48 protein-coding genes, 9 pseudogenes and 1 CRISPR repeat array are annotated in these 56,992 nt (G+C 50.2%); of the genes and pseudogenes, 28 read left to right on the forward strand and 29 right to left on the reverse strand.

The window, feature by feature from the left end:
- From METMK1DRAFT_RS01535 to METMK1DRAFT_RS01555, 5 genes and pseudogenes are all read right to left on the reverse strand, one after another.
- Nucleotides 1–815 (reverse strand): annotated as a pseudogene (locus METMK1DRAFT_RS01535) (transposase); the annotation flags it as partial.
- A 174-nt stretch (nucleotides 816–989) separates the two neighbouring features.
- Nucleotides 990–1,379: a CBS domain-containing protein gene (locus tag METMK1DRAFT_RS01540; protein WP_009070077.1), complete on the reverse strand. Its 390-nt coding sequence runs from the start codon at nucleotides 1,377–1,379 to the stop codon at nucleotides 990–992.
- A 41-nt stretch (nucleotides 1,380–1,420) separates the two neighbouring features.
- The gene (locus METMK1DRAFT_RS01545; RefSeq protein ID WP_009070079.1) at nucleotides 1,421–1,708 is read right to left on the reverse strand and encodes a ferredoxin family protein; all 288 of its coding nucleotides are present in this window, start codon (nucleotides 1,706–1,708) and stop codon (nucleotides 1,421–1,423) included.
- Nucleotides 1,705–2,892 carry an NAD(P)/FAD-dependent oxidoreductase gene (locus METMK1DRAFT_RS01550; protein ID WP_009070080.1) on the reverse strand — a complete coding sequence of 396 codons (1,188 nt, stop codon included), beginning with the start codon at nucleotides 2,890–2,892 and terminating at the stop codon, nucleotides 1,705–1,707. The genes METMK1DRAFT_RS01545 and METMK1DRAFT_RS01550 overlap by 4 nt, the downstream gene beginning before the upstream one ends.
- 2 nt (nucleotides 2,893–2,894) lie before the next feature.
- A complete protein-coding gene (locus METMK1DRAFT_RS01555) occupies nucleotides 2,895–4,700 on the reverse strand; it encodes an FAD-binding protein (RefSeq protein WP_155812246.1) in 1,806 nt (601 codons plus the stop codon).
- A gap of 316 nt (nucleotides 4,701–5,016) precedes the next feature.
- Here METMK1DRAFT_RS01555 and METMK1DRAFT_RS01560 point away from each other — a divergent pair, with 316 nt between their 5' ends.
- Nucleotides 5,017–5,496, forward strand: coding sequence for a hypothetical protein (locus METMK1DRAFT_RS01560; protein WP_009070084.1), 480 nt, complete (start codon nucleotides 5,017–5,019; stop codon nucleotides 5,494–5,496).
- A gap of 98 nt (nucleotides 5,497–5,594) precedes the next feature.
- Here METMK1DRAFT_RS01560 and METMK1DRAFT_RS15940 read toward each other — a convergent pair.
- Nucleotides 5,595–5,782 (reverse strand): annotated as a pseudogene (locus METMK1DRAFT_RS15940) (hypothetical protein).
- 715 nt (nucleotides 5,783–6,497) lie between these two features.
- Here METMK1DRAFT_RS15940 and METMK1DRAFT_RS01565 point away from each other — a divergent pair.
- The 3 genes and pseudogenes from METMK1DRAFT_RS01565 to METMK1DRAFT_RS15945 all read left to right on the forward strand — a co-directional run bounded on the left by METMK1DRAFT_RS01565 (nucleotide 6,498) and on the right by METMK1DRAFT_RS15945 (nucleotide 10,162).
- Nucleotides 6,498–7,994: a hypothetical protein gene (locus tag METMK1DRAFT_RS01565; protein WP_009070086.1), complete on the forward strand. Its 1,497-nt coding sequence runs from the start codon at nucleotides 6,498–6,500 to the stop codon at nucleotides 7,992–7,994.
- A 321-nt stretch (nucleotides 7,995–8,315) separates the two neighbouring features.
- Nucleotides 8,316–9,587: an ATP-binding protein gene (locus tag METMK1DRAFT_RS01570; protein WP_009070087.1), complete on the forward strand. Its 1,272-nt coding sequence runs from the start codon at nucleotides 8,316–8,318 to the stop codon at nucleotides 9,585–9,587.
- Nucleotides 9,588–9,975: 388 nt separating this feature from the next.
- Nucleotides 9,976–10,162 (forward strand): annotated as a pseudogene (locus METMK1DRAFT_RS15945) (hypothetical protein).
- Between the two features lie 27 nt (nucleotides 10,163–10,189).
- Here the strand turns inward: METMK1DRAFT_RS15945 and METMK1DRAFT_RS01575 are convergent.
- The 3 genes from METMK1DRAFT_RS01575 to METMK1DRAFT_RS01585 form a co-directional block, all read right to left on the reverse strand.
- A complete protein-coding gene (locus METMK1DRAFT_RS01575) occupies nucleotides 10,190–10,642 on the reverse strand; it encodes a peroxiredoxin (RefSeq protein ID WP_009070088.1) in 453 nt (150 codons plus the stop codon).
- A 227-nt stretch (nucleotides 10,643–10,869) separates the two neighbouring features.
- Nucleotides 10,870–11,385, reverse strand: coding sequence for an Hsp20/alpha crystallin family protein (locus METMK1DRAFT_RS01580; protein WP_009070089.1), 516 nt, complete (start codon nucleotides 11,383–11,385; stop codon nucleotides 10,870–10,872).
- Between the two features lie 350 nt (nucleotides 11,386–11,735).
- Nucleotides 11,736–12,437: a hypothetical protein gene (locus METMK1DRAFT_RS01585; protein WP_009070091.1), complete on the reverse strand. Its 702-nt coding sequence runs from the start codon at nucleotides 12,435–12,437 to the stop codon at nucleotides 11,736–11,738.
- 192 nt (nucleotides 12,438–12,629) lie between these two features.
- On the opposite strand from METMK1DRAFT_RS01585, the gene METMK1DRAFT_RS01590 reads away from it, so the two are divergent.
- Nucleotides 12,630–14,186, forward strand: coding sequence for an ATP-binding protein (locus tag METMK1DRAFT_RS01590; protein WP_009070092.1), 1,557 nt, complete (start codon nucleotides 12,630–12,632; stop codon nucleotides 14,184–14,186).
- On the opposite strand, the gene METMK1DRAFT_RS01595 is transcribed toward METMK1DRAFT_RS01590, so the two are convergent.
- Entirely contained in the window at nucleotides 14,167–15,168 is a 1,002-nt protein-coding gene (locus tag METMK1DRAFT_RS01595) for a DNA double-strand break repair nuclease NurA (RefSeq protein ID WP_009070094.1), read from the reverse strand. The genes METMK1DRAFT_RS01590 and METMK1DRAFT_RS01595 overlap by 20 nt on opposite strands.
- A gap of 357 nt (nucleotides 15,169–15,525) precedes the next feature.
- Here METMK1DRAFT_RS01595 and METMK1DRAFT_RS19830 point away from each other — a divergent pair.
- Nucleotides 15,526–15,739 (forward strand): annotated as a pseudogene (locus METMK1DRAFT_RS19830) (IS701 family transposase); the annotation flags it as partial.
- Between the two features lie 595 nt (nucleotides 15,740–16,334).
- Here METMK1DRAFT_RS19830 and METMK1DRAFT_RS01605 read toward each other — a convergent pair.
- Nucleotides 16,335–16,514, reverse strand: a complete 180-nt coding sequence (locus tag METMK1DRAFT_RS01605; RefSeq protein ID WP_009070100.1) for a hypothetical protein — start codon at nucleotides 16,512–16,514, stop codon at nucleotides 16,335–16,337.
- 525 nt (nucleotides 16,515–17,039) lie between these two features.
- On the opposite strand from METMK1DRAFT_RS01605, the gene METMK1DRAFT_RS01610 reads away from it, so the two are divergent.
- The 3 genes from METMK1DRAFT_RS01610 (at nucleotide 17,040) to METMK1DRAFT_RS18695 (ending at nucleotide 19,639) form a co-directional block, all read left to right on the forward strand.
- Nucleotides 17,040–17,957 (forward strand): hypothetical protein, encoded by a 918-nt coding sequence (locus tag METMK1DRAFT_RS01610; protein ID WP_245544514.1) that lies wholly within the window; start codon nucleotides 17,040–17,042, stop codon nucleotides 17,955–17,957.
- Between the two features lie 22 nt (nucleotides 17,958–17,979).
- Nucleotides 17,980–18,639 (forward strand): hypothetical protein, encoded by a 660-nt coding sequence (locus tag METMK1DRAFT_RS18690; RefSeq protein ID WP_009070105.1) that lies wholly within the window; start codon nucleotides 17,980–17,982, stop codon nucleotides 18,637–18,639.
- Nucleotides 18,640–18,742: 103 nt separating this feature from the next.
- Nucleotides 18,743–19,639 carry an AAA family ATPase gene (locus METMK1DRAFT_RS18695; RefSeq protein WP_245544515.1) on the forward strand — a complete coding sequence of 299 codons (897 nt, stop codon included), beginning with the start codon at nucleotides 18,743–18,745 and terminating at the stop codon, nucleotides 19,637–19,639.
- Nucleotides 19,640–19,658: 19 nt separating this feature from the next.
- Here the strand turns inward: METMK1DRAFT_RS18695 and METMK1DRAFT_RS19390 are convergent, their stop codons facing one another.
- Complete coding sequence (locus METMK1DRAFT_RS19390) at nucleotides 19,659–19,793, reverse strand: hypothetical protein (RefSeq protein WP_009070109.1); 135 nt, start codon at nucleotides 19,791–19,793, stop codon at nucleotides 19,659–19,661.
- A gap of 224 nt (nucleotides 19,794–20,017) precedes the next feature.
- Here METMK1DRAFT_RS19390 and METMK1DRAFT_RS01620 point away from each other — a divergent pair.
- Nucleotides 20,018–20,318 (forward strand): annotated as a pseudogene (locus METMK1DRAFT_RS01620) (helix-turn-helix domain-containing protein); the annotation flags it as partial.
- A gap of 205 nt (nucleotides 20,319–20,523) precedes the next feature.
- Here the strand turns inward: METMK1DRAFT_RS01620 and METMK1DRAFT_RS01625 are convergent.
- The 3 genes from METMK1DRAFT_RS01625 to METMK1DRAFT_RS01635 all read right to left on the reverse strand — a co-directional run bounded on the left by METMK1DRAFT_RS01625 (nucleotide 20,524) and on the right by METMK1DRAFT_RS01635 (nucleotide 22,272).
- Nucleotides 20,524–20,712 (reverse strand): hypothetical protein, encoded by a 189-nt coding sequence (locus METMK1DRAFT_RS01625; RefSeq protein WP_009070112.1) that lies wholly within the window; start codon nucleotides 20,710–20,712, stop codon nucleotides 20,524–20,526.
- Between the two features lie 190 nt (nucleotides 20,713–20,902).
- A complete protein-coding gene (locus tag METMK1DRAFT_RS01630; protein WP_048087327.1) occupies nucleotides 20,903–21,529 on the reverse strand; it encodes a DUF1028 domain-containing protein in 627 nt (208 codons plus the stop codon).
- A complete protein-coding gene (locus METMK1DRAFT_RS01635) occupies nucleotides 21,526–22,272 on the reverse strand; it encodes an SDR family oxidoreductase (protein ID WP_009070116.1) in 747 nt (248 codons plus the stop codon). Before METMK1DRAFT_RS01635 ends, METMK1DRAFT_RS01630 begins: the two co-directional genes overlap by 4 nt.
- Before the next feature lie 373 nt (nucleotides 22,273–22,645).
- Between METMK1DRAFT_RS01635 and METMK1DRAFT_RS17075 the strand changes: the two are divergent.
- Nucleotides 22,646–22,771: pseudogene (locus METMK1DRAFT_RS17075) on the forward strand (IS256 family transposase); the annotation flags it as partial.
- Between the two features lie 15 nt (nucleotides 22,772–22,786).
- Here the strand turns inward: METMK1DRAFT_RS17075 and METMK1DRAFT_RS01640 are convergent.
- Nucleotides 22,787–23,842, reverse strand: a complete 1,056-nt coding sequence (locus METMK1DRAFT_RS01640) for an ISH3 family transposase (RefSeq protein WP_009070121.1) — start codon at nucleotides 23,840–23,842, stop codon at nucleotides 22,787–22,789.
- A gap of 462 nt (nucleotides 23,843–24,304) precedes the next feature.
- On the opposite strand from METMK1DRAFT_RS01640, the gene METMK1DRAFT_RS01645 reads away from it, so the two are divergent.
- On the forward strand, nucleotides 24,305–25,549 hold the full coding sequence (locus METMK1DRAFT_RS01645; RefSeq protein WP_155812247.1) for an ATP-binding protein: 1,245 nt from the start codon (nucleotides 24,305–24,307) through the stop codon (nucleotides 25,547–25,549).
- A gap of 266 nt (nucleotides 25,550–25,815) precedes the next feature.
- On the opposite strand, the gene METMK1DRAFT_RS19835 is transcribed toward METMK1DRAFT_RS01645, so the two are convergent.
- The 3 genes from METMK1DRAFT_RS19835 to METMK1DRAFT_RS19845 form a co-directional block, all read right to left on the reverse strand.
- The gene (locus METMK1DRAFT_RS19835; protein ID WP_425357371.1) at nucleotides 25,816–26,322 is read right to left on the reverse strand and encodes a transposase; all 507 of its coding nucleotides are present in this window, start codon (nucleotides 26,320–26,322) and stop codon (nucleotides 25,816–25,818) included.
- Nucleotides 26,319–26,438, reverse strand: coding sequence for a hypothetical protein (locus METMK1DRAFT_RS19840; protein ID WP_155812332.1), 120 nt, complete (start codon nucleotides 26,436–26,438; stop codon nucleotides 26,319–26,321). Before METMK1DRAFT_RS19840 ends, METMK1DRAFT_RS19835 begins: the two co-directional genes overlap by 4 nt.
- Before the next feature lie 83 nt (nucleotides 26,439–26,521).
- Nucleotides 26,522–26,653: a transposase gene (locus METMK1DRAFT_RS19845; protein ID WP_009070128.1), complete on the reverse strand. Its 132-nt coding sequence runs from the start codon at nucleotides 26,651–26,653 to the stop codon at nucleotides 26,522–26,524.
- 336 nt (nucleotides 26,654–26,989) lie between these two features.
- Between METMK1DRAFT_RS19845 and METMK1DRAFT_RS01660 the strand changes: the two genes are divergently transcribed.
- Entirely contained in the window at nucleotides 26,990–28,375 is a 1,386-nt protein-coding gene (locus tag METMK1DRAFT_RS01660; RefSeq protein ID WP_172634098.1) for an AAA family ATPase, read from the forward strand.
- Here METMK1DRAFT_RS01660 and METMK1DRAFT_RS01665 read toward each other — a convergent pair.
- The gene (locus METMK1DRAFT_RS01665; RefSeq protein ID WP_009070132.1) at nucleotides 28,364–29,419 is read right to left on the reverse strand and encodes an ISH3 family transposase; all 1,056 of its coding nucleotides are present in this window, start codon (nucleotides 29,417–29,419) and stop codon (nucleotides 28,364–28,366) included. The genes METMK1DRAFT_RS01660 and METMK1DRAFT_RS01665 overlap by 12 nt on opposite strands.
- Nucleotides 29,420–29,551: 132 nt before the next feature.
- Here METMK1DRAFT_RS01665 and METMK1DRAFT_RS01670 point away from each other — a divergent pair, with 132 nt between their 5' ends.
- From METMK1DRAFT_RS01670 to cas4, 8 genes and pseudogenes are all read left to right on the forward strand, one after another.
- Complete coding sequence (locus tag METMK1DRAFT_RS01670) at nucleotides 29,552–30,088, forward strand: hypothetical protein (protein ID WP_009070135.1); 537 nt, start codon at nucleotides 29,552–29,554, stop codon at nucleotides 30,086–30,088.
- 142 nt (nucleotides 30,089–30,230) lie between these two features.
- Complete coding sequence (locus METMK1DRAFT_RS01675) at nucleotides 30,231–31,460, forward strand: hypothetical protein (RefSeq protein WP_009070137.1); 1,230 nt, start codon at nucleotides 30,231–30,233, stop codon at nucleotides 31,458–31,460.
- A gap of 324 nt (nucleotides 31,461–31,784) precedes the next feature.
- On the forward strand, nucleotides 31,785–32,426 hold the full coding sequence (gene csa3, locus METMK1DRAFT_RS01680; protein WP_009070138.1) for a CRISPR-associated CARF protein Csa3: 642 nt from the start codon (nucleotides 31,785–31,787) through the stop codon (nucleotides 32,424–32,426).
- 110 nt (nucleotides 32,427–32,536) lie between these two features.
- Nucleotides 32,537–32,767 (forward strand): annotated as a pseudogene (locus tag METMK1DRAFT_RS19850) (IS701 family transposase); the annotation flags it as partial.
- Nucleotides 32,768–32,812: 45 nt separating this feature from the next.
- Nucleotides 32,813–40,811: a CRISPR direct-repeat array (repeat unit 24 nt; unit sequence CTTTCAATTCTATCCAAGATCAAC).
- 312 nt (nucleotides 40,812–41,123) lie between these two features.
- Nucleotides 41,124–42,011 (forward strand): type I-A CRISPR-associated protein Cas4/Csa1, encoded by an 888-nt coding sequence (gene cas4a / locus METMK1DRAFT_RS01685; RefSeq protein ID WP_009070140.1) that lies wholly within the window; start codon nucleotides 41,124–41,126, stop codon nucleotides 42,009–42,011.
- Between the two features lie 139 nt (nucleotides 42,012–42,150).
- Entirely contained in the window at nucleotides 42,151–43,053 is a 903-nt protein-coding gene (gene cas1, locus METMK1DRAFT_RS01690) for a CRISPR-associated endonuclease Cas1 (RefSeq protein ID WP_009070142.1), read from the forward strand.
- Nucleotides 43,050–43,328, forward strand: coding sequence for a CRISPR-associated endonuclease Cas2 (gene cas2 / locus METMK1DRAFT_RS01695; protein WP_009070144.1), 279 nt, complete (start codon nucleotides 43,050–43,052; stop codon nucleotides 43,326–43,328). The genes cas1 and cas2 overlap by 4 nt, the downstream gene beginning before the upstream one ends.
- Entirely contained in the window at nucleotides 43,306–43,851 is a 546-nt protein-coding gene (gene cas4 / locus METMK1DRAFT_RS01700) for a CRISPR-associated protein Cas4 (protein ID WP_009070146.1), read from the forward strand. Before cas2 ends, cas4 begins: the two co-directional genes overlap by 23 nt.
- 643 nt (nucleotides 43,852–44,494) lie before the next feature.
- Here the strand turns inward: cas4 and METMK1DRAFT_RS17090 are convergent.
- Nucleotides 44,495–44,665, reverse strand: a complete 171-nt coding sequence (locus METMK1DRAFT_RS17090; RefSeq protein WP_216586084.1) for a hypothetical protein — start codon at nucleotides 44,663–44,665, stop codon at nucleotides 44,495–44,497.
- A gap of 1,145 nt (nucleotides 44,666–45,810) precedes the next feature.
- On the opposite strand from METMK1DRAFT_RS17090, the gene METMK1DRAFT_RS17095 reads away from it, so the two are divergent.
- The gene (locus METMK1DRAFT_RS17095; protein ID WP_155812250.1) at nucleotides 45,811–46,014 is read left to right on the forward strand and encodes a hypothetical protein; all 204 of its coding nucleotides are present in this window, start codon (nucleotides 45,811–45,813) and stop codon (nucleotides 46,012–46,014) included.
- Nucleotides 46,015–46,028: 14 nt separating this feature from the next.
- On the opposite strand, the gene csa3 (METMK1DRAFT_RS01705) is transcribed toward METMK1DRAFT_RS17095, so the two are convergent.
- Together csa3 (METMK1DRAFT_RS01705) and METMK1DRAFT_RS17100 are read right to left on the reverse strand one after the other, a co-directional pair.
- A complete protein-coding gene (gene csa3 / locus METMK1DRAFT_RS01705; RefSeq protein ID WP_009070148.1) occupies nucleotides 46,029–46,631 on the reverse strand; it encodes a CRISPR-associated CARF protein Csa3 in 603 nt (200 codons plus the stop codon).
- Between the two features lie 171 nt (nucleotides 46,632–46,802).
- Nucleotides 46,803–46,946, reverse strand: coding sequence for a hypothetical protein (locus tag METMK1DRAFT_RS17100; RefSeq protein WP_155812252.1), 144 nt, complete (start codon nucleotides 46,944–46,946; stop codon nucleotides 46,803–46,805).
- A gap of 88 nt (nucleotides 46,947–47,034) precedes the next feature.
- Between METMK1DRAFT_RS17100 and csa5 the strand changes: the two genes are divergently transcribed.
- From csa5 to METMK1DRAFT_RS01735, 6 genes are all read left to right on the forward strand, one after another.
- Nucleotides 47,035–47,487: a type I-A CRISPR-associated protein Csa5 gene (gene csa5, locus METMK1DRAFT_RS01710; protein WP_009070150.1), complete on the forward strand. Its 453-nt coding sequence runs from the start codon at nucleotides 47,035–47,037 to the stop codon at nucleotides 47,485–47,487.
- The gene (gene cas7a, locus METMK1DRAFT_RS01715; protein ID WP_009070152.1) at nucleotides 47,484–48,467 is read left to right on the forward strand and encodes a type I-A CRISPR-associated protein Cas7/Csa2; all 984 of its coding nucleotides are present in this window, start codon (nucleotides 47,484–47,486) and stop codon (nucleotides 48,465–48,467) included. Before csa5 ends, cas7a begins: the two co-directional genes overlap by 4 nt.
- 5 nt (nucleotides 48,468–48,472) lie before the next feature.
- On the forward strand, nucleotides 48,473–49,270 hold the full coding sequence (gene cas5a / locus METMK1DRAFT_RS01720; protein ID WP_009070154.1) for a type I-A CRISPR-associated protein Cas5a: 798 nt from the start codon (nucleotides 48,473–48,475) through the stop codon (nucleotides 49,268–49,270).
- Nucleotides 49,218–50,813, forward strand: coding sequence for a CRISPR-associated helicase Cas3' (gene cas3, locus METMK1DRAFT_RS01725; protein ID WP_009070156.1), 1,596 nt, complete (start codon nucleotides 49,218–49,220; stop codon nucleotides 50,811–50,813). Before cas5a ends, cas3 begins: the two co-directional genes overlap by 53 nt.
- Complete coding sequence (locus METMK1DRAFT_RS01730; protein WP_009070158.1) at nucleotides 50,806–51,537, forward strand: CRISPR-associated endonuclease Cas3''; 732 nt, start codon at nucleotides 50,806–50,808, stop codon at nucleotides 51,535–51,537. Before cas3 ends, METMK1DRAFT_RS01730 begins: the two co-directional genes overlap by 8 nt.
- 66 nt (nucleotides 51,538–51,603) lie before the next feature.
- The gene (locus tag METMK1DRAFT_RS01735) at nucleotides 51,604–52,530 is read left to right on the forward strand and encodes a hypothetical protein (protein ID WP_172634100.1); all 927 of its coding nucleotides are present in this window, start codon (nucleotides 51,604–51,606) and stop codon (nucleotides 52,528–52,530) included.
- 351 nt (nucleotides 52,531–52,881) lie between these two features.
- Here METMK1DRAFT_RS01735 and METMK1DRAFT_RS17105 read toward each other — a convergent pair whose 3' ends face one another.
- From METMK1DRAFT_RS17105 to METMK1DRAFT_RS18700, 6 genes and pseudogenes are all read right to left on the reverse strand, one after another.
- Nucleotides 52,882–53,178, reverse strand: a complete 297-nt coding sequence (locus METMK1DRAFT_RS17105; protein ID WP_155812254.1) for a hypothetical protein — start codon at nucleotides 53,176–53,178, stop codon at nucleotides 52,882–52,884.
- A gap of 121 nt (nucleotides 53,179–53,299) precedes the next feature.
- Nucleotides 53,300–54,607, reverse strand: a complete 1,308-nt coding sequence (locus METMK1DRAFT_RS01740) for a hypothetical protein (RefSeq protein WP_009070162.1) — start codon at nucleotides 54,605–54,607, stop codon at nucleotides 53,300–53,302.
- 672 nt (nucleotides 54,608–55,279) lie between these two features.
- Nucleotides 55,280–55,597, reverse strand: coding sequence for a PIN domain-containing protein (locus METMK1DRAFT_RS01745; RefSeq protein WP_245544516.1), 318 nt, complete (start codon nucleotides 55,595–55,597; stop codon nucleotides 55,280–55,282).
- 38 nt (nucleotides 55,598–55,635) lie between these two features.
- A complete protein-coding gene (locus tag METMK1DRAFT_RS01750; protein ID WP_009070168.1) occupies nucleotides 55,636–55,902 on the reverse strand; it encodes a hypothetical protein in 267 nt (88 codons plus the stop codon).
- A 186-nt stretch (nucleotides 55,903–56,088) separates the two neighbouring features.
- Nucleotides 56,089–56,415: pseudogene (locus METMK1DRAFT_RS01755) on the reverse strand (helix-turn-helix domain-containing protein); the annotation flags it as partial.
- A 407-nt stretch (nucleotides 56,416–56,822) separates the two neighbouring features.
- Nucleotides 56,823–56,992, reverse strand: a pseudogene (locus METMK1DRAFT_RS18700) (IS256 family transposase); the annotation flags it as partial.

Below are 56,992 nucleotides of genomic sequence, written 5' to 3' on the forward strand. Positions count from 1 at the left end.
GTTGAAGGGCTGGTCGGGTTGTTTGACCTGAGGAGGGACCTCCCTGGGGGCGAGGAGGTAGGAGAGGAGAGCCGCGGGTGGGGACGGACTCGGCGAGGGAGAGGAGGAGGTCCAGCGCGTCCCTAACCCTCCTGTCCACCCTCCGTTTGAGGTGGACCGGGCAGGTCTGCCTCGCGACCTTGATCCCGGAGCGGGAGATTGCCGTGTCTAGGGCCTTCACCCCGTCGGCTACGACCAGGGTGAGGTTGTACCTCCACAGCCTCACCGGGAGGTCCCAGTAGCTCACGACGTCCTCCTCCCTGGTCAGGACCACGTCAAGCACGGCCCTCACACCGTGGTCAGTGAGTCCCAACGCGATTAAGAGGACCCCCTCCTCCCTCCCCTCAACTTCACGTACTTCCCGTCCACGACCACGTACTTGAAGTCCCCCTCACCTCCAGCTCCTGGGTCCAGAGCTCGGCGTTCAACTTCCCTCCCAACACGGGCAGGAGGAGGGCCCTGAGCACCAGCCCCTCCTCCCTGAGCAACTCCTCCTCCACCCTCGTCCTCACCCTCTCCCCTATACAGCACGGGCAACCTCACCGTGATCCACTCCAACCCGTACGCGACCCCCCGTAGGGAGACCCTGAACCCCCTCAGGAACCTGTACCTGGCGTAACCCCTCCTCCTCACCTCCTTCCCCTGACGTACCTGGGGGAGGTCCTCCTCTCCTCCAGGGCCCTCCTCTCGATCTCAGCCGTTTCATTTAATAGCGCGTCCTTCCCAAGTAACTCGGGGACGAACGAGGTCACCACGTGATTGAATGAGTGTCTCACGGTATGACCTAGCGCTCGTCCCCTTTTCGTGTACTGATGTAGGATCAATTAAGTCACTTTCATTCTATAGAAACAAATAGAAATCGCAATGGAGCCCTGAATCGCCCGTCAAGTTAAGAGGAGCAATTGAATCCCTTTCTAACAAAACTCCATTGCTTTCCAAATACCTAGCAATCAGTACCTGTTCTCCTCGGCCATCATGAGCCCTATGGCGTTAGCCACCTCCCTCAGCGACACTATCCCCACGGGCTTCCCTCCCTCGGTCACGACCAGGTGTCTTATCCTCTTCTGCCCCATGAGCTCCAGGGCCTCGTACACGTTCCTCTCACCCTCTATGGTTATGAGGGGCCTCTTGGCCAACCTCTCGGCAGGGGTGTTGTAGTCCAACCCCTCAGCTACTGCACCCGTCACGTCCCTCTCCGTGACTATGCCCACCGCCTCGTCCCCGTCGGTCAGGAGCACCGAGCTCACGTCCTTCTCCCTCATGACCTTAGCTACCTCCCTCAGGGTAGCGTCCTTCCCTACCCTGACTATCTCCTTGGATATCAACTGTTTAACTATCATAAAGAAATATTCGCGAGGATATTAAAAAACCTTCCTAATCCCTAACCGTACCTGAGCGCCATCCCCAACCCATACCTCGGGAAGCTCCAGGCTATGTTGTGGAAGGGACAGGCGATCCTGCAGGCCCCGCACTCGACGCAGTTCTCGTAGGACACCACCATCCTACCCCTGCTCCACGTGTACACGTTAGCTGGACACACGGTGATGCAGGGCTGTGGGCTACCGTTCTCCTGCTCACACCTGGCACAGGTGGCGTTGTCCAGGATCCTGAGGTGCGACTCCTCGTCCCTCTTGTACCTCAAGGTATAGAGCTTCTCCTCGACCCTCATGCTGTCACCCCCATGAACTGGATCACGTGCTTGAACAGTCTCCAGGAGTTCCTCTTCACCGCCGACAGGTTCAACTCCCCGGAGACCCAGGAGGAGGCAGTGGTCACGGCCATGTCCACGTAAGACCTCAGGGTGTCCTCCTCCAGCAACTCCCGGATCAGGGGCCTCAACTTCACCACCTCCTTCACCTCCTTCACCTCCCTCAGGGCTCTCTCGAACTGTTCGCACTCCATCCCCTTGGCAGCGGCCTCACCGGCCAGGGCACCTGAGAGCACTGCAGGCCCTATCCCGTTGAAGGTCACCGGGTTCACCAGCCCCAAGGCGTCCCCGGCCATGAACACGGAGGAGGAACAGGGCCTCCAACTGGGGTAACCCCCCTCCGGGATGACCTTGGCCGAGTACTCCCTTAGCGAGAAACCCTTGACCACCTCCTGGATCCCTAGCCTCCTCTCGACCTCCTCCAGGACGTCCTGGGGCCTCACCTTGTGCCTTATGAGGGAGGACATGTGCACCCCTATCCCGAAGGCTATGGAGTCCCTGTAGGTGTAGAGGAACGCGGCACCGGGCACAGGGTCGGTGAAGAGGTACCTCACCGCCAACCCTTCCTGGTCTCCCCCCAGGCCAAACCTCTTGCTCACCTCGTCCTTGTTACCTGAGTACACTTCCTTTACTGTCTGCACCGCCTCCTCCGGAGTCAACTCCCCCCTCAGCCCGGAGCCCATGGCCACCAGGGCGTTGACCCCCTCGGCCAGAACCACAGACCTTGCCTTCACCTCCCCTCTCTCCGTGATAACCTTGAACCCGTCTGCCTCCCTGGCCAGCTTGGTCACGGTGGTCTTGGTTATCAGGATTGCCCCGGCTGCTTCCGCCTGGTTCGCCATCCACTTGTCCAGCTTGAGCCTGCCCACGTTTACCAACCTCTCCCTAGGCCTCACCTCGACCTTGACCTCCCCCTCTTGGGAGAGGAAGGAGAGCCTGAAGTTCCTTACCTCCCTCTCCACCGGGAGGTTTGAGACGTCGAAGACCTTGGCTATCTCCCCGACCCTGACCATCGCTCCGGACACGTTCTTGGAACCCGGTTCAGGCCCCCTCTCCAAGAGGAGGGTCTTGGCACCTGCCCTAGCTGCCCTGAGTGCTGCGGAGCTCCCTGCGGGCCCGGCTCCTACGACTACCACGTCGTACATGTTCACAACCTCCTCAGCAACTCAGGGACCACCTGGAACAGGTCCCCCACTACACCGTAGTCGCTGTTCTGAAAGATCTGAGCCTCGGGGTCGAGGTTTATGGCTATCACCTTCCTTGCTCCGGCTATCCCGACCAGGTGTTGCACCGCCCCAGAAATGCCCAGTGCTATGTAGAGCTTCGGCCTTATAGTTACCCCGGTCTGTCCCACCTGCCTGTCCTTGGGGTACCAGCCCGAGTCTGCCAGGGGCTTCGTTACTCCAACCACTCCCCCCAACTTCTCAGCCAACTCCTCGGCGAGCTTTATGTTCTCGGGATCCCTTATACCTCTACCCACGCCCACGACTACGTCGGCCTCAGCGAGGACGTTCCTCCTCTCCACCTTCCTGGTCTCGAGGACCTTGAACCTGGTGAACAGGTCCTCCACCTCCTCCCTTATCACCTCCCCCTTCCTCTCCGTCCTGGGGAGGGGCCTGAAGACCCCGGGCCTCACCGTGACCATGACCGGCCTGTGGTTGGGGCAGATGATGGTGGACATCTCCTTCCCCCCGAAGTCGGGCCTCGTGCTGTGCAGTATGCCCTTTTCGTCCACGTCGAAGTTGGTGCAGTCAGCTATCAACCCAGTGTCCACAGCTATGGCAGTCGTGGAGGCTAACTCCCTGGGGTTCCTGCTCCCAGGGAACAGCACCGCCTCTGGGGAGTACTTCTTTACGAGCCTGGAGAGGGCCTGAGTGAAGACGTCGTTATCGTAGAGGTTGTAGCCCTTGGTCCTAGCGTGGTACACCTTGTCGGCACCGTATTGGAAGGCCTCACCCACCACCTTGTCGACCCTATCCCCTATCACCACCGCCGATAGGGAGGTTGACATGAGGTCGGCTATCCTCCTGCCCTCCCCCATGATCTCCCAGGAGGCCGGGTTGGGTTCCCCGTCCACGTGGTCCACGTACACCCAGACCTCCCTCTCGGTCTTGGCCTTGGGTTTGGGTCTCTCGTACTTGAGTGACTGTCCAGAGTCCTCGGTCAGGGACTCCCTTATCTTCTGTACTAGCCAGTCGATCACGTCCTGGTCCTTGCCCACGTACTTTATCTCCGGGTTCCTGGTCTTGGGCGGAGGTTGGACCTTTATGACCTTGGTGGGAGAACCGGCCAGCCCCACCTTGTTCGGCTCAGCCCCTATGTCCTCCCTGGTCAACTTGGGGATCTTTGCGGTCCTCGCCCTTATGAGCGAGTTTATGTCCGGTTGTCTGGGCTTATTTGCCGTCTCCAGTATCGTGAGCACTGCCGGTAGGGGAACCTCCAACACCTCCTCGAGGCTCTCCGTAGACTTCACCACGACCACGCTCCTCTCCTTCACCTCCCTCACCTCACTGACGTAACCCACCACGGGGATTCCCAGCCACTTAGCCGTCTGAGGTCCAACCTGCTCCGTCTCTCCGTCGACCGCCCTCCTCCCGAACAGGTAGAGGTCTGCCCCTCCCAACTTCTGCACCGCCCTGGAGATGGTGTAGGAGGTCGCCCAAGTGTCGGCCCCGGCCATGGACCTATCGGTGATCAGGTAGGCTTCGTCCGCGCCCATCGCTAACGCGTCCCTCAGTGCCGACTCACCCTGAGGTGGGCCCATGGTGATCACGGTCACCTTTCCTCCGTACCTCTCCTTGAGCCTGACTCCCTCCTCTATGGCGTGGAGGTCCGGAGGGTTCACCACGGCCGGCACCCCTTCCCTCACCAGTGTGTTGGTAATGGGATCAACCCTCAGGTCATCTGCGTCGGGAACCTGCTTGATGGACACGATGATTCTTAACATGTGTATCTATCATAAATTACGTGGAGGGCGTATATAAATTCGTCCTCTAGAGTTTTGAAGTTGGGAGGGAATACTTTAAATTATCAGGATCTATTATTTACAATTCCCCAACCGGAGATCCGGTCAATGCGGTCGGTGGGTCGGGGAGAGGGACTAGGCTAAAACTGTTCAGGTGAGTTCAGGAACAAGGGAAAAAGTAACGGTATGACCTAGGGAATAGTCGGCACTATTTTCATAAATAATCAAAAAGATTTGAACAAACTTGAAGTTTCCAAGTGGATGGGAACGGAAGAGTAATAAGGTTACGGGGTTAATTAATGCTATGGAGAACGACCTGGAGTTCCTCTCCTCCCTGAGGACGCCGGGGGAGGAGGAACTTAAGAGGCTGTGGGAGTTACTCTCAAGCCAAGACAGGGACGTGAAGCACGAGGCCTGGAGGGCCGTGGAGAGGTTGATGGAGTCGAGGGGCTTACCCACCTCCTGGTTTCTAGAGGCGTTGTGCCACCCGGACCACGGGAGCAGGTATAGGGCCTGGAACTCGGTCCCTAGGTTCCTGGACGGCCTGGGGAGGGAATCGGTGAGGGAGAGGGTACGGTGCTTCCTCCAACTCCTCGTCACGGATAATCAGACGGTGAGGGCCCTCTCCTGGTACGCAACCCTGATACCTCTCCTGAGGGCCAAGGTCCTGAGCTTCGCCGAGGTATCGCCACTGATGAAGTGGTGCCTCGAGGTCGGGGGAGAGTGGAGGGAACTGATACTCGAGACCTGTGAGGAGCTCGAGAGCATGAGGACGCAGGGTTGAAGGCCGGTTCTCTTGGTTCGGATCTCGACAGGGTGACGAGAGGTGAAGGAAGGTCGATGGATGAGTTCCTAGGCCCCCTAAGCCCTTTTTATGTGTGTTTACCCGTGGCGTAACTTACCTTCTTTAATTACTTCTAATTCCACCACGGGCACCCCTCCTAGGGATCATACAGGGTCACCCTTAAGTCATTGGGGCTGGTCGAGGGAAACACCGATACCCTCCCATCCACGATCTTATCACTCCCCAAACCTCGTGAGCAGTGCCCGTCATCAGTTAGGGGGATCAATAAAAACTACTTCGGTGATACTACATAGACACAACTTGTCAAAACGATATTTAGATGATTAAAAATAACGAGTAGTTACGTAGAAGCGTTACAGTCTCTCCTCCATGGATTCCCAGAGTTCAAGGACGTAAAGGGGAACATCAGCTCGTATTCAGTTGTCACACTCCCTTCGTGATGTGACCTCTCCTGTACTCTCTCCTTCCTGAGGGTGATCCTTTACGTGCTTAGTGAGGCCGTTCAACTTCCCTACAGCAGTTATTAGATTTCGCCTCGACTTCAAGGCTACACCTAACGAGAAATCCCATAACTGCTGTCATTTATATGTTGATGTTCACCCTCGCCAGAACCCTCTTACAGAAACCTGCGTTATCCAGACCTTTTCCCTATTTCGTTCATCTCGTTTTTACGTGGGAAACGAGATTCCCATAATGACCTGGAGATGAGGTCGTCCTGGCCCTCCAATTCTGGTCCTCTGTCATCCCTCTTGTTCTTCCTACGTCATATGATAGTAATGTTCTATCTGTAACGATTTAAAAACATGTGGTCGAACGGTCCGAAGGTTCGGTCCCGGCTATCAACTGATCTGAACGTGGGATCCGTTACTCGACGGTCCGGTAGTCACGGGCTTCGTAACTACCCACAACCCTACAATGTCGCCGGGCCATCAAGCCGTCTTGCGATCATGTTTTATATTTCTCCTTGAGAATTTCACTACATGAACTTAAAGGACCTGGAGGATGAGGACAAAAACCTTAGGATCGAGGCCTGGAGATCCGCGTTGAAACGCTTAGAGAGGGGTAAGATTTCTCCGAAGAGTTTAAAGCAGGAACTCCCTTACTTGTACGAGCTCCTGACGAGTTCATTTGAGACGGATAGGGCTGAAGCCTGGGAAATAGCGTCAAAACTTATGGAAAAGGGTGTAGGAGACGCTGATGAGCTCCGAAAGAGATTGAAGTATCTATACCTCTTGGTGAGACGCGGGGAAACTTTCCTATTGGGCGACGGCGTTTGGAGTATCGTGGTCAGACTGATGAACGCGGGGGTAATAGAGGGAGAGGTCAGGAATAGGTTCTTCCTCGTCCTAGAGTCCAGGAAACTCAGGGCGAGGTTAGAGGCTTGGAAACAACTTAAGGACTTCGATTTCAGGGACGTCCTGGTGAAGAGACGTAAGTACTTCCTGGAATTACTTAGGGCTGGTGACCCCTGGTTGAGACTTAAGGCTTGGGAGACTGCCCTGGATCTCCTGAATAAGGGGATTGTGAGCCCTAAGTCTATTCAGAGGAGACTTCGCTTCCTCTACTCATTCTTTAAACGGGGAGAAGATTTCACCATGTCGGACGTCGTGAAGGTCATCCTAAAGCTGAAGGATATGGGGATCGTTGGAGAACTCAACGACGTGATGTTAGAAGCCCTGAATAGAGACGAGGAGCTACCGAGTCTTTGGAAAGGCGTCATTGAACTCTTGGACGCGGGTCTCGTTGAACAAAAGGTCGTCAAATCGAGACTACGGTTCCTGTTCCTGTTGTTCTATAGTGGGGACTTATACGTGAAGGAGGGAGCTTTGGAAGTATCGCTCTCCCTCCTCGATAGGGGTATCATTAACAGGAAACAGCTGAGAGGGAAGGTCAGATTCCTGATCATGGGACTGGGAAGCCGGGACATGTTCTATAGGGCCTTTTGTTGGGAAGTGACCCCGAGGCTGATGAGACCTGGCCTAGTTGGTGAGGACACGGTGAGAGACAAGCTGAATTACCTTTACGAACTTTTAGACCATGGTGGGTGTTACGACAATTCGATGTATCTAGAGTGCCCGGCCCTTAAGGGTTGGAGAGTGACAGTGGAGCTATTTCAATTATTAGACCTGGAGGAGTTGCGATGGTACCTAGACCGTTACTTATGGCTACTGGAGAAGCCAAACCTTTCAGTCACTGATCAGGATTTGCAAGTCCTCAGGACCCTCGTAGAGCGAGGTGTAATGAGCGTGGACCACATCGTAAGACTGACGGAGAACAGATACTTTAAGGTGTCGCTCTACGCATGGTCGGTCGCAGTGTCAATGGCTAAGGAGGGAAAGCTGGAGAAGGAGAAGATCTCGGAGAACCTGGACTACCTAAGGCGACTGTACAGAAGAGCCACGAAGGAAGGAAGAAGACCATTGGAGGAGCTGATAGAGAGGCTTAAAGAGTTGGGTATAAGGACATTGGTAGAATAGTAGAATAAGTTCAAACTCGGTCTCTTCTTTGGCAATAGGGAGTATAGGGGCAGTACACTCGTTGAGTTCTCACGACCCGTGTTCAACACCATCCCTCATACCCCTCGTCCGGCCCCACGCCTAGGGAAGGCCTAACTAACGTTCGGCAGACCGGTCCCACCAGCTCCTGGCCTAGCGTGACCCTTCTCCTGGTTCCGTCGGGATCACTTGTACTCAGGGAACCCAACACTTCCGAGCCCCTCCGGCTATCCACTCCAAGTTTACGTGAAGATGACTCACACGTGAGTCAAATTTATGTGTTTTTGACTCATATACTTAACCATGGACAGGGAGAAAGTGATGAGGGCGTTGATCGATTGGAATTTCTGGTACAAGGAACAGTTCACCGGCCATCCAAGGGAGTACACCGAGGAGGTGCTCAAGGTACTGAGGTCGGGTTTCGTCGCAGACCTGGTCGGTGTCAAGAGGAGCGGTAAGTCCACCATAATGAACCAGGTCGTCAAGAGGCTCCTAGAGACCGGAGTCGACCCCCTCTCCACGCTCATAGTTAACTTTGAGGACTCGAGGTTGTGGGAGCTCGATGATGCCAACAAGCTCTTCCAACTCCTGGACGTTTACAGAGAGGAGACGGGAGTTAAGGGGAGGCCCTACATTTTCCTGGACGAGGTCCAGAGGGTGAGGGGCTGGGAGGGATTCGTGAGGTCGTTGGTAGACAGGAAGGAGGCATTCGTGACTGTCACAGGGTCGACCTCAGCCCTGAGGAAGGGTAAGGTCAAGGAGGTCCTCGCAGGGAGACACGTGTCCCTGGAGGTCACCCCTCTCTCCTTCAGGGAGTTCCTGCTCTTCAAGGGGTTTTCGCTTAGGTCACCCCTAGACCTCAGGGCCAGGGAGGTGGAGTTAAAGACCCTGTTCCTGGAGTACCTCAGGTATGGAGGGTTCCCAGCAGTGGTGGAGAGCGACCTCAAGGAACGCATCCTCATGGAGCTCTACGACGATATCCTGGGGAGGGACGTGGTCGAGGGTTGTAGGATTAGGGAGGTCGGAAAGCTAAGGGCCCTCTCGCTCTTCTACGTGACCAACGTCGGGAACAGGGTCTCCCTCAGGAGGATCTCGAGGTCCCTGGGGATCCCCCTGAGGACGGTGGAGAGATTCACAGCTTGCCTCCAGGAGGCCATGCTGGTCTACTTCCTCCCTCCCCTCTCTCCTTCCTTCTCCGAGATGGTCAAGGGGGAGAGGAAGGTGTACTCAGTCGACCAGGGCCTTTCCAACGTGGTGGGCTACAGACTGAACCAGAACTTGGGGTCACTCCTGGAGAACGTGGTCTACCTCGAGCTGAGGAGGAGGTATGGAGAGGGTGGCCTGTTCTACTACAGGGGGAAGAGAGAGGTGGACTTCCTGGTGGTCAGGGATAACGAGGTCAGGGAAGCTTACCAGGTCACCTACAACCTTGCGGACGAGAGGGAACTGGACGGTTTAAGGGAGGTGCTGAGGAGGAAGAAGGTCGAGGCGAAACTCCTGACCCTGGACGAGGAGGGGGATGTGATGGGGGTCAAGGTCAGGAAGGTGTGGAAGTGGTTACTGGGGTTCGATTGAGTGATCGTATACGGCAGTTATCAGTTTTTACCTTGATTACAGGGTGCTACCTAAGGAAAAATCCCACAACTGCTGTCGTATAGTTATTAGTTCCCTTGATGAAGACGTCAATTAAGGGAAGGTCAGATAACTGCTGATCGCAGTTCTGCTTCCCTCCGGAGGCCGGCTAGAGCAGTATGGATAGGGCACGACGGGAAATCCCGTGATCCGGAGGGTTCCAAGATGCCTCTGCAAGAGACAGGGAAAGTGGGGAAGGACTCGCGGGGCGAACCGAATTGAGACGCTTAACTGGGACTGTAACGCTTCTACGTAACTACTGGTTATTTTTAATAATCTAAATATCGTCTTGACAAGTTGTGTTTACATAGTATCACCGAAGTAGTTCTTATTGATCCCCCTAACTGATGACGGGCACTGCTCACGAGGTTTGGGGAGTGATAAGATCGTGGATGGGAGGGTATTGAAGTTTCCCTCGACCAGCCCCAATGAGTTAAGGGTGACTGTATGATCCCTTAAGAGGGATGCCCGTGGTGGAATTAGAAGTAATTAAAGAAGGTAAGTTACGCCACGGGTAAACACTAGGATCTCCGCTCTCTCTACTGCTACGACCCGGTGGACTCAGGGATGAACTTCAGTGCCTCCCTCACGTGAGACGTCGGGTTCATCTGCGACGAATAGACGTGGAGGATCCTCCCGTCGGGACCTATCACGAAGGTCACCCTGGCGGGTATCAGGAACCCCTTGGCTCCGTACAGCTCCCTTATCCTGTTCTCCTCATCGCTCAGTAGCCTGAAGGGCAGGTCGTACTTCCCCTTGAACGCCCTGTGGGACTCTGGGGTGTCCGAGCTAACTCCCAGGACCACCGCTCCCCTCCTCACTATCTCGTCCCAGTTCTCCTTGAATGAGAGGGCCTCAGCCCTGCAACCTGGAGTGTCGTCCTTTGGGTAGAAGTAGAGGACCACGAACTTCCCCCTGAAGTCCGACAACTTGACCTTCTCCCCGTTCTCGTCTACGGCCTCGAAGTCTGGTGCCGTGTCGCCTGGCTTCAGCTTCATAAGGGGGTGTGGGAAACCTGAGGTATAAACCTTAGGTTATGAAACATATATGGGCTAATAGAAGGTACATATTTATAGCTTCGCCTTTCAGTCCCCCAAAACCTCTCGGGAGCTGCATTCCCCTTGATCCTTTCAATTTCAGTAGTATGTCCGAGGGGGAGTTGTAGAACCCTAACAGCAACCTAAGTTCAAACTAGATGATAACTTACGGGGAGCATTGACTTGGATCAACCCTCCACCTTGAGCTCCTCCACGCTCTCCTTGTACCCCTTCCTGAAGGTACACACTAGTACCCCGTTCTTCAGTCTCACCGACTCTGGCTCCACAGGTCCCGGTAGGTTGACCTCAACCCTCTCCCCTGCCTTGTCCACGACCAGCTTCACCTTGTTCTTAAGTGTTACCTTTAGCTCCTCCCTCTTGACCCCAGGGATCTCCAACGTGACTACGACCTTGTCTTTGGACTCTATCACCTCAGCCTCTCCGCTCTCCTGGAGCAGAGGGTGGCCCTTCAGAGAGTTCGCGGGTTGTCCGTTCACGAACTCCTCGACCTTAGGTTGACCGTCGGGACCCAAGGTTATCCTCCTGGTGTAGATCTCTCCCCCAGACTTGACTAAGTCCTTCAACATCTCCTCCTGGATCTTCATGAAGTGGTTTAACATCTCCTCCACTTCGAATATGAAGTCCCCACGGGGCTCGGGCCGTTCCTCCTCCTTGTCCTTCTTGTTCTTCCTACGCCATATCATGGTAATATTCCTTTCAGGAAGACTTAAAAAAGTATAGTAAAAGTCCGAGAGGTGGAACGTGGTTCGCCACTGGTCTACAACCAATGATCCCCAGGTGATCGGGGACGACTCGAGTCACCTTCACTAACTCCCACTGATTACGAGGAGATTGTCGTATTTCGGGTCGAGGATTCTCACTTTTTAAACTCCAAGAAATAGGGAGTGGAGATGAGGAGAGTCCCGATCCCTGCGGGTGCCTCTGTCCTGAAGGTGTACCCACCATTAGAGTATAACTGCAGTGTTTCATCTGCAATACGTTCAGTAATAGAGCTGGATGGCGTCCCAAGTTCAACCTTAGGGAGGCACCGAGCTCAACCCACGTAGAAGCTCTGGGTCACGACCTGCCCCAAATAGTCCACCGCCACGACCGTATACCACCCCGGCTCCTCGGAGAAGGGATGGAACCCCAAGGCGTAGTAGCCTGACAAGGTGTAGTGGAACTGGGTCGAGAACTTCATTTGCCCGAACTCCGGAGTACCGTTGACCTCGAGCAGGGGAGTCAGGTAGTCCACACCCTGATAACCGTGTAGGATGATCTTGTTCACCTGGATGTAGATCGCAGGGCACATCATGATCGTGGGGTTGAAGGTGTACAACCCTTTCCCCTGGGTGTAGTTTTCCTGTGTATATATTCCCCTCATGATGTACACGGCGACCGGGTAGAGGTTGGGACCACAGCCCTGACCCACGTACGGTCCTGCCGGAAAGGTCACGTTCACGACCCAACTCCCCTCACCCGAGACCAGGGTGAACTCCTGGATCCTAGCGGAGGGGAGGCCAGTGAGGAACCTACTGGGACCTGGATAGATGGTCAGGTTCCCAGGAGTGAAAAGCGTGACGTTGATCGAGACTGCCTGGGGGTCTGTGGCGTTCACCTCAAGCGTGAGCTGGGCTGGAGGAGTGTTGCCGTGACCTGAGCCTCGGCTCTGGAGAGCTGGCAAGAGTCCCCAGTACACTGCAGTCGAGCTCAGGATCACCGAACCCACGAGGAGGAACAGTAGGAAAGTTCTCATGTGGCCAGTGGGGGGAGCGCCCATTTATACTTTTTCCAAACCTCTGGAGACAGGGAGGGCGAAGTGTTTACCCGTGGCGTAACTTTTCCTTGGTAAAATCTGATAACTGCCGTTTATAACCTTGGGTATCGGAAAAACTCACAAAGCACGGGGAGCAACATTCAATATAAACCCGCAGGTGGAGAGATACTCGTGTCGGAACTCCTCGAGAGGGCGAAAGCCGAGGCCGGGAAGTACGGTAAGATCATAGGTATGGTGTCGAGGTCTAGCCCCTCCTCTGTGTCCTCGGAAAGCGGTGTGGTTCCACTTGAGGTACCCTTCAGTAACTACGTCAAGGAAAGGATAAGGATAGGGACTTTCCTAGCGGTTTACGCCCTAGTCTCCAACTCCCTGGTCCTAGGAAGGGTGGTCTCCCTGGAGAGGGAGGACGTCCTGAGCATGGCCAAGGTACCTGCCGTGGAGCCTCCTGAGGACCCCTCTACAGTCGAGACTCCCCTGAGGGTGAAGCTCGAGTTGATCTCGGAGATGAGGGACGATGTGGTGACCTCCCCCCTCTCACCTGTCGACCCACAGTCCCCGGTGTTGATCCCTGACCCAGGGCTGGTGTCCAAGATGCTCTCCCTCCCATCTCAGGGGATAGTGCTGGGTAACCTGTACTCGGGTGAGGAGACGAGTATACAGGTCAGGTTCCCGGAACACTTGCTGGACAGACACGTGGTTGTGGTAGGTACCACAGGTTCCGGGAAGACGACTTTCCTGAGACACCTCCTGACCGAGCTCAAGGGGAGGGCGTTTATCCTAGACCTCCAGGGGGACTACGTGGGGGTTAAGAAGGACAAGGCAGTCCTGTTACCTGTCACCCAGGCCCTCTCCAGTTACCTCCAGAAGAATGACCTCACCGAGACCGAGTTCGTGAGGGCGAGGTACCTCCAAGAGTGTAAGGCGGGAGAGCTCATAACCTGCCAGGACTTTGCCGTGAGGGTGGTCCCGTTCTCCCTCAGCCTGAAACAGGAAATAGGGGAACTCCACAGGATCTTTCCCTTCTTCTCGGAGCAGGCCTCCCTGTTCTGGCCTGTCCTGGGTCCCAAGTTGAGCGGTTCCACGCTCAAGGGGTACGGTCCGGACGCAGGACTTTGGAAATCGATAAACTCCCTCGCCGGTAAGTACAACCTGGCTCCCCAGACCATAAACAACATCCACAGGGTGCTCCTTCTCCTTTCAGAGTCAGGGATGTTTGACGAGGAGAGAGGCGAACCTCCCTGGAAAGAGGTGTTCATGGAGGATACCGTCGTAGTGGACCTGAGGAGTGCCCTAGAGTTCTCCCAGACGCCTATAGCCTACTCCTCGGTCGCCTACCTGGTGATACACAGGGTATTCCAACAACACAATCTGGCCTACGGTGTGGAGGACCTGGGGAGGACCACGATCTTCGTGGACGAGGCCCACGAGTACTTCCCGTCCTCCGGTGTGACCGACAGGGAGGCCCTGGAGTCCCTGATCAACAGGGTCATGAGGTTAGGCAGGGTGAGGAGGTTGGGGTTCGTTATGGCCACTCACAAACCCGAGGACCTGAACGACCTGGTCCTGACCCTAGCCAACACGAGGGTGGTGTTCAGGACCTCCCAGGAGGTGCTGGAGAGGATGGGGCTCAAGAAGTACTCCAGTGTGATGAAGATGGCCCCTCCGGGACTTGCCTTGGTCTCAAGTTACGACCTGAACGAGGTGTTCCTCAAGGTTCCAGGTCCCTGAGGGCCTGGTCCACCCCGAGCCTAGTGTCGTAGTGAAGTTCCATGTCCCTGAGGTGTTGGAAGAGGATCAGGTAGGCTGAGGCTGACAACCTCTTGGAGATCCTGTCGGCTAACTCTATCTCGTAAGGGATACCGTTGGCGGTCAACCTCCTCCTGAGCTCTGGGGCGACCCTCTCCAGCAGTTCCCTGTCCAGGCTCTCGACCCTGAAGTACGAGGGTCCCTTCACCGTCTCGACCCTGAAGTAATAGGCGTACCTATCGACCCTATGCCTTAGCAGGAAGGGACCGAACACCTCCCCTCCGTACTTGGTGTGAAGTAGGTCTAGCACGGTCACGTCGTTGACCTTCCCGGTGAACTTGTCCCGTAGTGCCCTGTAGAGCCAGTGGCTGTACTCCAGCCTCTTCACCACCCCTACCACTTCCCTCCCCTTGATCACGGTGAGCCTCTCCTGGTTGAGGGCGTCCATGACCTGACCGTAGTGTCCGCCAAAGACTGCAGTAACCAGGAGGGGTCCGTCCAGGAGGGTCACGTCACGGCACTGTTGTAGTGCCGAGTTCTCCAGGGTGACCCTCCCCTCATCGCCTATGTTATCAGCCTTATACTCCTGCGTGTAGTACTTACCCAGCCTGTCCTTGACCTGGACGAAGGAAAGGGGCTCAAGTCCCTTGAGGACCTCGAGCCTGCTCCTGAGGTAGATGAACTTCCCCCCGTGGATGGGTACCTGAACTGTTCTCCCTCCGCCCATGTGGAGGGTGATCACTGCGACGTCGAGTCCCTGGAGTCTGAAGAACCTCGTGGACGAGTCCAGGTAGGAGAACCTCAGGCCCTTAGGAGGGGCCAACTGCGGGGTCAGTGAGACGATCTCAGTTTCACCGATCTCCGGTTCCCCAGGCTCCGTAAAGGTCAGGTCGAAGAACTCCCTGGGTAGGAGGTGCCTCAGCTCCCTCAACTTCGAGGCCAACTGCCTTATTTCTCTCTCCACGGTTAGCTGTTGGTGGAGGGGGTAAAAAATCGTGTGGAGTCAAGAGTCACGTTTCGCGTTTTCCCACACTCACGGCGGTCGTGAGATTATCCTAGAACACTGCCTAAGAGAGGTGAGATACGCGAATGCAGTATCTAGATCACGTAGTCTTCAAACAGGATTGGCCGGGAACTTAGGCCTTGGTTAGGTGATCCCATCACCTCCAGACCTGAGGTAAACTTCCCAACCCCCAACCCAGAGCCTACCCTCGCAACCGTTTGTCCCTAACACTTTCATTTCAATCACAGCAGTTATGGGAATCTTAGGGAGGTAATACTGAGAAGTCGGTATTGTGAGAAGTTTTTCGACGTCGTCCTGCTGAAAAGGTGCGGAAAGGGACAGATCGAGTTCGCTAGGGATAGGCCGTCAAGGCGGTCAACAGGCTGGGCGTGGTTAGGAGGAACGGGAGGAGCAGGAAGGTTAATTGACATTGTTCCTCACGGTCCTGGTAGGTGGGAGGGCCAGCGTGAGGAACGCGGCCGAGACGTTCGGGCTGGACTACACAAACCTGCTGGAGGCGTTGGGAAAGTTGCTCCACGAACATGACTCCAGGACACACGTCAGGTACCTCTACACTACCGACCTCTCGCTCAGCGGGGAGGAGATCGAGGAGGCCTACCTGGCCGGAGATCGAGGACCTCCAAGGGACGTCAAGGCCCTGGGACTCCTCGTTCTGGGGGGCTTCAGGGTTACCTCACGATCTTCACCATCAACAACGTCGTCGGGGAACTGAGAGCTTAACCTGAGGAGCGTGGAGGCGTTCCTCATGTTCTCGAGCGTCGTTCAGGCGGACCGTCTGGGCTGATGAAAACCTTTAAGTTACGTTAAAGTCCCATAACTGCTATAGGGAGATCACGGGAGAACTCAGCGGAGAATTCAATATCATAGACGATCTGGTTATACATGTGAAGCAGTTTCGTGACTTTCCCTTAATTACCACCCTGTTTTCAAGGTAAATCTAATATCTGCTACACGTGGTAAGGGACGAGAGGGGGAGTGAGGTTCTCAATAACCGTGACGGAGGATCATGCAGTGCGTGGTGGCCAGGAGCGTAACTTTGCTGGACTACTACCCATCCTCGACGATAGTGGAGAAGTCCCACTTCTCCGGGGAGTTCCCGTTTATCCCTACACTCTCATTTCAATCATTTTATGTTCATTCATGATCGAGTGTAGGGACTTAGCCCTCAACCACCCACTTAAGGTAGGTGGGTCATGGGACTCCTTCGAGCCCAACGGCACGGGGCTCACATCTCTGCAATCACTCCCACCCTTTTGGGCATAGCCCACATCGGTGTGAGAGATCATTATTTATCAACGAAAATTCGTTATAAACAGATATAAAAAGATTTCTATTAACGTGAGAAAGGATTCAGCCTAAACCAAGCCTCCCTAGAGGGGGTCGAGGCAATTCAGGCGTCTCATGTCGCTATCACATCCAATAAGATCATGTATGAACACTCCAGAGCAGGTAGAACATGAAGCATGTGTGCTATAAAGTATTAATTACTCCCCGTTATAGCTTAACATGTGAATAGACGAGATAGAAAACTGCTGAACGAAATAGGAAGATACTACCTACAATACAAGGGAATCATTGATGTTGAAAAACTTCTCCCCCTGTTTCAAGGCACTACGGAAGTTCCAGTAAATGATTATACTCTTGCTTACATTTACTTTTACATTATTTATCTAGTTACAAAGGACGCAGTACTCTCAGCAAGGGAAGCGTTAAAGGAGAGACTGACGTACAGGGAATCTTCCGTGGAGTACTCGCAAGAACTGCTAGGGGAGCTCGATGTACCTAGGACAATAGAAGTTTACTCAATGAATATGGTAGCCTATTATAACTTTACTGAAGGCCTTAACGCTCCCGAGTTCTCAATCCTAGGTTACTTGCTCAGGAGAATTTACCACCTGGTTCAAGAGAAACTTGAAGGACTGAAATATGTCGATAACGACGCTGTGCCGAAATATTTTAATTTTCTCGAAAATTTTAAGAAGAAACTCGATGAATTGAACGATTTAAAGGAGAGATTCCCCAACGGTTATTATAGGGAACCTTCCTACATCGACCCAGAATGGTTAATGAGAGCTTATAAGGCATACTTCTTAATTAAAGGAATTGAAAGCATCAAGGTAGGAACCAGGGAGAAAGGTGCAGTTACCGAAAAGAAAATTATAAAATTCCTTCTCTGGAAACTTTATGAACTTTACGTATTTTACCTTGTGGTGAATTACTTGGACGGTAAGGGATATGATATCATCAGAAAGGACGGGGAATTCTTCGCTGAGAAGGATAACAGACTCATTAGGCTCATATTTAACACTTCCCTTTCGACGTCTTCCCTGAGAAAAGTTGACGACACGGAGGACGTAGAGAGATATAAGGGAAGGCCGGACATTTCGTTGGATGATAGGGATAGACTCCCTAAGCCCGTAATATTCGAGTGTAAGTACTCTTCTTCAGTGAGTTACATCACGATGGGCAGGTTTAAAGTGATGGCTTACACTTACGAGTACGATCCTGAAGTCACCGTTTTGGTTTACCCGGGTTTGGAAGATGGCCAAATGAATTATGACGCAGAGGACAGTGCCACTAGGGAATTGGATAAAATGGTCAGGGAGAAAGAGTTTCTCTTAGACTTTTATTATAACTCTCACTTAATTTACATGGCAATTATTGATCCTCTAAGAGATGTTGAAGAAAATTTACGTATTGTTGGTAAAATTTTGGGAAAAATAATTTAAGCTTTCCTTAATACTGCACTCTATGTACGGTAAATGGCTGGCAGTTAGGCCCCAATTTGACAAGCTTTTCGGGAACCCTGAGGTGGCGGCGGAGGCTTTCCTAAGTTACGTTCAGGACAATAAATTTCTTCCCTGTGTTTTTATAGGCCATAAAGACCACTGGGCCTCAGCCATAAGCTATTCAATCAAGGGTGAAACAGGTTACACCCTGTGGGGATCCGGAGACAGGAACTCAACTTCAGGAATTATTGCAAGGTATCAAGACACCTACGTTAAAACAGAAGGAAGTAAGTATCTGCCTTCTAACGAGAGAATATTAGTGGCAATTTTGAGGATTACAGGCCTAGGTGTAATAGGATTCGGTTTAGTAACTGACGTAGAGACAGACGCGATCAGGAACTTTGTTGGTTGGCGTGAAGAAGATAAGTTTTGGGTTACTAGGTTTAGGATCAAGGTATTTTGGTTGCATGAAAGCATAAGGAAAAACTTCTCTGGAAATGATGCTTGGCAAGGAGATAGCGTAGAATTAGAAGGTATTAACACTCAAGCCAACAACTGTTATACAAGAGACAATCAAAAGGCAATAAATAGCGTTAAGCAATTCATTTCATTAAAAAAAGATGAAATTAAAGCCACGTTGGAATTTTACGCCAGTCTATCCCCGGAAATACCTAATATCTAAAGTGGGAGAGACTTCCAATCAACGTCAAATAAATTGCAAAAATTCTAAAGTAGAGATTAATTTGGAGGACTTGTACTTACCGCAAGCTATGAACGACGTTTTTGTGAAGTCCTTGGAGAGGGGTAACGTTCTCTTTATCGGTCCACCGGGGGTAGGTAAGACAAAACTAGCTATGGAGTTGGCAAGGTCTCTGAGTGGCCACGACGAGTGCGTAAACGTATTTACAGCGAATTCCCTGTGGTTTAGGAGGAATTTAATAGGTGGAGAGAGCGTAAGGGAGGGTTCTGTAATGTGGAAGAGCGGTCTACTGATTCAAGCATACGTTAAGGCCTCAAGAGTTAAGGAGGGCAATTATTACGTTATTATAGATGAAATAAATAGAGCCGACGTGGATAAGGCTTTCGGGGAACTATTCACCATTTTCTCCAGCAGCGATCCGAAGGACTGGTTTATTCCTAGGGCCTTAATTGATGAGATAAAGAGTTACGAGGATAGGATTGACTGGTACGCAAAGGAGTTCCTTAAGATTTATGAGGAACTGGAGAGGGAGGGCAAGGAGAGCGAACCACTGAGGAGGATAAGGATTATCTCCACTATGAATCTGACCGATGCCAGGAACCTATTTTACGTGGGTGATGCACTTGCCAGGAGGTTTGTTAGCTTTTATTTTAATTATCCAAAAGGTACGGAAGACTTAGATATGTTTCTCAAGAAGTACAATTTGAGCCAGGACGAAAAAGAAGAGATAAGAAATCTCATAAGTTATTTGAGAGAAGAACTTGAAAAAGAAAAAGATAGGCTAGTCAGGTTCAACATCTCTCCGGCGAGCTTGAAGTCGGCACTGGATATTTATTTATCGTTGGAGAATAGGAACATAGATACCTTCATATTACTCTTGAAGAGTACGCTAGGGACCTTGAATCAAGATAAAATAGAAAAAATAGAAAAATTAATCGATAAATGGAGGAAAGAAATTAAGCAACAGCAGCAACAAAAATAATTAACTTTAGTCTTAATGCCTATACAAAAGTTCTATAATTGTCGCCCACGTCCTCAATCTCTTCTGGCCTCACTTTTGCTTCTCTCAATATTTCTTCCATGAATTCCTTTGAGGGGAACGACACTACTACTCCCCTAACTTTTTTCACTATCATGGTAATTTAACTCCCAAAGATGAAAAGGAGAGCAAACTGAAAGTTATAACAGACCGCGACCTTACGCAACTTCTCCCAGCACCTGTGGGATTTTCCCTTAGCGCCCCGTAATCAAGGTAAAATCTGATAACTGTTGTTCTCCTTACCTCGACCGCCTCCAAATACCGTACAGCAGTTTCAGAAGGCCTTAAAGTTTATATTATTTCATCATAAACACTCATATGATGCTGAGGCCTAAGGAAGTCCGCCAACGCTTAGGAATATCCTATGTAACACTTAGAGAATATGTTAAGAAGGGATACATTAAACCTGTAGTACAGACCGGGAAGTGGAGGTTCAGGGAGGACGTAGAGAGGTTAATGGGTATTGTTAAGAGGAGGAAAGTTATACTTTATGCTAGGGTGTCGATCAGGCGAAAGGACGATCTAGTGAACCAAGTAAAACACCTCGAGGAGAACGTTGAGGAATACGAAAGTAATAACAGACGTAGGATCTGGGTTGAACGTGAAGAGGAAGGGGGCACTCATCAGATTTCCCTTGAAAACAGGGCGATATTTAAGGGACAGCAATTATGGGATTTCTCGTTAGGTGTAGCCTTGAGGTCAAGGCAGAATCTAATAACTGCTGTAAGGGAAAGTCCCACAACTGCTGGGAAGGGATTCCTCAAGTTGCTGATTGAGAGTGAGGACCAGTAAGCCGAGGGTGAGCACAACGCAGAGCAGAGGAGTGTTTACCCGTGGCGTAACTTTTCCTTTTTAATTACTTCTAATTCCACCACGGGCACCCCTCTTAAGGGATCATACAGGGTCACCCTTAACTCATTGGGGCTGGTCGAGGGAAACTTCAATACCCTCCCATCCACACTTTTATCACTCCCCAAACCTCGTGAGCAGTGCCCGTCATCAGTTGGGGGGATCAATAAAAACTACTTCGGTGATACTATATAAACACAACTCGTCAAAACGATATTTAGATGATTAAAAATAACCAGTAGTTACGTAGAAGCGTTACAGTCTCCCACGACACTCAATGGAGCCCCAGGCTAATCACTGCCAGTGATGTACCCTACGGTCTTTTCCCTCCCGAGCGACATCACATCTTCGTTCAGCTCAAATCCTGGTCAGGAAGTAGGACTCCCACATCTTCATGAGCCTCTTGAGCTCCTCCACGGGTTCAGGTGAGTCGTCGACCCTGATATCCACGTACTTGTCCCCGCCCCCAGGTCCGGCACCTTCCTTGACTATCAGTATGGCAGCGCTCTGCTTCCCCCTCCTATCTCCTCCCATCCTCTCGCCGGCCTCGAGGGCCCTCAACACCCTGAGGTGGAGTGGCCCCCTCCCCTCTAGCTCCTTGGCCATGGCCTCAAGTACCTCTGGACTGGCCAGTATGTTCCCCTGAACCGAGAAGTTATTCCCAAGGATATGGTTAGCGTACTCCTTGCACTTCCCACCGGTGAAGGCGTAGGGGTTCCCGAACCTGTCCACGACCCCGATCTGCCTCTGTTCCCTGAGGGGGTCGGAGGCTATCAACGCCTCCACCACCTCCTTGGCGGTCCTCTCCTTGAGCATCTCCAACCCCAGGGGTCCGAACTTGGCGTTGGCCATGGCCTGTGTCGCTATCGCCCCCACCTTGGGTTTAGCGTGAGGGACCACAGCGCCCACCGCCAGGAACTTGCTCGCCACCCCCACTCCCCAGGCCTCCAGGTCGGGGTCGTACACGACGAGGGAGTAGGTCAGGGCCTCTCACCTCTCGTGAGCCTTCCCACGAGGGTAGTCCCACCGTCCAGGGTCAGGACCTCCCCCGTGATTGAGTCGTTTCTAATCAGGAACTTGACCGCGTCTGCGACCTCCTCAGGGTCCACTACCCTCCCGGTGAGAGTATTCCTCCTCTCCCACCCCTCCCCCAAGATGTCCAGGAGGCTCTCCCCCATCTTCGTGCTCACGACCCCTGGGGCGACCGCGTTGACCCTTATGGGGGCTAACTCCACCGCCAGGGTCTTAGTCAAGGATATGAGTGCGGCCTTCATGGCCCCGTAGACCGAGAGCCCGGGGCTCGGCATCAGTCCCGTGATTGAGGAGAGGTTCACTACGACTCCCTCCCTCATCTTGGCCAATGCCTCTTGGGTACAGTAGAGGGCCGAGAGGAAATTGACGTTTACCTGCCTCACTATCGCCTCGTCCTTAAGATCCCTGAAAGGAGAGTAGAGCCCCAGACCTGCGTTGTTCACCAAGACGTGCAAAATCCCTGGTACAGCGTCCACGACTTTCCTACAGCCGTCCCTGGTGGACACGTCGGCCATGACCAACGTACCATCTCCTCCAGCGTCCCTGACTAACCTCAAGGTCTCCTTGGCTTCGTCCTCCCTCTTCCTCCCGTTAACCACGACGAACGCTCCGTCCCTGGCCAGGGACAGTGCGATCGCCCTGCCTATCCCCCTCCCGGATCCCGTGACGATGCAGTTCTTTCCTCTGAGCTCCATGTGGAGATATGTGATCAGTGAGTTTAAAGAGTAACCCAGCCGTGGAGTGGAGTAGCCCCTAGGACGTGCTCTGTTGGGATGTCAACCTCTGGTGTCGGCTATTAGATTTCCCTTGATAATAGGACACAGTTGAGGGAAGGTCACATACAGCAGTCGTGGAATTTTAACGTAACAGCAGTTATCAGATTTTACCTTGATTACAAGGCGATATTTATGGGAAAGTCCCATAACTGCTGTGACAAAATGAACGGCAAGCCTCGCCCCTTGGGCGATTCAGGGCTCCATTGCGATTTCTATTTGTTTCTATAGAATGAAAGTGACTTAATTGATCCTACATCAGTACACGAAAAGGGGACGAGCGCTAGGTCATATCATGAGACACTCATTCAATCACGTGGTGACCTCGCTCGTCCCCGAGTTACTTGGGAAGGACGTGCTATTAAATGAAATAGCTGAGATCGAGAGGAGGGCCCTGGAGGAGAGGAGGACCTCCCCCAGGTCGGTAGACCCAAAATCACCTCCTTGAAAATAAATCTATATTATTAATAAGCGGTTCTATTGATTTAAATAGAAAATCTTTTAGATAGAATAAATCATCAGAAAACAAGAGTATTAGGAGTATCCTGAACTGCTCCCTCCTCACCTCCCCCTTGAACACGGTGTACAGGGAGTAGAGGACCGCGGCCAGCACGAAGATCAACGTGCGGAAGACGAACTTGGTGGAACTGGTGAAGGGGAGAAAGGCCTTGATGTTCCGGTAAGAGGTCTCTATGGGACCCCTCACCTTGTTGTACAACTTCAACACCTCCCCCTTCGGTAGGTCGAGGTTCGTAGCCCTAGCGAAGTAAACGAGAGTCCTCTTCTTTCTCCTGACCTTCTCCTTGCTGTACACGAGGAGCCTGAACTTGACCTGCTCGTCCCTCCTGTGCCTCTTGCTGTTCGTCTCGTACTCGCCGTCGAACTCCTGGTAGACCTTCACGTCCCCAACAGGGACGGCAATTATGTACTTGAACTGCGAAACGAAGTTGAGCACGTCAACCGTGTAGAAGCCCGCGTCGAGAGTTATCAACCTTACCTTGAACCCCATGGCGACGACTTGCTCCACGAGGGCCTTCACGACCTCATCCTTGGTCATCCCGTTCACTTGAGTGATGAAAGCTAGTAGGAGCACTTTCCCATCTTTAGTCGTCGCAGTTGCGTAGTTCCAAGAGCTCCCCTCCTCCGAACTCCCGAGCCCCTCCACCGGTCTCCCGTACCAGGTCTTGGTCGTCCAGTCTATTGAGACGTCTATCTCCTTGACTCCCTTCAGTACCTCCAAGGATATTTTCCTCACTTGTTCCAAGAGTTTCTCAATAACTTCCACCCCTTGCTCCTCCACGTAATTCCTCACGGTCTGTGGGGACACGCCGTACGCCCTCGACTTGTTCTCTACTGAATCGTTCCATAAACACGCTGAGATGAGGGTTCTCGCCACCTCTTCCCCTCTCTTTCCCTTGAAGTTCAGCATGGAAAGTAATTTATATCCTATTTGTTGAACGTTGTTTTGGTGAGGGAGTACCGGTGTTACCATCTCACTTAATCACTTGGTAATACCACATCTCCCTCACCTTAAACCTTTCTACAACTGAATTCTTAATACCCTTATAAATCCTGTTATTCGCTATGAGTCGATATTATACTGCCAGAATTATTTTTCATAATATGATTTTGGGTCTACCGTTTAGGGCGGGGAGGAGGTCAGAGTTATAGTGATGAAAATCTTTAACAGCGGTTATTAGATTTCGCCTAGATTACGTGGGTACCTAAGGGAGAATCCCACTACTGCTGTTGTCAAAGATTTATTCTTTCACTTTTAATACGACTTATTTCACATTTAATTAATTTCTAAAAGATTTCTCTCTAGCTTTAATTAAACGTTTATTATTATTTTTGTTTAATTTTATTCATTATCTTAATATGTGGTCTCTAACAGACCAGTTAATACGTAAAGGTGGTCAGAAAGAGACTTAAACTCTTAAACACAAAGACGGTTGTGGAAGACGGGATTAAAAGCTTCATAGCCGAGTGGTTAGCTGCGGGTTTGCCTGAGCTCATTGAAAGAGAAATTGCTTTACCCATAGATAAGGATTATATAATAACCGTCACGGGAGGAAGGAGGAGCGGAAAAACTTACCTGCTTTATCAAACAGTAAGAAAAATAATTGAAAAAGGGCTTGCATCACTTAACGAAATACTCTACGTGGACTTTGAGGATTATAGGCTAAAGGTAGTAAGCGTTAACGATTTAGATAAACTGGTTAAAGCCTTCGTGGAGCTCACCGGGAAACAGCCTAAGTACATCTTCTTTGACGAGATTCAAAACGTCAAAGATTACGGGAGCTGGTTTAGGAGGAGGATTAACGCCGGAGTGTTTTTAACCGGGTCTTCATCAGAGTTGACTCCCCTTAAAATAGCTGAGGAACTAAGAGGGAGGAGTATAAACTTTGAGGTATATCCCTTATCTTTTAGGGAGTTCTTAAGGTTTGAGGGTTTCACTTACACACCTTTAATGGATTATACTCCACAAAGGGGTAAAATCCTCTCTCTGCTCAGGGAGTATTTATATTACGGCGGTTACCCGGCTGTAGTGTTGGAGGATAGAAATAAGATAGCCCTACTGAAGTCCTATTTCGAATCCGTAATAATTAGGGACTTATCGATAGTAAAACCGTCAGTCGCTGAGCTCTTCGCTAGTTTCATAATTTCCAATTACTCGAGTCCCTTGAGTGTGAATAAGGTTTATAACTACTTGAGAGGGTTAGGAGTTAAGGTAGGGAAGGAAACGGTCCTTGAGCTCTTCTCAAAGGCTAGGGAGGCATACTTCGCCTTCCTTGTTGAGGAGTTTGAGAAAAGCGAGAGTAAGAGGAGGGCTAATCCTAAAAAGGTGTATATTATTGACACGGGCTATCCCACTGCTTTAGGTTACGAGTTTTCAATATCAAGGGCTATGGAAAACGCCGTATATATGGAATTAATGAGGAGGGGGATTAAAGAGGTATTTTATTGGAGGGGGAAGAGGGAGGTGGATTTCGTTGTTTCGAAAAACTTCGAGCCTGAGAGTTTGATACAAGTAACTTATGCAACTGATAGAGTTGAGGAGAGGGAGATAGAGGGGCTCATGGAGGCTAAACCCGTACTCAAGGTAGATGACGCCTTAATCATCACTTGGGACTATGAGGGAGAGGTTAGAGGGTTTAAGGCTTTACCCCTGTGGAAATGGTTGCTGGGTTTTAGTTAGCCTTACCTCTTTGGGCACAACAAGTGATGCGTCATTTGTCCATTGCAGTATATACCCTTCAGTATTCTAAGTTTTGATGGATACTTAAAAATGAATATTTTTGTCTGTATCTTATAATCTTCTTTTTATTTAACTAAGAAAGGATTTAATTTTATCTAGCTCAGCAGTTATGAGACTTTAACGTAACTTAAAGATTTTCATCAGCCCCAGCGGTCCGCCTAAATGACGTTCAACGGACCTGAGGAACGCCTCCACGCTCCTCAGGTTCAGCTCCCCCACCAGCTCCCTGACGACGTTGTTGATGGTGAAGATCCTGAGGTAACCCTGAAGCCCCCCAGAACGAGGAGTCCTCCAGTCCAAGGGCCTTGACGTCCCTTGGGGGGTCCTCGATCTCCCACACAACAGGCCTCCTCGACTTCCTCACTGAGCGAGAGGTCGGTCGTGTAGAGGTACCTGGCCTGTGTCCCAGAGTCACGTTTACGTTCCTGGACTAACAACTTCACCGTAATGGCTCGGCCTCCCAGGGTCAGGTCGGCGTAGTAGACTCCGGGGGGTCTCCCACTCGGAGGTGTCCCTCCACCTCCTCGAGGGTCCCCTGGACCGACTCGACCCTGAGCTCGGTTGGACTTGAGCTCAGACACCAAGTTGTCCCTCACGAGCTTCTCGGACAGTACTGGAGTCGAAGACGACCCTGGCCACTGGAAGGACTCCTTGAGCACGTCCAACATCTCCCTGGCCAACTCGATCTCGGTCTTGAACTCGTTGACCCTCACAAATCCCACATCTTCCTCACGGCGTAGGGGAAACCGTGAACGTCCTGCCCGAGGTCCACTACGGCTACCGTGAGGAGCTTGGCCCTCTCGAACCTCCCGTGGGTGTGGCAGTAGATCCAGTAGTTCTCAGGGGCTCACGTCCCTCCCCCTGGAGCGTCGTGGTCCACGGTGTCGTCCACGATGACGGCCACCTGACCCTTCACCAGTCTGACAGGACCTCCAGCTCCCACGCGTCGTCGAGTTCTCCCAACGCCTCCAGCAGGTTTGCGTAGTCCAACCCGAACGTCTCGGCCGCGTTCCTCACGCTGGCCCTCCCACCTACCAAGACCATGAGGACTAGTGCCAGTTGACCTTCCTGCTCCTCCCGTTCCTCCTGACCACGCCCAGAACCTGGTTGACCGCCTTGACCAGCCTCTCCCTAGCCAACTCGATTTGTCCCTTTCCGCATCTTTTCAGCAGGACGACGTTGAAAAATAAAAACTTCTCGCTAATACCGACTTCTTCATATTACCTCCCTAAGATTCCCATAACTGCTGTGAAGTAAAATATAAGCGAGATGACCAATGAAATTGGATCCACAACGAAGAAAGTTTTGGTCAGCCAGAGGATCGGTGAGCAGATAACTTCACGAGTAAACCAATTAAGCCACAGGGTTAACAGAGATACCGTGGAACCAAACCAACTGTGCGGCGATCAGGGTCCCTCAGCGGTTCAGGACGTCGAGGAGGTCTTCGGTGAGACCTTAAAGTACCCGTCGACCTGTCGCGAGAAGGTGAAGTCTCTCAAGATTCTCGACCTAACTTTCACCCATATGAGTCGGGCCAACAGGGACCTCAATGACGTGAGTGAGGAGATCATAGGCCTATTTAAGAGGAACTACGTGTTGATGATCCCGACCAGAGTTTACTTCGATCTCAAAGGACTGTTAAACGAGATGACGTCGCTGTTGGGATCAGATGATCCTTACCTCATGACTAAGTACCTCGCTTACGGTTTCTTCCTGGCCTGGAAGTACCCCGTGGTTGGTAGCTACAGCTTGACGTTTCAAAACTTTGAGGTTGCCCTGAATCCACTCCTCAAGATTTACAGGGAAATTCCTCTCCTCTTCTCTCACTCTACGGAGGGAATTCTTCCCTTCACGGAGGTCTTAAATCGCCTGACGGAAGATGACAGGAAAAAGGTCAGCGGGATCGTGCCAGTCAGGGAGGGGAAAGTTAAGACCAACGTTTACTGGCACTTCAACCTCCTACTCTACCCGCTCGCGTTGGCAGACTTCGTTAACCTTCTCCCCTACGACAGACAGGTGAGGGAAGGTGGAAAGATCTCATTCCAGGTCACTGCCCTCTACAAGGCTTTGGTGATGTGGAGCTTTCACGGGAAGTCGGATCACATGGTCCTCCAGGAGCTCGATCATGTCCTCCAGAACGCCAGGAACTTCCTTCAAGGAGGAGGAGTCGAGGAGAACCTACTGTCCTTCGATCTACTCTCGAACTTTCGGATCGCCGTGGAGAAGTTGAACGACACCTTGTCTAGAGAACCAGGGTCTGGGTCTCTGGACTTATCCAGGCTTAGGAGGTTCCCCTCCTCCCTGACCCCCACCCTGAATGAGACCAAGGTGAATTGCAGAGGGGACGGAAACCCGGATCTTTCCGACCTTTACATACCCGTCGACCCAAGACTGTTGGCTGCAGCCATGAGGATCGGGAACGTCCTACTGGTCGGTCCCCCAGGAGTCGGAAAGACGACCCTCGCCATGAGGTTCGCCAAGGCGATGACCGGTAGCGAGGAGTGTTACGACGTCTACACTTCGAACTCCCTTTGGTTCAGAAGGGACGTCGTGGGAGGGGAGAGCCTAGAGGGGAACAGAACTGTGTGGAGGTCTGGGTTACTGGTCAGGGCCTACGTCAAGGCCTCGAGGTTGACCGACGGTTACTTTTACGTAATCATAGATGAGATCAACAGGGCAGACGTGGACAAGGCCTTCGGGGAAATGATAACCGTGTTCTCCACCAACTCCCCGGAGGAATCGGTAGACCCAAAATCACCTCCTTGAAAATAAATCTATATTAATAAGCGGTTCTATTGATTTAAGTAGAAAATCTCTTAGATAGAATAAATCATCAGAAAACAAGAGTATTAGGAGTACCCTGAACTGCTCCCTCCTCACCTCCCCCTTGAACACGGTGTACAGGGAGTAGAGGACCGCGGCCAGCACGAAGATCAACGTGCGGAAGACGAACTTGGTGGAACTGGTGAAGGGGAGAAAGGCCTTGATGTTCCGGTAAGAGGTCTCTATGGGACCCCTCACCTTGTTGTACAACTTCAACACCTCCCCCTTCGGTAGGTCGAGGTTCGTAGCCCTAGCGAAGTAAACGAGAGTCCTCTTCTTTCTCTTAACCTTCTCCTCGCTGTACACGAGGAGCCTGAACTCGACCTGCTCGTCCCTCCTGTGCCTCTTACTGTTCGTCTCGTACTCGCCGTCGAACTCCTGGTAGACCTTCACGTTCCCAACAGGAACTCCGATTATGTACTTGAACTGCGAAACGAAGTTGAGCACGTCAACCGTGTAGAAACCAGCGTCGAGAGTCATCAACCTTACCTTGAACCCCATGGCGACGACTTGCTCCACGAGGGCCTTCACGACCTCATCCTTGGTCATCCCCTTGACTTGAGTGACGAAGGCCAGTAGGAGCACTTTCCCGTCAAACTTTGTCGTCGCAGTTGCGTAGTTCCAAGAGTTTCCCTCCTCCGAACTCCCGAGCCCTCCCACCGGTCTCCCGTACCACGTCTTGGTCGTCCAGTCTATTGAGAGGTCTATCTCCCTTACTCCCTTCAGTACCTTCAAGGATATTTTCCTCACTTGTTCCAACAGCTTTTCCACCACTTCCACCCCTTGCTCCTCCACGTAATTCCTCACGGTCTGTGGTGACACGCCATACGCCCTCGACTTGCTTTCCACCGAATCGTTCCATAAACACGCTGAGATGAGGGTTCTCGCCACCTCTTCCCCTCTCTTTCCCTTGAAGTTCAGCATGGAAAGTAATTTATATCCTATTTGTTGTACGTTGTTTTGGTGAGGGAGTACCGGTGTTACCATCTCGCTTACTCACGTGGTAATACCACATCTCCCTCACCTTAAACCTTTCTTCAACTGAATTCTTAATACTCTTATAAATTTCTTTATCTTTTATAAATTAAATATTATCCTACCAGAAATATTTTTCATAATATGATTTTGGGTCTACCGGAATGGGAGGTCCCAATTACGTTGGTAGACGAGGTGAGTAGATACGGTGATAACGCGGACGACACGGCGAGGGAATTCCTCAAGGTTTACCGGGAGAAGGGGAACGAGCCCCTGAGGAGGATAAGGCTCGTGGGTACCATGAACTTGGTCGACGCCAGGAACCTGTTCTATGTCGGGGACGCCCTGGCCAGGAGGTTCGTGATCTTCAATCTGGACTACCCGAAGGGGACGGAGGACTTGGATAAGATTCTTAAGTCTGGTGACTACTCCCTACCCAACGAGGAAGGGATACGTAGGTTGGTGGCCTGTCTGAGGGCTCATAAGGTCAAACTTTCGCCCGCTACCGTGAGAACGGCGTTGGGCCTCTACAGGGAACTGGCACTTAAAGATCAGGGCTCTCTGAGGGGATTGGAGGAGTTCAAACTAAGCCTCGAACTGGCACTGGGGTCTCTGGACCCAGGCAGGTTAAAGAAGTTCAGGCAGAGTCTCCAGGAGTGCTCCCGATCCGGGGGTGCTTGACGCTGTTCTCAGCTCGTAGCCTGCAATTCAGCTTTCCCACTGGCCTAGGGGAGGTAGTTCGTGGCCCTTCAACTCTCTTGACAGTCGTGATCGGAAACACGAGAGAGTTAACTGAGATCAGAGGAGAGGAGGCCTCCCCGAGATGAACAGGGATCGCATACTCCTGAGGAAGGTCGGACGTTACTACCTGCGGTACTGGGGGGTGGTAAACCTGGAGGACCTGCTCCGACTCTTCAGGTCTGGAGGGAGTTCAAACGTAGACAACTCGACCCTCTCCTACGTCAGGGAATACCTCCTTTTCTTAGCAACTGAGGAAGCAGTTAGGTCCGCAAGGAGAGCTAAGAGGGAGAGATCGACCTTCAAGGAGTTCGCGGTGGAGTACTCCCAGAGGAATTACGGTCCTGTGGACGTGGCGAGGACGCTCATCACTCTCCCCTACGGGCTAAAAGCCTACTTTAACTACAGGGAGGGATACGACGCTCCGGAGTACTCCCTTCTGGGCTACCTGCTCCGGAGGATTTACAGTCTGGTCAAGGCTAAGAGTAACCTAGTCAACCCCAGGAGTTCCCTGAGGGCCGCGAGGGAGGACTCACTGAGCAATCCCAACCTCGACTTCACCAGGGACTTCAGGAAGACCTTTAACTCCCTTTCCAAGTTGAAGGACGAATTTCCGAAGGGTAAGTTCAGGAGACCCGTTTACACGGACCCGGGGTGGCTTAGGACCGCGTTCCGTGCTTTCTCCGTGACCAGGAAGGTGGAGAAGGTCGAAGTGAGCACTGATTTGGGGGACAGGAATCTCCTCAGGTTCGTGCTCTGGAAGCTCTACGAACTATACGTCTTTTACCTCATCGTCGCTTACCTGCAGGCGAGAGGTTACAAGGTGTTGAAGTCTGAAGGAGGAGGGGGACGAGGAAGGAGTTACGTTGCAGTTAAGGACGGGGAAGAGATCCTCATGTCATTTAACGTCCCGTTGGGGAACTCCAGGCTAAAGAGGGTGGACAGCCTCGAGGGCCTCAATGAGTACAGGGGTAGGCCAGACCTGGCCCTGAGAGGTAGGAAGACTTTCCTATTTGAGTCCAAGTACTCCTGGAGGCACAGCTACATCACAGCAGGAAGGTTCAAGGTGATGGCCTACGCCCTAGAGTACAGGCCTGACCTGTCTATACTGGTCTATCCGGGGCTTAAGGGAGGGAGGACATATGACGAGGAGGAAGAGGTCACTGCTAATTTACACAGGGAGGTGGAGAGGAACGGGTACCTGTGCTTTGACTACGAGGGGCAGGAGATATACATGGTGATTCTAGATCCAGGAAGGGACGATTCGGTCAACTTGGGGATTATACAGGACGTCCTGGGACCACGGCTGAGTTAGGTGAGTAGTCCCGATGAGAAGCTCTCGGGAATAGTAACTGGTTCGAGTGTTTACCCGTGGCGTAACTTATCCCAGCAGTTATGGGATTTCTCGTTGCATAGCCTTGAAGTCAAGGCAAAATCTACTAACTGCTGTCCCTTTAATTTGACCTTAGATATTTGATGAAGAGAACTCGACTGGCTCACCCTTCAGGGACATTGGAGGTCCCGTAAGGCGGTAATATTACCTAAACGACGGGGATCACCATCGTGAGTGGTAATGCACTAGAAATACTTCACGAGCGAATGTGAACAATTTAAAAGCCTCACCTCCTAACATAAAATTATGAGGAGCTACGTCTTCACCCTGGGCTTTCACGAGGACTTCGTGGTGAGGAGGCTACACGGCACACATGTCTCTCCTGAGGATCACCTGCTGGCGATCACCGTGAGGCCGGTATCCAAGGGAACCATGAAGGCCTTCCAGGCGTTACAGGCATACTGCACCAAGTTATCATTGAGGGAGCCGGAACTCCTCGAGCTGGAGGGATCCAATCTGTTCTCCTTCGTGGAGCAGATATTGTCGAAGGTGAGGAGTCTGCAGGAACCCCTGATCGTAGACATCAGCGGAGGGATGAGGGCCTTGGGTGTTTCCACGCTAATTGCGGTGCTGGCCAGCGGAAAGGATGCTGACATATATGTGACCCTGGAGAACGAGGAGGGAGAGCTCTATTTCTCCACAAGGGAATTCAGGGCCCTAGCCTCAGGCGTCACCAAGGAGAGGTACATCTTGCTCAGTGAGGTCTCCAGGAACCCCGGGATAACCGTGGACGAGCTGGCACAGAGGTTGGGCAAGACAAAGAAGACGGTGCTCAACTACGTCACTGAGATGAAGGGTGACGGGCTCTTGACCCAGAGAGGTAAGAGCGCAGGGATATTCCTGACAAAGCTGGGGGAGATAGTGGTTAAGGCGAGGGACAACAAATAGGCCTAAACGAGTCCAGTGTTACGTTTTTAAGTCTGTCAGAGCAGCAAGTATGGGAATCTTAGGGAGGACCGGAAAGTCGGTATTGTGAGAAGTTTTTCGACGTCGTCCGGCTGAAAAGGTGCGGAAAGGGACAGATCGAGTTCGCTAGGGAGAGGCCGGTCAGGGAGGTCAACAGGTTGGGCGTGGTGAGGGGGAAGGGGAGGAGCAGGAAGGTTAACCGGCACTAGTCCTCATGGTCCTGACGGAGGGCCAGCGTGAGGAATGCTGCTGAGACGTTCGGGTTGGACTACTCAAACCTGCTGGGGGCGTTGGGAGAACTGGACTACGCGTGGAGGGACTGGAGGTCCCCTGTCGGGGCTGGTATTTCGTCGATATACTCGAAGTCGCTTTCAATTCTATTTAAGATCAACGAGATAGAACTCTCCAAAGACTTGGCGAACGAACAGTTTCTTTCAATTCTATTCAAGATCAACAATATGACCTCTTAATAGGTCCCTTTATCATGTTAAGATCTTTCAATTCTATCCAAGATCACCCCAAATAGGGAAAATCACCCCCCCATCTAGAGAATGCGTTTCTTTCAATTCTATCCAAGATCAACTCTAGATTTTGTGGTCGTGCTAGCCGGCGTGTTAGCCTTTCAATTCTATCCAAGATCAACCGGGGATTGGATAGATGAGATAACCCTCTATCACCCTCATCTTTCAATTCTATCCAAGATCAACTCGATACTAAAATTAGCCTCAGTTCGGCAATAATTGACTTTCAATTCTATCCAAGATCAACTCAAGGTCTCGATGAGGGGAGTGACAAAGGTCGCCCCAATACTTTCAATTCTATCCAAGATCAACGTGCCGATAATCTCCGGAAACGGTGTTAGGGGGAGGTTACTTTCAATTCTATCCAAGATCAACAGATTAAGAACGTGGATCGTGTTCGGCCCCATGGACTCCCTTTCAATTCTATCCAAGATCAACGAGGAACTAGAAAAAACTGGATTCGATCTCACCGATTTCTTTCAATTCTATCCAAGATCAACAGTTCGTTCTACCACGACAGCGTGAATGACCTCAATTTACTTTCAATTCTATCCAAGATCAACACAGGGAGAGAACTGGATGAGGTTGAGAAGAAAGTAATAGCTTTCAATTCTATCCAAGATCAACGTGGTGGTGCAGGGGGTACATATGGTGGCAATAATGGCTTTCAATTCTATCAAAGATCAACGAGATAAAACCAATAATAATCAAACTAGGAAAAATCTGTTCTTTCAATTCTATCCAAGATCAACCAGGTTTATATTGTGTTTTAGGGCGTGGGATAGAGAAAGCTTTCAATTCTATCCAAGATCAACATAAGCGTTAAATAAGTGAAGCCTAAGCGTTGATGCGTACCTTTCAATTCTATCCAAGATCAACAAATGTGCCTTGAAGATACGATATACCCGCAGGACTAGTCATTCAATTCTATCCAAGATCAACAAAGATAAAGTCAGGAGTTTAATTTAGCGTTTACGCTCGTCTTTCAATTCTATCCAAGATCAACTCAAGGCCGGGAGAACCTCATAGAGTTACTCTGTATCACTTTCAATTCTATCCAAGATCAACAGGAGCCCCTTTGGTGTAGGATGGGAAGATCCATTGACAACTTTCAATTCTATCCAAGATCAACGGTCCGTGGATTTGTACCGTTAAATACTAGAATTTTCATCTTTCAATTCTATCCAAGATCAACGTAATCTTAAGTCGACTCGCAAAGGAACACTATATCACAAGACTTTCAATTCTATCCAAGATCAACTTGAGATACTAGAGGAGAAAGGCGTGGTAAGGAAAGACTTTCAATTCTATACAAGATCAACATACGCAAGGACTATTACACGATATCGGCATAGCACGTGACTTTCAATTCTATCCAAGATCAACTCTACTAATTTTGTCCAACTAGTATTAGTAATAATAAGCTCTTTCAATTCTATCCAAGATCAACCAAGTAATATACAGGTGCAAAGAAGACGGCGTAGTGCTATCTTTCAATTCTATCCAAGATCAACATAATCAGTCCACCACCGTCTCCAATCGTATCTCCACCATCTTTCAATTCTATCCAAGATCAACATGTATAATTCCTTAATGTTCGAAGCAAGCAACGAATAACTTTCAATTCTATCCAAGATCAACGTCAATCAAGAGTGGACGATAATCGATGTATACAACAGCTTTCAATTCTATCCAAGATCAACCGAACCCGTTAGGGGCAACGGTAAACGGTGGAAGTGCAGGTACCCTTTCAATTCTATCCAAGATCAACCACAGCTGGCGCTGCTGGAGGCCAAGAAACAAGAGGAAACTTTCAATTCTATCCAAGATCAACTTTTGCATACGTGCAGGCGGAAGATGAAGAGGAGGCAAAAACTTTCAATTCTATCCAAGATCAACGCTGAGGATATGTTCTAGAACTCCAGCCTCCTCTAGCTCTTTCAATTCTATCCAAGATCAACTCCACAACTTCTTCCTGACGCTACTTTACCAGTATATGGCTTTCAATTCTATCCAAGATCAACAGGACACCTATCACTTGGTCTTTTTGAAGGGCATAGACTACCTTTCAATTCTATCCAAGATCAACGGAATATATGTCGTGTCCGCCACTGCGCTACTATCAGTCTTTCAATTCTATCCAAGATCAACTAGTCGGCTCCTTCGTCCCCGGGCTGGGGACATTACTCTTTCAATTCTATCCAAGATCAACTTGAATATCCCGTCACCCCCTTTGAAGCCTAACATGGGTCTTTCAATTCTATCCAAGATCAACGGCACTTCGTAATACCGAGACAAACCCTAATAATTCCTTTCAATTCTATCCAAGATCAACTCCTTCAAGAAGTCTCAACTATCTTCAGACCAAGGTGCTTTCAATTCTATCCAAGATCAACAAATTGTTGACGTTGATAGCGATCAAGTCGGCCTTTTACCACTTTCAATTCTATCCAAGATCAACTGAACATTACTCAACACAGACCAGGCTGATTAACGTATTCCTTTCAATTCTATCCAAGATCAACAGGAGTAATGCGTGAACTCGCCCGTCCTCACGGTAATACACTTTCAATTCTATCCAAGATCAACAAAGTACGCAAATCCCATACCAGACCGTAATACAGAACTTTCAATTCTATCCAAGATCAACCGGAGACCAGATAAGTGCGTTCATGAGAGACCCTAAAACCGCTTTCAATTCTATCCAAGATCAACATAGTCAGCGGGACAACTTCTTATGTCTATGCATTAAACGCCTTTCAATTCTATCCAAGATCAACATGAAGGAGTTACGGTGACGTTCACAGACGGTATGCTCTTTCAATTCTATCCAAGATCAACTCGGTTAGACGAGGACGGCAATGTTCAGATAATAAAAGAGTCTTTCAATTCTATCCAAGATCAACCCCTCCCAATATGCTCCTCCCCAGTATCAATTTAAACGTCTTTCAATTCTATTCAAGATCAACGCTCCTGGAGCCTAGGGAGTTTCAGGGTACAACTAAGGACTTTCAATTCTATCCAAGATCAACAGGAACTATTGCGTTGACCAGGGCTTTAGGGGTGTAGGACTTTCAATTCTATCCAAGATCAACAAGATGAGGGGTGAAACGATTTATAAAGCACTCGAAGCGTCCTTTCAATTCTATCCAAGATCAACATCGCCAGGTACGATAATCGAAGGGCATGTATCGAATCCACTTTCAATTCTATCCAAGATCAACTTCGGGTCGTTCGAGTACATAGACATATACTTGCAATACTCTTTCAATTCTATCCAAGATCAACGCGAACGATATTAGTAGTCCGATGAAGTCGGCGACGCCTGCTTTCAATTCTATCCAAGATCAACGTAGAATCGATCGCCTCCCTTGAACCCACTGATCGATTCAACTTTCAATTCTATCCAAGATCAACTCAGGATGAGGAGGTGTTAATAGAATGAGGATCATAACTTTCAATTCTATCCAAGATCAACACAAAAGGGTATGGATTGGGGACTTATCGCATTACTTATCTTTCAATTCTATCCAAGATCAACACAGGCCAGAAGAATAAGATAGACCAGCGAAGCGGAATTGCTTTCAATTCTATCCAAGATCAACTATCAAGAACATATAGAAATATTTCAATTGCTCTTCTCTTTCAATTCTATCCAAGATCAACGTTTTCATTCTGAACAGTGATTAGCTCCCTAAGACTCACTTTCAATTCTATCCAAGATCAACGTGCAGGTGGTGCCGGCGGTACGGGCAATAGTAGTGGCTCTAAGCTTTCAATTCTATCCAAGATCAACAGAAATCGTGTCACGATTCACCTCGCAGAAACTTTTCGCCTTTCAATTCTATCCAAGATCAACATCACGTAAGGCATGACGACTGCACTCGGAAGCCCGTTCTTTCAATTCTATCCAAGATCAACCCATCAGTGGCTCTCATCGATTACACTCAATATGAGAAGTCTTTCAATTCTATCCAAGATCAACAGAGTAAGTTTGAGAATTAAAGGAAGCGGGCCCTGGCCCGGCTTTCAATTCTATCCAAGATCAACGAAGGAATCCCCTCCTTTGAACCCAGACAAAGCCTCAAGCTTTCAATTCTATCCAAGATCAACATTATAGGAGGCGTAGAGTTAGCTGTGAGTCTTTTCTTAACTTTCAATTCTATCCAAGATCAACAGAGATAGAGTCACCTAACGAACTCAGCACACACTCGGAGCCTTTCAATTCTATCCAAGATCAACCTTCAGACCAGGGTGAGGTCAACCGTATCGAGAAGTTGATGACTTTCAATTCTATCCAAGATCAACAAATTGTAAACAACGGTAATGCCCCCGTCTTCCTCCAACTTTCAATTCTATCCAAGATCAACTCGGAATTCTCTGGCGAAAAGCATCGGTAGCGATGTCACCTTTCAATTCTATCCAAGATCAACCCAGTTACTTGCAACTTCGTGTAATTCTTCAAAAGCTACTTTCAATTCTATCCAAGATCAACTGAAGGAAGTTTTTCCAACATAGCGGGGCTGAACCCGTTCGCGCTTTCAATTCTATCCAAGATCAACGCACCTATAGCCCCCCCATATAAGATGGGTTTCAAGTACGCTTTCAATTCTATCCAAGATCAACCGAGATATATCTAGTGTCCGATGGGGGAACAGTTATTTCTTCTTTCAATTCTATCCAAGATCAACGGAGCGAGGCCATCAGAAGAGCCATCACGCAAATGGTAGCTTTCAATTCTATCCAAGATCAACCTAAGGTAAGAGGTGAGAAAAAATGCCGAGACCGTACACTTTCAATTCTATCCAAGATCAACCTGGTCTCTAGAGTAAAGACACGATTCAACAATAAAAATACTTTCAATTCTATCCAAGATCAACATCAATAGGCTCATGGTGGAAGGTCAAAGATGCCGGTCTTTCAATTCTATCCAAGATCAACCCGATAGGAATTACAGTGAACAAGATAGATAAAGAACTTTCAATTCTATCCAAGATCAACAATAATGCTCCATGCTTGGTGATACTATTACTGAAAATAACTTTCAATTCTATCCAAGATCAACCGTCTAGGAGGAGGAGGGGGGAAAGTCGTGATAGGCCGCTTTCAATTCTATCCAAGATCAACCCAGTCTCCAGACACTCACCTTCTTACGTGCTGATGGACTTTCAATTCTATCCAAGATCAACGCTATTTGGCCTTCAATGACAACGGTAAATTGTTGAAAAACCTTTCAATTCTATCCAAGATCAACTTGATTTTTTCCTATCTTATAAGATGAGCTGGTTTCCTCACTTTCAATTCTATCCAAGATCAACTAAGTCCTTATAGATGTCTGCCATGTTCCCCGCTAACTTCCTTTCAATTCTATCCAAGATCAACCCGAAGAGGACAAAATCCTGGAATAGTTTATGGTGTCTTTCAATTCTATCCAAGATCAACTGGATCCTCCTGGTCTATTATCCTTGCTATAGTGACCAGCTTTCAATTCTATCCAAGATCAACACAAATAAAGGAGATACTAGATGCAAGGCCTGATCGGACTCTTTCAATTCTATCCAAGATCAACGAGTTAACATAAATTGATTGTGAAGGCTGTTGTATGCTTTCAATTCTATCCAAGATCAACTCGATGTCCGGTATCGTGAAGGGGAGAGTTGAAGATCCTCTTTCAATTCTATCCAAGATCAACGTAACCTTTCATCGTCCCCTGAGAAGATGACTCCCTCCTTTCAATTCTATCCAAGATCAACAAGAGTTCAATGTTTGAGGCGATAAATATGAGAAAACTTTCAATTCTATCCAAGATCAACCGTATACAATCACGTTGACAGGCACTTCGCCAAACTTGCTTTCAATTCTATCCAAGATCAACCCTGTAGGTTATGTCGTGCTCATCTAGGAGCGTATTCCTTTCAATTCTATCCAAGATCAACGGCCCGTGTGGGCCTTAACATCCCTAAGATACCTGAAAACTTTCAATTCTATCCAAGATCAACGCGGTGGATACTACTGCGGTGGTAATGGTGGTAATGGTGGCTTTCAATTCTATCCAAGATCAACATTGAACTACTCGAGGCCTATTCCATACGGCATAAGATCAGTCTTTCAATTCTATCCAAGATCAACATCCTGATAACGAAAAAATCATGTGGGAGGTCAGCGTCAACGCTTTCAATTCTATCCAAGATCAACATCACTGAATTGCCTAGCGAAACGCTGGCCGTCTGGTTACTTTCAATTCTATCCAAGATCAACCAGGTCGATCGCGGGGAGTGTCATATTTGCGGGGATTTCTTTCAATTCTATCCAAGATCAACAAGTATGATAGCAAATCTGGTAGCACAGCTTGCGGAAAACTTTCAATTCTATCCAAGATCAACTACTCCTGGATCATGAATTCTAGTCGCTTTCTTTATTTTCTTTCAATTCTATCCAAGATCAACAAAGCGAACGACAATACTCGCCCTTCTAGGTATTTTGTTGTCTTTCAATTCTATCCAAGATCAACAGTAGTAGATGTGGTGGGTAGGGTGGTGGATTCTAACATCTTTCAATTCTATCCAAGATCAACGTATTTCTATATAGTGTTTAAGCAAAATTACGAAATTCAACTTTCAATTCTATCCAAGATCAACTTTGCCTTTTTTACTGTGTTTAACACATCCCTGTTACTTTCAATTCTATCCAAGATCAACGAGACGGTGGACTGATTATTGGTGAAGGAGGCGAAATGATCTTTCAATTCTATCCAAGATCAACACGAAGTCTTTCCCTTGTCGGAGAAGTTCACAATACATATAAGCTTTCAATTCTATCCAAGATCAACTCGTAGAGAGGTCGATCTTGATTAGCGTACCCCTGATATCCTTTCAATTCTATCCAAGATCAACGAAATTGTAATGGAGTTGGTGTTCCACTTAAACTTGCATCTTTCAATTCTATCCAAGATCAACGATATAACACGAAATGCTGAGTTCCTCCCATTGATAGTGGCTTTCAATTCTATCCAAGATCAACCCAGTTTATAAGCCTGACCCATTCGCCCCCATTTTCATGATACTTTCAATTCTATCCAAGATCAACGAATAAGATGCTAATGGAGTTATGTGCGAAGTATAGTATCTTTCAATTCTATCCAAGATCAACAGAAGATCTTCCCTTATCAAACGGAGGGACATGAACACGTAGCTTTCAATTCTATCCAAGATCAACTGTGATTCAATATGAAAGCTGATGATATAGTGGTGATAGTCTTTCAATTCTATCCAAGATCAACGAAAAGATGGCTAAAAGAGAATCATCCTGAATTATTAAAACTTTCAATTCTATCCAAGATCAACAAGGCGTTCTCACGGTAGATCCTAAGAACGGCGACCTATCTTTCAATTCTATCCAAGATCAACGAAAAAGTCAAAGAAGCACAAGTTAGTCCAGCGATGAAACCTTTCAATTCTATCCAAGATCAACTCGGGAAGGTAAGGAAGTCCGGGAGGTAGGTAAGGAGGGCACTTTCAATTCTATCCAAGATCAACTTCTACTTCTTCTTCCGATCTAATCACTGTAAATATCTTTCAATTCTATCCAAGATCAACATCAAACGCGGTGCCTTATCGGCGGGTAAGTTCGTGTTTCTTTCAATTCTATCCAAGATCAACGATATAAGCTCCTGATGTTCATTCCTCCTCAGCCTTCTTCCTTTCAATTCTATCCAAGATCAACTAATGACAACGGTGGAATTGTCTGTATGGATAGTGACTACTTTCAATTCTATCCAAGATCAACTTACCATAGGTAATGTTGGTGGCGGTCCCATGGGTAGCTTTCAATTCTATCCAAGATCAACTGAAAACTTATATACTTTTACTTTTAATGTTGTACTCCTACTACCTTATAAATTTTTCCTATCTTCAAAGCGTATCACCTCCCAACTCCTTTCAGTACAAAATTCTGTAAGTATCATAGATATTTTCCATATATCCCGTTCCCAAGAAATTTCAGGTTTTCTCTATTAATGTAATTGTTCATACTATATATAGAGACGATATGGACATCCAAACGGAACGTTTCACGTCTTCCCGACTAAATAATTTCAATTAATAAAATATAATCACATTATTCCCAAAACTTAGGAGGACACCCGTAACTCTCGACAATAATGGATAATATTTTGGGCGTCTTGATCATACCCATGCTCTCGCAGGCTGAGATGTTCAGGAGCCTCAGAAAGCTCCACAGCTGGAGGTCCTCCGACCCAGTACCGGAGGAGCTCAGGGGATGGTCATACCACCGCCCTCCAGTGAGGCCAAGGTCCTACTTGGGACTGTCCATGCACGAGGTAGCTTACCTCTATTGTCCGACCAAGAGGGACGTTTACCTCAGGAGGATCATGAAGGTCAAGGGGGACTGGGACAAGCCCCACATACAGCTTGGGTCCTTAGTTCACAAGGTCGTAGGTAGGGCCTCTAGGGACGTAGCCCTGGTAGCTCTCTCCGGTCAGGATCCAGTGGAGGCCTTCTCGTCCTTTAATCCGTCATTGGAGTGTGGGGAGATGGAGGAGTACTGCAGGAAGCTCTACAAGTTCCTAACGCTCACGTGGCTTGCCGACACGGCCCGATCCAGGGCAGTCTACGGGGGCGAAGCCTTAGGTCTGTTCCCGTGGGTGTCTGAGATCAGGGTGGACGGATCCCTTCTTGGCCTGTCCAATAAGCTATCCATAGATGCCCTAGGTAGCTTGGCCCTGGTGGAGGTGAAGACTGGGAAGAGGGAGGATTTCCACAAGGTCGGGCTCACAGGATACGCCCTGGCGGTTGAGTCGTCCCTGGAGGTCCCCGTGGACTTCGGCTTCCTCGTCTACTTCAACGGTGTGGGGAAGGGGGAAGTGGAGGTTCAGGTTGATCCAGTCTACGTCTCTCCGGACCTCAGGAAGGAGTTCCTGGACAGGAGGGATGAGGTCGTGGACATAGTTGTCTCCCAGAGGGACCCTGGGATGCCTCCTACATGTCCTGAGGCCTGTCCGTTCTACTCCACCTGCAACGGGAGGTGAATAATATGACAGCAGTTATGGGATTTCTCGTTAGGTGTAGCCTTGAAGTCAAGGCAAAATCTAATAACTGCTGTAATGTGAGTTCAGGGGGCCGTGAGGGAGACCTGTTTGAGACAATGGACTCACCGGGGTGAACCTAGTGAGGACTCTCCTGCTCTCCGGTTACGGGTTGAAGTTGACCACCTCAGGGAGGACTTTCAGGATATCCTCCAAGGACGAGAAGAGAGACGTATCTCCTGCCGACGTTGATCAAATCTTGGTCTCCACCAGTGGGGTCAGCATTTCCTCCAGTGCGGTGAGGCTGGCCATGGATTACGGGATAGAAATAGTGTTCCTTGACGGAAGGGGGGACTGGGCCAGGCTGTTCCTCTCCAGTCCGGTAATGACCGTGGAGACCAGGAAGGCTCAGTACTCGGCGATCCTCAGGGGAGATAAGGTGGGGGAGGAGATCGTGAGGAGCAAGGTGGAGAACCAAGGAGGTCATCTGAAGTATTGGGGGAGGCAGTACGGTAAGTTGGACGATGTCAGGGGACTACCCGAGCCTCAGGCCGCGAGGCTCTACTGGTCCTCCCTCGGTTCACTCCTTCCCAAGGAGCTCGGTTTCAAGGGTAGGGACCACGACTCCCCAGACCAGGTCAACTCCTCCCTCAACTACATGTACGCCCTGCTGTATTCGGCCTGTCACAGGGAGCTCTCCCTCGTTGGACTTGATCCCTATGCCGGTTTCGTACACAAGGATAGGTCGGGGAAGGAGAGCTTGGTCTACGACTTCTCCGAGATGTTCAAGCCCTCGGCAGTGGACTTCCCCCTGTGGAGGGCCCTCCTTCAGGGAGAGAGGTTCGTCGTCAGTCAGGGGTTGTTGGACAGGGAATCCAGGAGGAAGTTGATCGCCCTGTTCAACTCGGCGATGGAGGAGCGTGTGAGGGACCTGACAGACTCTCAGACCAGGACCTTGAGGCAACACATCAGGGCCTACGCCCTGAAGCTCGGGAGCTACCTGAGGGGAGAGAGGGGTTTCAGGGGGTTCGTTCAGTCTTGGTGAGGCTACTGGTCGTTTACGACGTTTCGGATAACGGGAAGAGGTCCAGGTTAGCTAAGGAATTGAAGAGGTTCGGGTTGAGCAGGATCCAGAGGAGTGCCTTCGCCGGGGAGGTGGATCAGCAGAGGTTCAAGGATCTGTGCAGGGCCTGCTCAACGCTGGTGGATGAGGACACGGACGTCGTCCACGTGATCCAGCTCGGCCTCAGGGACTGGGAGAGGAGGGTCGTGATAGGAGTGGAGGGAGGTGGAGAAGATGATAGAGGGTTCGTGGTTTAACGTGTCTCTCCTCAAACAGTTGGAGTTCTGCCCTGTCATACCCTGGATCTTGGCTAGGACGGGTTACAAGGAGCCAGAGACGGTATCCCAGAGGGCAGGGAGGGAAGTTGACTTGAACAAGGTCGTTCAGAGGCTGGACCTCAAGGGCGAGGTCCTGAAGGAGGTGTTCCTGAGGGATCAGAGGTCTGGACTGTCGGGGATAGTTGACCTGATCGTCAGGGGGGAACGAGTCACGGTCGTCGAGGTCAAGGCTTTCAAGAGGGGATCATTCGGACACTTCAGGCTACAGCTCCTGAGTTACGCATACCTGGCCTACAGGACTTTGGGGAGGGCGGACAGGGCCGTCTTGTGGATAGGGGACGAGGTCGGGTTGGACATAGAGGTTAGGGAGGAGCATCTTAGGGCGGTGGAGGAGAGGTTGAGGAGGTTGAGGAGGGTGCTGGAGAGAGAGGAGCCACCACCGGTTGAGAGGGAGTGCGGGTTCTGTCAGTACAGGAGGGTGTGCCCAAGGTCCTCACCTTGAACTAGTGAGCTCAATGAGAGTCGTTCCTTGAGGCCTGTCGTCAAATAGGTGCAGCAGTTATTAGATTTCACCTAGATTACAGGGCGGTACCTAAGGGAGAATCCCATAACTGCTGTAGGTGTCTATACTCCTCGTGACCTAGGTAGGACGAAGGGAATCACGAGCTCCTATCCTGGTTCGGCTCTTGGTCCTGTTAGGGAGGGGTCAAACTACGCCTGTTCCGGTACACGTTTATCCGTGGCGTAACTTACCCTTAGTCGCTTCTAATTGCTCCACCCCTCCTAAGGGCTCATTCACGGTCACCCTTAAGTCATTGGAGTTAGTCGAGGGAAACTTCGACACCCATCCAACTTCTCCTACCCTCGTGAGCGGTGCCCGTCATCTGTTAGGAGGTCATCAAGAAAGAATTCTTGGGTACAGCTGTTATTGGAATTCGCCTAGATTGCAGGGCGGTACTCAAGGGAAAATCCCATAACTGCTGTTGGGTAATACTTCACGAACGTAACTGACGCCAAAACGATATTTATAAAATTGAAAATACCGACAGTAGTTATTAGAATTCGCCTAGATTACAGGGCGATACTCAAGGAAAAGTCCCATAACTGCCGATGAGGGGTATTCACGTCGTAAAAGAGTTCCATTCTCAATCTGCCTGTTCCTCACTCCGCGCCCAATTCCCTTCCTTGTCCACGGTCAGTTGTCCTCTACCACACCCATGAGGGATGAACCTCTCAACCGTGTAAGCTATGCCACAAGGGATAGCAGAGATGAGAGCCCCGTGCAGTTTGGCTCCAAGGAGTCCCAAGACCCACACGTGCTAGTAGTAGGTGTATGATTGAGGGCTTGATCCTTACACTCCATCGTGATTGAAGATAAAATGAGTGACGGCAGTTTCTTGGCTCTGCTCGAACCTAAAAGTTCGATCGTTCCAACTACTCTGCGAAAAGTTGTAGCGAGATTTAGGGATACTTAGGTTCGACTCTCCTTGCGTACGAAACGAAAATCGTGAGAAAAATTAAACGTATATGAACCTACCTCTCTCTTTCAATTTGTGTAAGAGACCATGCGAACAGGACCACGTAGTGCCACCGTGAGGTCCCAGTTCGCATGACAAGTCGGGGGGGATGGTGAGAAATATTTATAAGTTTGTCCTCTTGAGTATAAGAGAGAATAAAAGTAGATCAGTTTCATCCTCAAAGGAACTGAAGGATCAGTAGATGTCCCTTTTGGTTAGTCATCTTCATCCTTTCACCGAGGTGTTTTCATCCTCAAAGGAACTGAAAGATTGAGGCTAGGATTGGACTTGAGCTCAGACACCACGTTGTCCGTCAGTTTCATCCTCAAAGGAATTGGAAGTATTAGCTCTAACTTTGCTTTTAGTCTACGCTAAAGTTTCATCCTCGAATGAACTGAAGGCATAAAAATAACGATTGATTGCAGTTACGGGACTTTAAAACAGCTCAAAGACTTTCATCAGCCCCAGCGGTCTGCCTCAATGACGTTTAACGAAGCTGGAGAACATCTCCACGCCCTTCGGGTTGGCAGTGTTCACGTGCAGTCAGTGACGTTTTACCGAATACAGCAGTTATTAGATTTCGCCTTGATCACAGGGCGCTAAGGAAAATCCCACAACTGTTGAAAAGTATACCGTCAGATCTAGTTGTTTTCGTGTCGACCCCACCCAGAACGAAGTGGCCTGGGGATGAGGGGAGACACCGTCGAGATAGGTAAGCGTGCCTAAACTTGCGGTCGAGTTCTGGAGCGAGATTTCGTCCTACTCCCAAACAGGTAAATCCTGACTGATGAGGCGTGGCAGTTATCTGACTCTCCCTTAATTGACGTCCTGTTATCGAGGGAAGTCCAATACAGCAGTCATCAGAGTTCGCGTGGGTTGCAGGGCGGTACACGACGGGAAGTCCCGTGACCGCCGTTTAGTAACTGCAGTTACTGGATTTTGCCTTGAGTTCAAGGGCATACCTGATAGAAATCATAACCACTGTACCGGCCGTGCAGGTGAGGTCTCATCCAGGGGAGGGCTCCGGCCTCCAAGGTGTAACCCATCAATACTGTGCGGCAGTTATGGGACTTTCCCTTGAGTATCGCCCTGTTTTCAAGGGAAATCTAATAACTGCTGTACTGTGCTGGTCAAACGAGGGCAGGTGAGCTCACCCCTCACGTCAGTCCAGGTACAGCCTACCCTTCCCCGTTATCCTCCCGTCGGCCACTAGACCCAGCTCCTCCAACCTCTTGAGCTTCCTCCACGCCGTCGCTTTACTGATCCCCGTGGTCTCAGCTATCTCGGTGGGAGAGGTGATCCCGTCCCTCACCATCTCAAGCACTCTCCTGTCCTCCCGGTCCAGATAAACTGGAGTCATGTCCCATATCCTGAAGGACACCTGAGTAGAGTAGTCTTCGGAGTAAACCTCTATCTCTCCGTCTATGTTGGCAGTTATCAGGCCGAGCAGGGTCTCCAGTATCACCAACCTCATTCCCCCAGAGAGGTTGACGTAGACGGGCCTCTCGGCGAAGCTCCTCACCGAGTCCCTGACGATCTTAACCGAGCCGTAGAAGTCCTCATGGGGTAGTCTAAGTTCGTTGTACTTCAGGTTGGGCATCGCCTTGGTTAGTACGTCCAGGAGCGACGATTTGGCCTTCTCTGCCCTCGGATCCTCCTTGGAGGGCATGACTATGATGACCCTGTCCTCCTCTCGCAGGCCTCTGCTCAGAATTCCCCTGAGTGCGAAAGTCTCGCTGAATCCCAGAGTGACGAGGTATAACATATGTGAAACCTTTACTTCAAAACGAAAAAGTTTTACGAATCCCTCGGGGGTTTCCCTAAGACTTGTGCTAAGAGGGGAAGCGAAGGCAGAGGAGAGAGGTAAACATGGCGCTACAACACAGGATCCCGTCATCACGGTCTTAGGTCGCACTATGTGTCCCTCGTGGCCCGTTCAGAGGTCAGTTTCTCCAGGCTGAAACTTAAACGTCACGGTCTCCGGCGTGAGGGGAGAACTCCGTTCCGACTCCCTCAGCCTGACAACTTCCCTCCACCACGGCGATGCTTCCCGTCTCTTATGGATGAACCAGACTGTCACGGTTTTACTAAAGTGAAACTACTGCTTCCTTTCTGAACTCTTCTCATCTAGTGTAACGGTTCATTTCTAGAAAAACAAGTTTATTAAGGTGTTCGACTACAGTATCAAGATAGCCATGAAGTCTCAAAGTCTCTCGGACTTCAGGAGAGTGGCCAACGCCCTGGCCTTGGCTGCCCTGGTGCAGGAGAGTACCACGGTCATAGATAGGATGGCTTACGCCTTGACTCCAGAACAGTCGGTGAGGGCACTCAATGACGCCTTGAGGACGATCGCCAGCGTGTCACAGGGGTCCACCTCATTTCAGGTATCCCAGGTTCAGGTCAAGAAAGAGGAGAACACCTACACCTTCACCGAGGTGAAGGAGAGAGAAGGGAACATGAGGTACAAGATACCTGGAGGTCTACCAACCCAGGAGGAGGTGACGGACTTCATCGACGCTGTAACTGCGGACGTGAGGTTGGCCAGGAAAGTGGGGGCCGTAGCCCTGTCCCTGTACGTGAGGGCGAAGCAGGAGGTTTCTAAGGGGGAGGTTAAGTCGTGAAGGGGTTCCTGTCAGTGTCCCTGAGGTACTTGGTCAACGTCGAGTCCCTCAACGGAGTGGAGAGCGTCGGGAACATATCCAGGCACAGGGTCGCCCCAGTGGTCCTACCTGTGGGTAAGGGCTATGCTGTGAAGTACGTCCCCGTAGTTTCAGGCGAGAGCATTGCACACGCCTACCAGTCCATCCTGGTAGAGGAGGCGATGTCTAGGAACCTCCCCGTGGGGAAGAGATCCTCAATCCGGGAGTTCATAAAGTACGCCGACGAGGGCATAGTTAAGGACGAGGGATTGACGCCCCCCTCCAAGGTTGATGAGATGAGGAAGTTTGAGGTAGACGTCATGCTCCACGACGTAATAGCGGACGTGGGGGGTTTCCTCTACGCAGGTAAGACGCCGGTGAAGAGGACTTCAGCATTTAGCGTCAGCTACATGATCCCAGCCTACGATTCCGACTCGGAGACTGCAGCCCTCGAGGCACAATTTCACGTGAGGATGACTCCCTCCAACCCCAAGGAGGGGGGACAGATACCCTACACAGTGGAGGTGGGTTCGGCGATCTACACTCTCACCTTCAACATCGACCTGGACCACATAGCCAAACCGTCCAACTTCGGCGACCCCGTACAGGGGGAGAAGGATCTCCAGGCTCAGAGGGACAAGAGGGTCGAGGCTTCCGTTAGCTCAGCCATGAGGCTCCTGGAGAACCTCGAGTTCGGAGCTAAGAGGTCGAGGTTCTCGCCCATATTCAACCTGCTCTCCGCGGTCGTTGTTAGGACCGATAAACCCTTCTCTGCCACACCGGGTACCTATCGGGACTACGTATTCGACACGACCGCCAGGGCGGAGAGCCTGAGGAACGAGAAGGTGCTAACCAAGGTGAAGATAGTGGCCCTGAACCCCAAGGAACAGTTGCAGATACCTGAAGGAATAACCGTGAAGCCCACAATATCCTCTGCACTGGGCGAGGCACTCAAGGAGTGAAGGATTTGAAGGTCTTCGCCCTCCTCCTCAGGCTGAGGCCGAGCTGGGGTTACTCCGTCAAGGTCCCCAACACCAGTGCCTCTCAACCCTCCCTCTCCCTCCCTCCCCCCACGACGTTGGTGGGAGCAGTAGCCTACGGAGTTCTGAAACTCCAGGGGAGGGATCAGGAGACCGAGATCAGTGGGGGGAGAGTGACCAACTTCGCCGAGAAACTCTGGAGTGCCACGGTGTACTCCGGGGCGTCGTTGAACGGGTTCGGAGCTCCCATAATGGACATCTCCAAGTACATAATAAGGATATACCAGAGGAAGACCAACAGGGATAGGCCGGAGTATCAGCTGGGGGCAATTCCCACGGGGAAGGTATACGTCACAGGGGAGATCAGAGCCCTGTTGGGGTTCCACGAGGAGAGGCTCTCGAAGATCGTGGAGAAATTCGACGAGGTGCTCCCGAAGGCCTCCTACCTCGTGACCAGGCTAGGGGCCAAGGAGTCCATAGTGTCGGTGGAGGAAGCGAAGTGGGGGTACTCCAAGGTCCTGGGTAGGGAAGTGGAGTTCTGTTCATCCTTTTATCAGCCCCTTCAACACTCGGTCCCCTTGGGGGGATGTGACGGACAAGGCTTCTTCTACAAGGAGACCTTCTGGGACGGCGGTTTCTTCGACGTAGGTAAGGAGAGGTGGTACCTAGTTCCAGGGGTCAGGGACAAGTACATATCCTCCCTGCGTGGAAGGTTTAAGGCAGACAAATCTTGTGAAGTCCACGAGTTCGAGGGAGAGGGATTTGTCGTCTGTGACGTTCGTTGACTCCCTCAGGAGCCTCAGCCCCGAGGGGAAGCCAAGGGATTTACTCCTGAGGACGGCGGAGATCCTAGACAGTTGGAGACCGGGACAAGTCGTACTCCTGACTGCCCCAACAGGTTACGGAAAGACGACACTGTCACTCTCCCTGGCGAACGCTGTGATCTCAGGGAACAGGGAGTTGGCAGAGAGGGTGATCCACGTACTTCCCCTCAGGTCCATCGGGGACGACCTGTTCATTAAGGCGGAGAGGACCTTCCGCGGGCTTAAACCCTTCAGGAAATACGTGGGGTTACAGCACATGGGGAGAATGGACTCCCCCCTGCTGGGGAGGCGATTTAACATAACGACCTTAGACACCTTTGTTCTATCCTTCTTCAAGCTACCTCCCTACGAGTTACACAAGGTCGTGAACAAGTACGACGCCCACTACGAGGTGTCCAGGGGCTTCATACTCTCGTCATTGGTAGTGTTCGACGAGGTTCACCTCTTCCTGACCGAGACGAAATCAGCCATAGCCTTCGTGACTTCCCTGGAGTCGTTGGTGGAGAGCAACGTCCCCGTTGTGCTGTCGACTGCCACCTTACCTGTTTCACACCTGAAGGAACTCAGGAAACGCGTTGAGGCAAAGGGCGGAGAACTCCTGGTTGTGGGTCCCAAGGCAGACGACTCCCCCAAGAGAGAAGTGAGGGTGGTGCCGTTCACTGGTGATTGGCTGGACAAGGCGAAGGAACTATCTGAGGAGAAATCGCTCCTGATAGTGACCAACACCGTGAAGAGGGCCGTTGAGTTCTTCAAGGATCTGAAGAACGCCGGACTCTTCCCCCTGTTACTTCACGGAAGGATGACCGAGAGGCACAGACAGAACGTCCTGAGTCGAGTCCTCGGCGAAGATAGGGCCATGAGTCCTGGGACAATCTTAGTCGCGACTCAGGTCATCGAGGCGGGAGTGGACATATCGGCAGGGAGTATGATAACTGAGGTCTCACCGGTGGAGAGCCTTCTCCAGAGGATGGGTAGGGTGGCGAGATACGAGGGGGAGAGCGGGGAGGTCTACGTCATCCGAAGCTCTGACAACGTTTACGAGGGGGAGAAGGTGGACGAGGCCTGGAAGATGGTGGAGAACGGTAAACTGGAGGTTCCGCAGGGGGACGTATTAAAGCTCGACAACTCACTGCACAGGGCTCTCTGGGAACTCCACCGAAACGTCTTCACTGGTTCAAAGACCGCCCTGAAACTCCTGGAGGAAGAGTGCTCCTTTACCCGGAGTGGGGAGCTCATAAAGGTCGTACCGGAGGAGAGACTGGCGTCCGTGGACGAGGGAGATTACTTGGCCTTGGAGAGGGGGACCCTGAAAAGAGCAAAGGAGAAGATAGTAGGCGGGCTGAGGAGAGGACCTGAAGGAGTCGAGAGAGTGCAGTTGAGTGAAGACTTCTATCGTATTCTTGAAGGGGGCGATCCCCCCTGCCTATCCCTATGGATGATGAGGAATAGAATAGATTCACTGGTAGTGAAAGGGTACGACGAGGAGGTGGGTTTCGTTGGGTAAACCTTGTGCGTTCACCGGACAGAGCCTGATCTCTCACATGGAGGGGGTGGAGAAGCTGGTCAGGGAGGCCTTCGTGGAGGAAGGGTATGCCAAGATAGTGAGGAAAAGGCTGTCCAAGATACGCCGGTCTCTCCCCCATCACCCAGACTTCCCCGAGGAAGTGGTGGAAGACGCCATAGTCCTCACCGCCGTGTCTCATGACCTAGGGAAGGCGGTGGAGTACTTCCAACGCCAGCTCACGAACGACTGCTCTGGGAGAGCGTCCTTTCACCCTCACGAGGTGTTGTCGGGAGCATACCTGATCAAGGCCGTGGCGGATCAGAGCCCGTTACTCCCCTTCATCACCACGGCCGTAATGATGCACCACCACGCCATGAGGGTACCGGACGAGAAAACCTTGGAAAAGGCCCAGGAGGTAGTGAGGGGGGGAGGGAAGGTTGTGGGGGCTGGGGAACTCCACAAGTTCCTCTCCAGGATAAAGTCGTTCTCTTTCAAGGAAGTTGGCGAGATAACCCCCGACGACGTAGAGCAACTGCGCCTGTACATCAATCAAGTTATCAACTCGACCCCGTATACAGGTGTCCCAACCTCCAGTTCTTTGCAAGTTTACTCGCTTTTTCTTCTTCCCCTGGTGGTCTCCGATAACCTGGACTCCACCAGGCGTGGAGATGACGAAGATAGGAGGCTCTTCATAGTCGAGTTAAAAAACATTTACGGTGATTAAATGTCCCAACTCAGAGTGAAAACATTTAGTAAATTTTCTTCAGATTTAATTAAATCCTTTTTTTACTTGGTGAGTACGGGAGTTGATGGGATCGCCGAGGATAGGGGGGAGATCGTGGTGGAGGGCCCTGACCCGATGCTGGGGATCGGGGAGGCCCTCGAGCTCGTAGGGGAACTGATAGATAACGAGAGGTTACCGCTAACGGGAAATGATAAGACGAGTAAGCATTACAAGCGCATAATGGAGTGCGTCGGGTCCCCTCTAGACGCCCCCTCCAGTGACCTCTTCGTGAAGGCGTCCAAGAACTTGAGTAACGTAGTGGAATGCGGAGATGTGGAGCCCCTGGCCCTAATGAAGACCGAATTCTACGAGGAGAGTAGGACTCCCCACTTTCAGGGAGAGGTCGAAGGGAAAGTGAACGTCTTAGGTACGATCTTAACCTTTGCAGGTTACGTTACGTGGAGGTTGGGGAGGTCAAGTAGGGAAGGGTTCAGCGTGGTCGTGACGCCACTCACACCGTGGACTATGGGGTCAGGCATAGGGGACGTAATCGTGAACTACAAGAGGAATAAAGTGAAGCTTCCCGAGAGTGCGGGGATCCCCTGGGCTTTCTCCTTATGGCTCGCAGTTCATCTACCCCTGGATTCCCCGGTCATGGTATACCACGTGAAGGAGGGTCAGAGGATAAGCGTGAGTGGGGGCTACTTCTCGGACCTGAAGAGGATAAGGGAAGGACTCAACAAGACGTTCACAGGGAACTGGGAGAACTACCTTGAGGACGTCCTAAGGTACTCCCTAAGTAAGGACTCACCCAAGGAGGCGATCACGTTTGTCCAAAAGTTGTACGAGACCGTCAACGGTGCCCTCAGGAAGGAGGAGTTGGCCTTCAGGGGATTGAGGGATTACGCGGGATTGATAGCGAGGGAGAGCGGGGAGGAAAACGTGGTTGTCCGGGCCATAGGGAGGTTGGCGTCACTTATCTCGGTGGAGTGAGAGCGATGAGGGCTGAATACTTTCCACGTTCACGGAGATATGTATTCATTCGTTCTCAACTAGTTTATGGGGAGACTACTGAGGCTTAAGGGGCATGCCAAACCTTAGCAGCGGTTATTGGATTTCGCCTCGATTACAGGGCGAAATTTAAGGGGAAGTCCCGTAACTGCTGTTAGAAAGTTGGCTGTCTTAACCTACCGGGAAATCGAACAACTTGAAGAGAACCAACCCAGAGCCTAACGAAGCTGACAATCTCTCGGTACCATTCGAATGAGACGACTTTACTGGAAGGCTCCTTACCTGAGAACTGCCCTCAAATATTTTCCATGGAATGGTGACCTCCACTACGACTCACCATATAATGGAGACTAGTATGTGTTTTTTATAGATCTGCATTAAATTCATGGTGTGCCAGACTGAAGGTAAGGGAGTCGGGGCGGGGCCCCTCCCAACGACCCTCATCACACCCCCGTGTCTTGACGTGGTTGGATGTAGACTGACCGAGATGAAGATGGTCCCCGAAGTCAAGGGCCTCCTTCCGGTTACCGCTGGATCATGCTCTATTCGAAGAATAACGATCTCCCCATCGCCTACTTGATTGAGCCATTCCCTGTGGGTTACCTTTCTCAGATAATGTACAGCAGTCACTAGATTTTACCTAGACTTCAAGGCTACACCAAACGAGACTGCTACTTCTAATTAGGGCGAACTTCACTGGGAAAACTCACCGGCTCAACCGTCCAGAAATTGAATACTCCTACGAAGCACTTCATCCCTGAACCCATCTAACCTTGACACAGTTGTTACTCTTCTCCCAACACAGTTCAGGCCTCTCCTCGGCGCTCAACTTCTCGAGGACATAGGAGAGGAAAACCCCCAGGTTAGCCAACGCCATGGCCCTGTCGCTCTTCCTACCCTTCACGCCTCTCAAGCCGGCGAGCGTCACCCTGGCTATCTTGGACACCGGGGATGAGGACCAGAGTTCGTAGGCCAACTTGTCTGCTGTTATCAAGTAGGCCCCGTCTAGGATGTAGGGGTCAGCCCTCGGGACGACCACGTCGCACTGCTGAAACTCGGTGGGGAGGTAACCTGAGGTCTCCCTCAGGTGGAGGGCCACCTGTAATACCAGGTGTCCAAAGAGCTTGTCGTCAGTGGCCTTGAGTATGATTTCATTTAGGACGCAGTGGGGTAGTAGGAGGTTGTTGGCCTCGTAGGTGTGGATCCCGTAGTACACTAGGTTCGTGTCCACGATGGCCCTCCCCTGTGTGAGCACGCGTGAGAGCTCTACCTCCTGATTATTGCCTTGGTTCACCTTGATCTCCTTGGTTCCGGCCAGGTTAACCAGGTTGTTGAAGAGCTCTTCAGGATTGCTCACGTTTGCGGCTATGGCGCCCACCTGCTCCAGGCACATCGTGAAGGACCTCAACGCCCCGTCGTTGAAGTCACTGTTGAGACGGCACTCGTTTAACCTGAGCTCAAGCCAGTAGTTGGGCACCGGATCCCTGTTCAGGTTGTTCAGTTTCAGGACGGTTTCTGACAGGGTCCTAACGTAACTGTTGTTGGTCTCCAAACCGATCATGGGGATGGGGATCGTGGGGTCCTTCCAGGAGTTGATCACGCCTTGAGAGTTAAACACCAGCGGTTCCTCTGCAGTCCTCGGGACATATGGGTAGTAGAAGTTGTGCCAGGAGCCGAAACTGAAGAGGAAGTTGACTACGTAGTAGTTGGGCCTCTGTAGTAACTTCCTGGTGAGGAGAATCGTCATGACGTTGGAGGCGGGGGTGACCACGGAGTAGACCACTTCACATCTGGAGATTTCCTCGTCTATGGTCTTTTCTGTGGCCTTGATGTCGTACGCGGTCCTCTCCTCTCTCACCGTGAAATCCCTCGCCTTCTTGAGCTCGTTCAACGTCTTTCTCACCCTCTCCATGACCCACTCTGCGTGAGGGGAGAACATCAGTAAGTAGTGGTCTGGCTTAAAGAGTTCGAAGGACCTCACCAGGGAAGACATGGTGGCCTCCAAGAGGAAGTCAGATCTACTTATGGGGAGGATTACGCAGACCTTTTTACCGGACATGGTGAAACTTGGTCGTTGAGGGTTAATAAGGTCAGCAGTTAAGGGATTTCTCGTTGCGTAGCCTTGAAGTCAAGGCGAAATTTAATAACTGCTGTCTTCAAGTTACGTTAAAGTCCCATAGCTGCTGTCATCAACGTTTGTCGTGATTGCGGAAAACGGATACGGCATTTGACATGAATTATCCACGCTGAAACGTTATCAATTTGAGGTATTGAGTTCTCTAGAAAGTCCGGTCGCGAAGAGTAAACACATAATCTTTGAATCACTTCTATTACTTTTTATGTTTCGTGATTTTTAGGTTTTTATCGTTTGGAGGTTATCAAAACGAGGGCGGTGTAAATAGACGTTTTGGATTTGTGTAGAAAAATCTTATTGTGGATGAGAGCGTGGGGAAAACTTTGGGATGTATATTCAAAGTTCAATTCGACGTCTTGGATCTCATGCCAGAGGTGATTATACTAACGAGAGTGATGTAAATGGGCTGATAGTTTTTGACGTTTTTCCTCACTACCCTAGAGAAGGTTTTGTGATAGCCTATGGCACAAGATTTCCTAAGGTAAAGCCCGTAGCGATGAACGCTCTTCTTAAGGTATCAGATAGATTTTTGAAAATATTAGATTAAGACGAGTCGCTTTAAGTAAGACTATAACTCTACATTCTACGGCTAAGAAGTCAGAGATACACGATCTTTGCTAAATCCCTGGCTCTCTCAAAGTCCCTATCCCTAGTAAGTATCGTTAAGTTCAACTTTTTTGCGGTTATGATAAGTAAAGCGTCCGTAATGTCTAAATTCTTACTGATCGCAAGATCCATAGCTTTTAGATAGTCGTAAAATGAGTGAATAACTAGAGGCTTATCGCTTAATAATTCTATGATATATTTAAATAGTTTGACATAACCCAGAGCCCTGTCTCTCTGTGAAGAATTCACACTCTCCAAATATTTCTCGTAAACGAATTCTGCGAATTCATGTAAAACGCTCTCAGTCACAACATACTTCTCGATACTCAATATCTTTTTACTTATTATTACGTTTGTATCGACGAGAACTTTCTCTTCCTTAATCTCTCAACAGCCTCCTTAACTTCTTCAGTCGAAGGTTCACCGAGAAATTCAAAAAGCTTTTCTATACCTTCTTTGAGAAAATTCTCTTTACTTTTTTCAACTTCCTTGGCTACATTCTCGTTATTTGTAATAAACAAGCCGTCAAATATTCTTACAACGTACATTTTTTTGCCCGCAAAATCGCTCCCTAGATAAATCCTGCCTTTGCTATCAACTTTCTTTGCTTCCATAATCTAAATCTCTTATCTCGAATCTTAAAACTTTCCCACTTCCAGTCCCCAATAATGGTTTCCGATAGGGTCTCTCCTAGGACTCACACTGTTTATGGGTCTATCTTGTGGGGTTTGGGCTTCATTAAATTTTCATGAATTTGTATGCAATCCTCAGCCCTTGGGCTTCATCAGAGTCACGGGGCACATCCTTAACAATTTGAAGAATCCTTTCCTCTTCACGTTCAACCCAGACCCGACGTCGGTTATTACTTGGTCGTACTCCTTAACGTTCTCCTCTAGGTATTTTACTTGGTTTACTAAATCGTCTTTCTGTGTATTTGATGATACCCCAGCGTATAATATCACTTTCCTCTTCCTAACAATCCCCATCAATCTTTCGACATCCTCTTCTCTAAACCTCCACTTTCCGCTCTGTAGTATCACAGGTTGAATGTATCCTTTCTTAACATAGCTCTGTAGTGTGCGGTATGATATTCCTAGTTTTTGGCATACCTCCTTGGGTTTTAGCATTGTAATTAAACTTACATACAAAACATATAAACTTTACGGTTTATCGGAAACTGTTGACAACGGCGTCTTTTTCGTTCTCTTCCTACAGGTGTTCTTTATTTCTATTTCATTTTTCCGTCTTTTCTTTTCGTCTTTTCCGTTATTCTTGACGGGTCGTTAGTCGGCCCATCACACATGCTATTAGACGCATTTACGGGGGGGGGGAATTCACGTATAGAGGAACGGTAAGTGGAGGAGATTTTCATTAGCACATTTCTCTTACACAGCAGTTATGGGACTTTCCCTTAAATATCGCCCTGTAATCGAGGCAAAATCTAATAACTACTGTCTTACAGTAGTTCGGGTGATTCAGGGCTCCTTTGCAAATTGTAATATATCTCTCGGTTTAGACTTATTCAATGAAGGAATTACTGAATATATTTGATCATATCACGAAGAAATAAGGGTTCTTGTAATATTATTTACAATGATGAGATAACAGGTCGAGAGGTCGTAGTTGAGGGCTATGGCCCGGGCGATCTGGAGTATCCTCCAGGGGGAGTGGCACTTCCCGAACCTCCTCCTCTCCAGGAGGGAG

The organism is Metallosphaera yellowstonensis MK1 (assembly GCF_000243315.1).
In the GTDB taxonomy this organism is placed as follows: Archaea; Thermoproteota; Thermoprotei_A; order Sulfolobales; family Sulfolobaceae; genus Metallosphaera; species Metallosphaera yellowstonensis.

What these genes read in the sequence shown, in the direction of transcription:
- METMK1DRAFT_RS01540 (WP_009070077.1), bottom strand. Translation starts at nt 1,379, where the DNA reads ATGATAGTTAAACAGTTGATATCCAAGGAGATAGTCAGGGTAGGGAAG.
- METMK1DRAFT_RS01545 (WP_009070079.1), bottom strand. Translation starts at nt 1,708, where the DNA reads ATGAGGGTCGAGGAGAAGCTCTATACCTTGAGGTACAAGAGGGACGAG.
- METMK1DRAFT_RS01550 (WP_009070080.1), bottom strand. Translation starts at nt 2,892, where the DNA reads ATGTACGACGTGGTAGTCGTAGGAGCCGGGCCCGCAGGGAGCTCCGCA.
- METMK1DRAFT_RS01560 (WP_009070084.1), top strand. Translation starts at nt 5,017, where the DNA reads ATGGAGAACGACCTGGAGTTCCTCTCCTCCCTGAGGACGCCGGGGGAG.
- METMK1DRAFT_RS01565 (WP_009070086.1), top strand. Translation starts at nt 6,498, where the DNA reads ATGAACTTAAAGGACCTGGAGGATGAGGACAAAAACCTTAGGATCGAG.
- METMK1DRAFT_RS01570 (WP_009070087.1), top strand. Translation starts at nt 8,316, where the DNA reads ATGGACAGGGAGAAAGTGATGAGGGCGTTGATCGATTGGAATTTCTGG.
- METMK1DRAFT_RS01575 (WP_009070088.1), bottom strand. Translation starts at nt 10,642, where the DNA reads ATGAAGCTGAAGCCAGGCGACACGGCACCAGACTTCGAGGCCGTAGAC.
- METMK1DRAFT_RS01580 (WP_009070089.1), bottom strand. Translation starts at nt 11,385, where the DNA reads ATGATATGGCGTAGGAAGAACAAGAAGGACAAGGAGGAGGAACGGCCC.
- METMK1DRAFT_RS01585 (WP_009070091.1), bottom strand. Translation starts at nt 12,437, where the DNA reads ATGAGAACTTTCCTACTGTTCCTCCTCGTGGGTTCGGTGATCCTGAGC.
- METMK1DRAFT_RS01605 (WP_009070100.1), bottom strand. Translation starts at nt 16,514, where the DNA reads ATGATCTCTCACACCGATGTGGGCTATGCCCAAAAGGGTGGGAGTGAT.
- METMK1DRAFT_RS01610 (WP_245544514.1), top strand. Translation starts at nt 17,040, where the DNA reads ATGGTAGCCTATTATAACTTTACTGAAGGCCTTAACGCTCCCGAGTTC.
- METMK1DRAFT_RS18690 (WP_009070105.1), top strand. Translation starts at nt 17,980, where the DNA reads ATGTACGGTAAATGGCTGGCAGTTAGGCCCCAATTTGACAAGCTTTTC.
- METMK1DRAFT_RS19390 (WP_009070109.1), bottom strand. Translation starts at nt 19,793, where the DNA reads ATGATAGTGAAAAAAGTTAGGGGAGTAGTAGTGTCGTTCCCCTCAAAG.
- METMK1DRAFT_RS01635 (WP_009070116.1), bottom strand. Translation starts at nt 22,272, where the DNA reads ATGGAGCTCAGAGGAAAGAACTGCATCGTCACGGGATCCGGGAGGGGG.
- METMK1DRAFT_RS01640 (WP_009070121.1), bottom strand. Translation starts at nt 23,842, where the DNA reads ATGGTAACACCGGTACTCCCTCACCAAAACAACGTTCAACAAATAGGA.
- METMK1DRAFT_RS19845 (WP_009070128.1), bottom strand. Translation starts at nt 26,653, where the DNA reads ATGGTCTTGGTAGGTGGGAGGGCCAGCGTGAGGAACGCGGCCGAGACG.
- METMK1DRAFT_RS01665 (WP_009070132.1), bottom strand. Translation starts at nt 29,419, where the DNA reads ATGGTAACACCGGTACTCCCTCACCAAAACAACGTACAACAAATAGGA.
- METMK1DRAFT_RS01670 (WP_009070135.1), top strand. Translation starts at nt 29,552, where the DNA reads ATGATTTTGGGTCTACCGGAATGGGAGGTCCCAATTACGTTGGTAGAC.
- METMK1DRAFT_RS01675 (WP_009070137.1), top strand. Translation starts at nt 30,231, where the DNA reads ATGAACAGGGATCGCATACTCCTGAGGAAGGTCGGACGTTACTACCTG.
- csa3 (WP_009070138.1), top strand. Translation starts at nt 31,785, where the DNA reads ATGAGGAGCTACGTCTTCACCCTGGGCTTTCACGAGGACTTCGTGGTG.
- cas4a (WP_009070140.1), top strand. Translation starts at nt 41,124, where the DNA reads ATGGATAATATTTTGGGCGTCTTGATCATACCCATGCTCTCGCAGGCT.
- cas4 (WP_009070146.1), top strand. Translation starts at nt 43,306, where the DNA reads ATGATAGAGGGTTCGTGGTTTAACGTGTCTCTCCTCAAACAGTTGGAG.
- csa3 (WP_009070148.1), bottom strand. Translation starts at nt 46,631, where the DNA reads ATGTTATACCTCGTCACTCTGGGATTCAGCGAGACTTTCGCACTCAGG.
- METMK1DRAFT_RS01740 (WP_009070162.1), bottom strand. Translation starts at nt 54,607, where the DNA reads ATGTCCGGTAAAAAGGTCTGCGTAATCCTCCCCATAAGTAGATCTGAC.
- METMK1DRAFT_RS01750 (WP_009070168.1), bottom strand. Translation starts at nt 55,902, where the DNA reads ATGGAAGCAAAGAAAGTTGATAGCAAAGGCAGGATTTATCTAGGGAGC.